We start from the raw sequence: 57,671 nt of genomic DNA, 5'->3' as shown, positions 1-57,671 counted from the left end.
CCGGGTCGTATCGCATCGTCACGTTCCGCAGCTGCTCCGGAGCGGGGCCGTAGAGAAACGACGCGTGTGCGCGACGGATCGTCGGTACGTAGTTCACTTCGAAGGCGGGCTGGAACACCGAGCCGCTGGAGCGCTCCTCGGAATTGAGCCAGTCAAGGAGTGCGTTCGCGTCGTACATGGTCTTTCCGGCGGCTGCGTCGAGCACCTCGCCCGACTTCTCCACTCTCCTGCGGAGAGTGTCCTCGCGGTCCCCGTCCACGACGCAGAAGAAGGGCTGGGCGATCTGCGCGACCGCCCGGAAGTCCGCCGGCAGCGCACGATTGCCGTGGGTGGTCTTGAACGTGTGGCGATGCTGGCCCGACAACAGGCTGACCACCGTGCTGAGCGCGGCCACCCACGCGGTCTGCGGAGACACGCGCAACCTGCGGAAGGTCGCCACCAGGCGGTCCGAGGTGTCCCGGCCCAACGGCACCTGACTCACCTGAGCCTGCTCGGTCTCCGGCCGCTCCCCCGCGCCGTACGTGCACGACCGCGGGGCGTTCGCGAGCACCGATTTCCAGTACGCGGTGCTCTCCTGGACGTCCGGGTGCTCGTTGCCCTTCGCATAGGTGCTCGCCTGCGGTGTGATGCCGGGCGCGGCGCTGCCGCTCCTCCGCAGCAGCTCGGCCAGGTGCGCGGTCACCGCCTGCTTGCCGAGCGAATCGACGAAGACATGCGAAAGGCTCAGTTTGATCGCCGCTACGCGGTCCCGCTCGAGGTAGAACACCGCTTTGACGGACGACTCCCGTGGCTGGACCGGAACCGTGCCCCAGAGGTTCTCGCCGGGCTCGTAGGGCCGCGTCTCGATGCTGTCGTGGATGTCGGCGAGTGCCTCATCCGCTGACACCACCCGCTGCCGCGGGATTCCGTGGTCGTCGTGGCACAGGCGGCTGCGGAGTCCCTCGTGCGCGCTGATCAGTTCGCTCAGTGCCTGTGTCGCGGCGTCCAGGGAGATGTCCTCGACCGGCGAGAGGACGAGCGTCTGGACTCTTTCCGGCAGCTCGGCGTCAGTCCAATTGCGGTGGTTCCGCAGCTGGGATGGATTGAGTTCCAGCAGGTTGTCGTCTTCCTTCATGTCTCATCCAACTTTCCTGCAGTACGGCGGCCACTCGGCGAAACGGCGGTTACGCAGAGAACTCGATCAGGACTGCGGTCGCATCGTCCGAGGCCTTCCTGCGGGGAAATCTGGTAGCTGACTCATCGGCCAGCTCCAATGCCCTGGTCTTGTCGATGGCCTCCTGGCAACCGGTCGTTCTGAGCGATCGGTAGATTGCGTGGCGGTCGCAGTGGCCGAATATGTCGGTAAGTTGTGTCACGCCGTCAGTCAGCAGCGCCGCACCGGCGACCTCGGTCATCGCAAAGCGTCCGCTCACTGCCTCCGCGGCCACATCAGGGTCGGCGGCCACCGTAAAGAAGCCCTCCTTGGAATTCCGGAAGGCGTCACCGAATTCCTGATACTCCTTGGTGGTGCGCTCCCACTCCTCGGACCCGATGGGAAGGGCATCGAGCCGGGCCCGCCAGGCCCGCATGTCCGGCCGTTCCCTGACGTCCTCCACGCGAGTGTCGCGGAGGAAGTGCACCTCCGCCGTGGCCGCCACCGCGGTCTCCAGCATCGCCTCGCTGTCGCCGAGAACCAGGTACTCGAGGTGGTCCACGTCCCAGCGGACCGCCGCCAGCGTCGCCTGCGGGGTGCGCGGATGCCCCAGATCGCATACTCCGGAGTGCTGCTCGGTCGTCCTGGAGATCGCGTCGGCCAGACACTGGGCGAAGGGCCGGTCCATCCTGGCGGCGAGCTCCAGCAGGCTTCCGCCGACCGCGGTGGTGAACCATGGCGTGCCGTGTGAACACCCCGTTCCAGGGGCGACGGGCGCGCTGACGCCATCGAGTACGACGGCTACGCCACCGCGTCCCATGGCCGGCAGCGCGGCAGCGGCGAAATCCTCGTTCTGCACGGCTCCGAGGGAAGCCCTGCTGGCGATGTCAATGCGCATGTTTATCCCACACACTCGTTCCGGGAGAGATTACGGACCGCGGGCAGCGACAGCAGAATGAGACAGACCACGATGCCGATTCCGGTCGCGAAATGGAGTAGCTGAACAGCGCCTATGACTCCGGCCATGGGCCCGGCGAGCGCCTGCCCCACCGGCTTCATCATCAGCGAGCCTGCCGCGTCATACGCGTGCACTCGACCAAGGAACTGGACCGGTACATGCGTCTGCACGCTGGTGTGGAACATGACGCCCCAGAACGCCATGCTCGCCCCGCCGACGCAATAGCAGGCGCCGAGCATCGGAGCCGACAGGTGGTCGAATGACGAACTCAGTGGAATCAGCACGTAGAAGAACATCGCGACGGTGGCCGCACGAAGCGGTCGCATCGGACGCAGTTTGATCGCGAGCACCCCACCCAGGACGCTGCCGAGGCCCATGGCGGACATGACCAGGCCGAAGGTCGAAGCGCCGAGCCGGTCGACCAGGAGGCCGTTGGTGAGGGTCAGGGTCGGCCCCCAGGAGCCCAGCTGGAACAGCATCCAGACCGCTACGACCTGCCACAGCCACCGCCGCGCCACGAACTCGCGCCAGCCCACGAAGAGATCGCCGCGCAGCGAGGTCTTCGGTCCATCACGCGCGGGCAGGGGCGCCAAGCGCAGCAGCAGCAGGCAGCAGCCGCTGGCCCCGAACGTCAGGGCATCGAAGGCGATCACGGCGGCGGGTTCCATCAGCGCCAGCAGCCCACCGGCGACCGCCGGACCGAAGACGACGGTGGACGACTCCGCGATGCGCAGGACCGCGTTGGCTCGCTGCACGTCGGACGCGAGCCTGGGGGTCACGCTGGCCACGCCCGGCTGGAACAGCGCACCGCCGGTGCCGAGCATGGCCAGCAGGGCGAGGATCACCCAGAGCGGCGGGGGCCCGGCCAGCAGCAGGCCTGCCAGGACGAGTTGGACGGCCAGGCGCACGAAGTCCGCGAAGATCATCAGTCGCCGCGCGCCGAGCCGGTCCGACAGCACCCCGCCGAAGACCATGAATCCCGCGAACGGCGCCAGATGCGCCGCCAGCCCGTATCCCACGCCCGAGATGCCGTAGCCCGCCTCCAGCATGGCGGCGGTGATCGCGACCGGGAGTGCCGCGTCTCCCAGCAGCGACGTGGTCCTGGCCGTGAAGAAGAGCCGGAAGTCCCGAACCCAGAGCGTGGGATCGGCGTTCCGCTCCGCGACCTGGACCCCGTCGTCGGTCACCTGGACTCCGTCGTGGCTCCAGCTGCGGCGAGGGAACGTACCTGGTCGAGCGTCATGACGTCACGCTCACGGAAATTCGCCGCGGCGCTGTCCGCGAAGACGACGACCATGCCCCTGCGGTCCTCGTCGGACGTGTTCGGTTCACTTCCGTGCACGAAGGTGGATTCCCACATCGCGGCATCGCCGGGCTTGAGCAGGAAGTCGTGCCGCTCGGCGAGTTCGGGCACCTTGTAACTCAGGGTCTCGTGCCACGGGTGATCGGGGTCGTCGCGGTGTTCGATCACGCCGTGGACATGCGAGCCCGGATAGCCGTGCAGGCCGCCGTTGGCAGGCGACACGTCGGTCAGGGCGCACCACATGTTGAACGAGCCGGGGAGGTGGCGGTCCCACAGGGCTTGATCCTGATGAGGCGCGACGTGGGTGCCGATGCGGGCCGGCTTGAGGAAGGCCGCGTGGAGGATCACCACGGCACTCGGACCTATGAGCGTTTCCGCCAGGTCGAGCGCCCCCATCCGGTGGAGGATCGGCGCGAAGAGCTTCTTGTCGTTCCACAGGAGCCGACGCAGTTTGCGCAACCTGCGTGTTTCGCCCTGCTCGTCGTACTGCGCCTGGTAGCCCGGCGGAATCCGGTCCGACGCGTCCAGTTTGTCGAAGTGCTCGAGTACGGCCAGCCGGTCACTGTCACTCAGGCGGGGTCCGAGTTCGAGGAAGCCGTTCCGTCGGAACTTGGCCCAGTCCAGGTCGAAGCTTGTTGCGGTCATGTTCACTCCTTGGCGTCAGGCGTGTTCAGCGCATGCCATCGCGCGTGGGCGGCGCGACGGTCGATCTTGTGCTGTGCCAGTCGGGGAAGTGGTTCCGTCGTTTTGACGATGCGGCGCGGTGTCCGCTGGTGCCCCAACTCCAGAGAGAGGTGTTTACGTAGGTCTGCGGTCGTGGTTTCCGCATCCGGTCCTGGTGCCATTCGCACGAGCAGCCCCACATCCTCACCGGCGGGCAGCTGAAGTCGGACGGCCGCCGCCTCCAGTACCCCGGGATGCCCGTTGGCCGCCTCTTCGATCTCGTGCAGGTAGACGGTGAATGCCCCTCTGAGCACCACGTCCTTGTGCCGACCGGTGATCCGGTAGCGGCCGCTCGCGTCCCTGCTGGCAAGGTCGCCGGTTCTGACCCAGCCCTCCCGGAACAGTTCCTTGTTCGCGGCGTCGTTCGCGTAATAGCCGTGGCTCACCGCAGGCCCGTGCAGTTCGAGTTCGCCTTCGCCCGGGCCGACGACGATGCTGCCGTCCGCCGACCGCAGTCTCGCTTCCACGGTCGCGGGCCGGCCTATGGAATGGGTCGCAAGACCGTCAGGTCCGATGTCGCCGAAGAAGGCGGCGAAGGAGACTTCGGTGAGGCCGTAGACATTCAGGAGTACGGCCCGGCAGTTCTGCTGGACGGCCCGCTGCGACTGCTCGAAGAGGGGTGCGCCGCCCGACAGACAGGCGATGGTGTCCCCCTGTCCGGCTCCGGGATCCACCGACATCTTGGTGAGGAGATCGACGAGCGGCGGGACCAGGTAGGTGACGTCGACGTCATGTTCTCTGAGCCTCGCCCAATAGCCTTTCGCCGAGGCGAGGGAGAGCTCGGGAAGGACCGTGACCGGTATTCCCATGACGGCGGGCCACAGGTAGTTCATACCGAGGATGCCAAGACCTGACAGACGCATGGTGACGCCGAAGCGGCGGCGTTCCTGCCCCAGGAGCGCGGTCAGCGCGGCACCGCCGGACCGATAGGCATGGAGCAGCTGACCGTGCGACAGCACCACTCCCCTCGGGTCACTGGTGGAGCCCGAGGTGTAGCTGAGCAGCGCGGTGTCCCCCGGTAACGGTGGCGGATCCGCACCGACGGCCGGAGCTCTCTCGCAGGTACCACGGGCCGCGTCGAAGATCGTCTCCACGGCACTCAGTCGCAGCACCGAGCGTGTGGTGGCGCGCCCCCATTGGCTGTCCAGGAGGACCGGCACGCCGCCCACCTGCCAGACGGCGAGCACACCGGGAAGAACGTCCGGGTGGTCGATCATGACCACGGCGCAGCGGCCGCCCGGCCCGAGTCCGGCCGCCCGCAGCTTCGATGCGAGCTCCCGGCCGCGCTCCAGCAGCTCACGCCAGGTCAGCGTGGTCCCTTCGTAGGGAGCGCGGGCGTAGACGAGCGCCTCGCCGTCCGGCGTACTCGCCGCCTGACGTTCGTAGACCCCCAGCAGGGTGTCCGCACTCATGCCGGGAGCTCCGCCGGGGCCCACCGCACCTTGCCGCCGTGCGGTGTGCACCGGGCGAGCAGGAGGCGCCGCCCGTCGGGCCACAGCTCGCAGCTCACCTCGACCACGGCCGAGTCGTCCTCGCTCGGCTCCATGGAGATCCAGGCCAGCGGCCGGTCGGCGGGGGTACCGGCGCCGTGGGCGCGGACGACGTCCGCGAACTTGGCGCGTTCGGCGTCGTCGAAGTACGTGAGGACCATGGAGTGGTAGAGCACGGTGGCCTGGCCCGCCGGTCGGGTGGCGAGCTGCCGAGAGGCCCACGAGCAGGCCTCGTCCGCATCGATCGGGACGGCGGGGGCGGATCGTGCGATGTCGAGCGCCGCGTTGAGCCGGGTCATGCGCTCGACGTGCTCCGGCCACACGAACGACCTCAGGAGGTTCATGCACCTCGGGTCCCGCGCGTCGATCGGGTTGAGGTCGCAGCCTCGGCGTTCGACGACCTCCGGGGCTCCGGCCGGCGGATCGCCCTCCTTGAACTGCCCGGTCAGCCGCAAGGCCGAGCGCGGGGGCCCCCAGCTCCGGTCGCCCGCGGCGACGAAGTACCGGTCGATGAGGAGGTTGAGCCCGGCGCTGGCACCGACCTCGAGCAGCCGGACCGGCATTCCTGTCGCCTCGGCCACGTAGTTGATCGCGGCGGACAGCGGAGCCGCCCGCCCCACCTCATTGGTCTGCACACTGGCGGACATCTCCCGCCGCACCGCCGGCAACCGGTCCTGGAGGAAGGCCAGGAACGCCGGAACGAGCCGATCGACATCGCACTGCCCGCCGTAGACCGGGTAGTAGTCCGTGATCCAGGAGGCGTTCTCCGCCAGGGCCACCCGGTTGACCGCGCCCAGCAGCCTGAGGCATTGGGCGGACTGGACGGGGTCGTGCGTGTCCGAGGTGAGCAGCTCGGTGAGCCGAGGGTCGCGACCGAGCTGGTCCATCACCGCGGTGATCATTCCGACGTAGCCGACCGACCCGGCCTGCCTGCAGATCTCCCGCTGCCAGGCCCAGCCCGCGTGCACCTGCTCCACGGTGAGTGTCATGCCGACTGCACCAGCTTGTACGCGTTGCGCAGCGTGGAGATCGACTCCGGACTGGCCTCCTCCGGATCAATCGGCGCGCCTCTGACTTCCTCTATGAAGAAGAAGAACTCCAGTGTCGACAGTGAGTCGAGCAGGCCGGAGTCCAGAAGTTCGGTGTCCGAGGCGAGCTCCAGGTCGGCCTCGCCCAGAATCTCGCGTAGATACTTCTTGCTCTCCTCGTAGAACGTCTCTTCATCCATCGTCGTTCTCCTCCCCGCGTCAGCTGCCTACCGGCCTCAGGGACGGTACGGAGTACTCACCGGCTGCTGCACGGTACCGACGGCGCGCATGACCGTTGAATGATCGTTAGCACGCGGTTCGGGGAGGGTGGCGGACCTGGCGCGCGGCCGGGGTGGAGCGCGCAACGAAAAAGTCCCGGACGGCATGCCGTCCGGGACTTTCCTACTCTGGTGGCTGGGGCCGGGATCGAACCGGCGACCTATCGCTTTTCAGGCGATCGCTCGTACCAACTGAGCTACCCAGCCACGCAGCTCACCGAAGTGATCTGCAAGCGGTCCTGACGGGATTTGAACCCGCGGCCTCCACCTTGACAGGGTGGCGAGCACTCCAAACTGCTCCACAGGACCATGATGTGCAGAAACGCGCACTGCACATGGTGTTGCGTGCCCCCAACGGGATTCGAACCCGTGCTACCGCCTTGAAAGGGCGGCGTCCTGGGCCACTAGACGATGAGGGCTAAGAGGCCCGCCTGGGCGCTTTGCAGCGCGTCGGGGACGTGAGAAGCATATGGGATGCGGGGAGGTAACGCCAAAACGCTTATCCGGGCCCCGGGGACGGGCCCTGCGCGGACCGGTCGGATGAGGGGGTGGGGGAGGTCGGGGCGAGGGGTGCGCCGGGGCGGTTCTCCTTGGGGAGATGGCGGCTGACCTCCGCCTTCGTCAGGCCGAGGCCGCCCAGCCTGATCTCGTCCCAGGCCTGCAGCCGTTTGGTCGTACGGTCCAGGTAGAGGACCGACGCCTCGACCGGGTCGGGGTGCTCGTCGTCGACCGCGCGCAGCCCGCTGCCGCCCGTCGACCCCTCGACACGCAGCCGGGTGCCCTTCTCCATGACCTCCATCTCCTGGCGGTGGATGTGCCCCGCGAGGACGAGCGGCACCTCGCCGTCCGTCTCGCGCGCCGCCGTCGGGTTGTGGGCGACGGCCACGTCGACCGGGGTGCCCGCCGCCCGCTCGGCGCGCAGGGCGGACGCGAGCCGTATGCCCGCGAGGTGCTCGACCGCGTCGCCGCCCGCCTTCTCCGAGCGGTCCGGCGTGTACTGCGGGTCGCCGACGCCGGCGAAGCGCAGGCCCGCGACGGTCTCGGCCCTGCCGTCGTCGAGGACGTGGACGTTCTTGAAGCGCTCCAGGTAGCGCTGGGTGGTGTGCGAGTCGTGGTTGCCGCGCACCCACACGTAGGGCGCGCCGAGGTCCGCGATCGGATCCAGGAAGCCGTTCTCGGTGGCCGAGCCGTGGTCCATGGTGTCGCCCGAGTCGACGATGACGTCGATGCCGTACTGGGTGACCAGGGAAGAAATGATCTTCCAGCTCGCCGGGTTCAGATGGATGTCCGAGACGTGCAGGACGCGCATCGTGGTGGGGTCGGGCCGGTACGCGGGGAGGGTGGACGTCACGTCGTAGAGCTTGGTGACGTTGGTGACCAGACGCGCCAACTCCTGCTGGTAGACGTCGAATTCGCTGACGATGCTGCGGGCGTCACCGACGACGGAGGGGGCGCTGCTGAGCAGTCCCGAGAACTTCGGCTCCAGGACGGACTTCGGGTTCCAGGTGGCGTACGCGGCCGTGCCGGACGCCCCGAGGAGGGCGAGTGCGAGGCCGCCGGCGGCCAGGGCGCGGCGCGGGCGGCGGTAGACGGCGAGGCCCAGCGCGGTCGCGCCGGAGACGACGGCGACGCAGGAGCGCACGGCGAGGTCGAGCGTGCCGTGGCCGACGTCGCGCGCCACCTCGTCCTGGAGGCCGGAGAGCCGCTCGGGGTGGTCGACCAGGGCCTGGGAGCGCACCGGGTCCAGGCGGTCCACGTCGACGTCCAGGCGGATGGGGGCCGTGTGGGAGCGGAGTTCCAGGGCGCCGAGCGGCGAGACGTTGATCTTCGTGCCGCCGGAGACGGAGGGGCGCAGGGTCATGCGGGTGTCCATCGGGCCGACGGGCGCGCGCACGCTGCCGACGATGAGGAGCCCGAGCCAGGCGCCGAGCAGGACGACCGTGATCAGGCCGAGGGCGCGTGCGTACGGGTGGGGCGGGCTGACCAGCTCGTTGACGGGGTGGGTGCGGCGAGCGCGGTAGTGGCCTACGAGGGCGCGGCCCGCCCTGCGTACGCCCTGGGGTACGACGGTGAAGTCGCGGGCCATTGGTCCCGTATGCCCAATTGGAGCGGTCGGTATGCCGGGACGGGACGAGGGGCGTGGCCGACAATGGGGGTGTGCTGGAGATGACGCGCGAGGAGTTCGAGGAACTGGTCGGCGAGGCGCTCGACCGGATTCCGCCGGAGTTGACCCGGCTGATGGACAACGTGGCGGTGTTCGTCGAGGACGAGCCGCCGGCCGAGGATCCCGAGTTGCTCGGGCTGTACGAGGGGACGCCGCTGACCGACCGGGGCGAGTGGTACGCCGGGGTGCTGCCGGACCGCATCACCATCTACCGGGGGCCGACGCTGCGCATGTGCGAGTCGCGCGAGGACGTCGTCGCCGAGACGGAGATCACGGTGGTGCACGAGGTCGCCCACCATTTCGGGATCGACGACGAGCGGCTGCACGCGCTGGGGTACGGGTGAGCGCAGGCGTACGACCGGGGGCGCGGGGCGCGGTGCGGGGCGGGGCTCCGGCGCGCGCCGTCCGTGTCCTCTTGCGGGCCGGGGGAGTTGGGCAGGGCGTCTCGACACTCAGCGCCTCAGGAGGTGCTCGGCCGTGCGCCAGTTGTACGTTCCCGTCCGTTGGGCCGCGGTCGCGGTGGCCGTAGCGGCGACCGCGGGCTGCATGAGCATCGGTGACGACGGGAACGGCCCGGCGCCGGACCGTTCCGCGGGCCGGCACGGCGGTGCGGCCGCACCCGACGGCGGTCCCGTGACGCAAGGCGGTGACGTCGACGAGGAGGACGGGCGCGGGCGGGGCGGCGGCAGCGGCAAGGGCAAGAAGCAGGGCAAGGGCCGGTCGGCCCACGGGGGCGGCGCCGAGCGGGGTGCCGCAGAGCCCTCGGAGTCCTCGGCGGCGACGGAGCCCGGGAAGCCCGCGAAGCCCGGCGGTCCCGGCAGGCCGACCCCGACGCGGCCGAAGCCCACGCCGACGCGGACGACCGCGCCGCCGGACCCGCCGAAGCCCACACCGACCCCGACGCCGGATCCGACGACTCCCGAGCCGTCGTCGTCGGAGGGGTCGGGGCAGGACCCGCAGCTGCAGCGGCGCAACGCGGAGATCGTGGGGCGCGAGCCGTCGCCCCAGGTGGGCCCTTATTAGCTGGTGGAGACCCCTCCGCACCCCCTCGGCACCCGCCCCCGGACACCCCTCCCGGGTACCCCTGAGAGGGGGCGGTTTGCCATCAGGGGTGGGGGGTGCGTATGGTGGTAGATCGTTTGATCCCATTTGCCCGGCGCCGACACAGAAGAGCGCCGCGTGGCGCGTACTCTCCCTTGCCGTGGCTGACCGCATAGAGGCGGTCCATTGCGAAATCACGGAGTTGACGGGCGCGTGCCGAGACTCCGGAAGGTTTCGCATTTCGCATGTCCATTTCCAGTTCTGACCACGCCGTCCTGCCCGAGAACGAGATCGTCGAGTCCGTCGAGAACGTCGCCGTAGAGGCCGTCGCCGACATCGTCGAGCCCGTCCAGGTCCAGGACGTCACCGAGGCCGAAGCCCCCCAGGCCGACGCCTCCCAGGCCGACGCCCCCCAGGCCGAAGCCGACGCCGACGCCGACGCCGAGCCCGAGCTCACCTTCGCGGACCTCGGTCTGCCCGAGGGTGTCGTCCGCAAGCTCGCGCAGAACGGTGTGACCACCCCCTTCCCGATCCAGGCCGCGACCATCCCGGACGCCCTGGCCGGCAAGGACATCCTCGGCCGCGGCCGTACCGGCTCCGGCAAGACCCTCTCGTTCGGTCTGCCGATGCTGGCGACGCTGGCCGCCGAGGGCCGCACCGAGAAGAAGAAGCCCCGCGGCGTCATCCTCACGCCGACCCGTGAGCTCGCGATGCAGGTCGCGGACGCCCTCCAGCCCTACGGCGATGTGCTCGGCCTGAAGATGAAGGTCGTCTGCGGCGGTACGTCGATGGGCAACCAGATCTACGCCCTGGAGCGCGGCGTCGACATCCTCGTCGCCACCCCGGGCCGCCTGCGCGACATCATCAACCGCGGCGCCTGCTCGCTGGAGAACACCCAGATCGCCGTCCTCGACGAGGCCGACCAGATGTCGGACCTGGGCTTCCTGCCCGAGGTCACCGAGCTGCTCGACCAGGTCCCGTCCGGCGGCCAGCGCATGCTGTTCTCGGCCACGATGGAGAACGAGATCTCCACGCTGGTCAAGCGCTACCTGACCGACCCGGTGACGCACGAGGTCGACAGCGCCCAGGGCAACGTCACGACCATGACGCACCACATCCTGATCGTGAAGCCGCGCGACAAGGCGCCGGTCACCGCCGCCATCGCCGCGCGCAAGGGCCGCACGATCATCTTCGTCCGCACCCAGCTGGGCGCCGACCGCATCGCCGAGCAGCTCTGCGACTCCGGTGTGAAGGCCGACGCGCTGCACGGCGGCATGACGCAGGGTGCCCGCACCCGCGTCCTCGAGGACTTCAAGAAGGGCTACGTCAACGCCCTCGTCGCCACCGACGTCGCCGCCCGCGGCATCCACGTCGACGGCATCGACCTGGTCCTGAACGTGGACCCGGCCGGCGACCACAAGGACTACCTGCACCGCTCCGGCCGTACGGCCCGCGCGGGCCGCAGCGGCACGGTCGTATCGCTCTCGCTCCCGCACCAGCGCCGCCAGATCTTCCGCCTCATGGAGGACGCCGGCGTCGACGCCACCCGCCACATCATCAACGGCGGCGGCACCTTCGACCCGGAGGTCGCCGAGATCACCGGCGCCCGCTCCATGACCGAGGTGCAGGCCGACTCCGCGGGCAACGCCGCGACCCAGGCCGAGCGCGAGGTCAAGGACCTCACCAAGGACCTGGAGCGCGCCACGCGCCGCGCCGCCGAGCTGCGCGAGGAGGCCGACCGCCTCACCGCGCGTGCCGCCCGCGAGCGCGGTGACGACCCGGAGGTGGCGGTCGCCGAGGCAGCCGCCGCCGCGGAAGCGGTCGTCGAGGCCGCCGTGTCGGTGCCGGAGCAGCCGGCCCCCGCCGCCGAGCGTTCCTCCTCGTACGACAACCGTCGCCCGCAGCGCGACGAGCGCGGCAACTACGAGCGTGACCGCCGCAACGACCGCGGTGGCGACCGTGGCGGCTTCCGCCGCGACGACAACCGTGGTGGCGGCTTCAACCGTGACCGTCGTGACGACAACCGCGGTGGCGGCTTCAACCGTGACCGCCGTGACGACAACCGTGGCGGTGGCTTCAACCGCGACCGTCGCGAGGACAGCCGTGGTGGTGACCGTGGCGGCTTCCGCCGCGACGACAACCGCGGTGGCGGCTTCAACCGTGACCGTCGTGACGACAACCGTGGCGGTGGCTTCAACCGCGACCGTCGCGAGGACAGCCGTGGTGGCGACCGTGGCGGCTTCCGCCGCGACGACCGCCGTGACGACAACCGTGGTGGCGGCTTCCGCCGCGACGACCGTCCCTCGACCGGCTTCCGCCGTGACGACCGCCCGTCCGGCGGCCACCGCGGCAGCGACCGTCCGTTCAACCGCGACCGCCGCGACGACCGTCCGGCCGGTGGCGCCCACCGTCCCGGCGGCCACGACCGTCCGTCGTACAACCGCCGCGACGACCGCTCCGGCTCCGGCACGGGCTCGTTCGGCCGCCGTGACGACAAGCCGCGCTGGAAGCGCAACGGCTGACCGGTAGCCGTTCCGGCAGCACGATCCGCGTGACCGAAGGGCCCGCCCGACACACCAGTCGGGCGGGCCCTTCGGCGTAAACAGCGATACCCGATCGGATGTCGAGGCCCGTCCCGCTATGCTCGGGGGTGCACCGACGCGGACCGTTAGCTCAATTGGCAGAGCAGTGGACTTTTAATCCATTGGTTGTGGGTTCGAGTCCCACACGGTCTACAGCGAAAGCCCCCGGTCAGCCACAGGCTGGCCGGGGGCTTCGTGCTGGGCGTGGCGGGTCGGCGACTGCCGGAGCTGTGCGGCGTGCCGGTGCAGGTGTGCGTTCTCACGGCGGAGCGCCTCGGTCTACCGCCATGGAGGGAAGCTGCCCACACCTCGCGCGTTCAAGGCAGGTCGTCGTGGGCGGGTCCGGCGGGGGCGGGTCGGTCTTCGCCGCAGCACGGGCCGCACTCCAGGCGTGGCCGGCCGGGTTCGCCGCCGATGTTGTACGCCAAGCGCTGCTCGACGCCGCAGGTGCGCAGGTCGAATCCGCACCGGGCGCACAGGAGCCCCATCGCCGCGGCCTGTTCGGCCGTCCAGGTGGGCCACTCCGCGGCGAGGGACGGCAGGAGCTTCATCACCATGCCGGTGGGGCGCGCCTCGCAGTACGGGAAGGGGAAGCCGAAGTGCGCGTCGGGGATCTCGTCGATCTGCTGCCGGAGCTGCGGCATCCAGCGGACCAGCATGGGCAGGTCGGGGAAGGGGACGCGGACCTCCTGGCCCTTGCGGGGGCCGTCGTCGCGGCCTCGCGGCGGGCGGAACGCCACCACGATCGTGTGCGGCACCTTGAGGACGTCCAGGTCCCGGGAGAGCTCCGCCGCGGACAGCGTCCACGGGCCGGGCCGGTACTCGCGCCACAGCGCCAGACCGCCTCCGGTCAGCACGCTGTCGCTGCGTACCGCCGAACCGACTCGGCGCTGCGCGGCCTGTTCGTCCTCGGTTACCACCTGAGCCATGGGTGTACCTCCTGATCACACGTACGACTGCTACGACTGCGCGGTGACATGGCGGCGCTGGCGTCGTGGACGTGCCTGGAGGTGCGTTGCGGTACGGCGGGCGGGCGCTTTCGGGCACGCTCGGGCGTCGGGTCTCAACGGTCGCCTCCGGGGTCTGGGGAAGCCGGCGTCTGTGCGCCTGTGACCATCCTGCCCGCGGCGGCCGGGGGCCAGCCACCGCGACTCGGCCGCGTCTCGAATCGATCGGCCGAAGTCCGGCGTGTGACCTTGCGGCGGTGCTGTCGGGGCGGCCGTCAGGCGCGGCGGACCGCGGCGGCCTCGAACTCCAGCGTCACCGGCGCGGCGACGAAGAGCGTGTCCACGGGGTTGGCCTTGACGCCCCAGTCCTTGCGGTCGATCAGGGCGCTGCCCTTGAAGACGACCGTGACATCGCCCTGTGGGCCGTTCTCGCCGCCCGTCGACTCGACGTCCAGGGTGAGCGGCTTCGTCGTGCCGCGGATCGTCAGGTCGCCGGTCACCTTGTAGTGGGTGTCGTCGACGCGCCGCACCTCGGTCGAGGTGAAGGTGATGACGGGGTGGTTCCCGGTGTCCAGGAACTTGGCGCGCACCGGGTTGTCGCGGAACTTGTTGTGGCTCTGGAGGCTCTCCGATCGGATCGTGAGCCGGACGGTGGACCGGGCGGGGTCGGTCCCGTCCAGATGCGCGCTTCCCTCGAACTCCTCGAAGTGGCCGCGCACTTGGGGTCCGACCGCGTGCCGGGCGACGAACCCGATGCGGGTGCGGGCGGTGTCGAGGACGTACTCGCCGCTCAGCTGGCTGAGCTCGGTGATCGCTGACATTGCTGGTCACTCCCGGAGTCCGTCGCGACGTCGTGGGTTTCACGACGATACCGCCGTACGGCGGGGGTGTTCGGGCTGCTCCAGCGCCAAACCAGCCTGAGTCAAGTGGCGTTGGCGCGGGCGTGCTCCCGACCCGGGTGCGGAGGCGAGGGGCCGGGCCGTCATCGCCGTGGGCTCCGTCGCCCGAACGGACCAGTCCGGCCGTGCGCGGCCGGGCGGCGCGGGTGACGCTGGACTGCCGGTGGCCGTCCCAGGTCGGCGGTGCGGCGGGAGGTCCGGCCATGGCAGTTGTGGTTCGTCGGCGGCGACAGCGCGTTCTCGTACTGGTCGTGGCGCCGCTTCTCGTCGTCCTCGCCGCGGCCTGCGGCGGGGGCGGCTCCGGTGACGGGAGTACGCGTACCGCCGCCGCGCGGCCCCTCGATCTCGCGTTCACGCATCCCGGTGTGCTCGTCGGCAAGGAGCAGCTGGAGCGGGCGCGGGCCCGGGTGCGGGGGCGGGAGGAGCCGTGGTTCGCGGCGTTCGAGCAGATGCGGCACAGCAAGTACGCGGCCGACGACTACACCGCGAAGCCGTACGCCGTCGTGGAGTGCCCGCCCGACACCCGGCCCGGACGAGGGTGCGTCGAGGAGCGTGAGGACGCGCTGGCCGCGTACACGCACGCCCTGCTCTGGAACGTCACCGGTGAGCGCGCGCACGCCGAGAAGGCCGTACAGATCATGGACGCCTGGGCGAAGGTCATCACCCGGCACACCGAGGACAACGCGGGGCTGCAGACCGCCTGGGCCGCCTCGTCCTGGGCGCGTGCCGCCGAAGCCGTGCGCTACACGTACGACGGCTGGCCCGACGGGCAGCTCCTGCGCTTCGAGCGGATGCTGCGCAACGCCTATCTGCCCCAGGTCCGCGACGGCGCCGTCGCGCGCAACGGCAACTGGGACCTGGTCATGGCCGACGCCACCATGAGCATGGCCGTCTTCCTCGACGACCACGCCACGTTCGAGAAGGCCGTGCAGCACTTCAGGACGCGCGTGCCCGCGTACTTCTACCTGGAGTCCGACGGGAAGCTGCCCGTCTCCCCGGCGGGCAGCGGCATCGACACCGCCGCCGAGCTGAAGAAGTACTGGTTCGGGCAGGGCACGTACGCCGACGGGCTCTCCCAGGAGACGTGCCGCAACTTCAAGCACGCAAGCTACTCGCTCGCCGCCACCTCGCACCTGGCGGAGACCGCCCGGCACCAGGGCGTCGACCTGTACGGGGAGGTCAGGGACCGGCTCCGGGCGGCCTTCGAGTTCCACTCCAAGTACCAGCTGGGCGCGGCGGCGCCCGCCTGGCTGTGCGGCGGCAGGGTGCGGCGCGACATGGGACCCGACACGGAGGTCGGCCTCAGCCACCTGCGGGGACGGCTGAAGCTGGACATGCCGCAGACCGAGAAGTACACGCGGGAGCGGCGGCCCGAGGGGACGGATGGCCTCTTCGTCGCCTGGGAGACCCTCACGCACGCCGACAGCGCGTAAGTGGTTCGACGCACCCCTTCGGATGGCGTAGAGTTGTGTTTACCGACGCGGGGTGGAGCAGCTCGGTAGCTCGCTGGGCTCATAACCCAGAGGTCGCAGGTTCAAATCCTGTCCCCGCTACTGAAGGCCTGAGGCCGGGAAGCATCAGCTTCCCGGCCTCAGGTGTTTTTCCGTCCGTGACCGCTCCCCGTCCGTGACCGCTTCCCGGCCGTGACCGCTCCCCGTCCGTAACCCGGTCGGCCCACACCAAGTCGCACCCTCCCGCCGCTGCGGGAACCCTGAATGCAGCGCGGTGATGGGCGCGGAGTCGGCGGGAGACAAGCGGTGGGGCAGCGAGGAGAAGCCGACGAAAGGGGGGCCGGCGGGGCCACCGGGCCCGAGCGGGCGTTCGTCCGGGTCCTGCCGCTCCTGCTCCTCGTCGTCGGCGTCGTGTACGACGCGTCGACCCCGTCGGAGTTCACCGCGTCCCCCCTCTTCACCGCCGCACCCCTCATCGCCGCCCCCTTCTACTCGCGGCTCAGCACCGTCCTGACCGGCGTCGCCGCCACCGCCGCCGTCCTCTTCCTGCACTACGGCAGCACCATCAGCAGCCAGGTCGAGGCCGTCACCGAGGTGGTCACCGTGGTGACCGTCGCCGCGCTCGCCATCGTCATCAACCGTGTCGTGCGGCGCAGCAACGACCGGCTCGCCATCGCCCGCTCCATCTCCGAGGCCACCCAGCGCGCCGTGCTGCCCGAACCGGATCCGCGGATCGGCGGGCTCGACTTCGCGGCGCGGTACGAGGCGGCGCAGGCCGACGCGTTCATCGGGGGTGATTTGTACGCCGTACAGGACACCCCGCACGGCGTACGGCTCATCGTCGGCGACGTACGCGGAAAAGGCATGGGCGCCGTCGCGGCCGTCGCCGTCGTCATCGGCGCCTTCCGGGAGGCCGCCGAGCAGGAGGCCACCCTGGAGGCGGTCGCGCAGCGCCTGGAGCGGGCGCTCGCCCGCGAGGGCACCCGGCGCGACGGCCTTGACGCGTTCGAGGGGTTCACCACCGCGGTCCTCGCCGAGATCCGGCACGGCGAGGGCGCCGTACGGCTGGTGAACCGCGGGCACCCGCCGCCGCTGCTGCTGCGCGGCGACGGGCGGCTCTGCGTCCTGTCGGCGAGCGAACCCGCGCTGCCGCTCGGCATGGGCGACCTCGGGGCCTGGCCGGACCGCGCGGACGAGACGGAGCTCCCGCCCGGCGCGCTGCTGCTCTTCTACACGGACGGCCTCTCGGAGGCGCGCAACGCGGCGGGGGAGTTCTACGATCCCGCCGCCCGGCTCGGCGGGCGGATCTTCCCGGGCCGGAGCGGCCCGCACGCGCTCCTTGCCGCGCTCGCGGGGGAGGTGCGGCGGCACACCGGGGGTGGCATGACGGACGACATGGCGCTGCTCGCGGTGCGGCGCCCCACCGCGGGGGAACCGGACGGCACGACCGGAGCTCCGGGTGTCACGGCCGGTGATTGAAGTGCACCGCTCCGCATAACAACTGACGCTCTGTCAAGGGAATGTGAAGTTCCGGTGTTTAGTGATCTGGGGTCAACTCGCCCCGTTGCGCCCCTTCGTGTCCTGTTACGTACACCCGATGAGCGTTAACGATCAACCGGAACAGCTTGGAATACCGACCCGCTGTCTATTAACGTTCGATAACGCAGCGCGGTCGTCCCAGCCGTCACTAGAGACGGCTCCGCGCGCACGCGCCTAATCCCGCAAGGGAGCCGGGGAACCACCAACATGGGGTGAATCGGGCCTCTGCGCATCCGTGCACTCGTGCACCCGTGCCAGGTGTTCGTAGGAGACCTTCCTGCTCCGAACCCGTCAGCTAACCCGGTAGGCGAGAAGGAAGGAAAGGAGTGCGCCCCAGTGGCGTCCAACCGGCCTGCCCCCCAAGCCGTGTACGTTCCGAATGACGACGACTTCGGTTCGTACGACGAGAGCTCCTTCGAAGAGTGGAACCCCACCGAGGAGTCCGTCCGTCCCGTCCGCGGCAGGCACCGTGTGCACAAGAAGGGCGGCGGCGGACTCGCCCGCAGCTCCACCGTGCTCGGCGTGGGCGTCATCGCCGCCGTCGGCGCGGGCGGCATAGCCACCGCGCAGGACGGCAAGCCGCCGGTCTCCATATCGATGCCCGACCTGGGCGCGGTCACCGACTCGCTGCCCGAGGCCGAGTCGCTGCCGGGCGTGGGCTCGTTGATGTCCGACGACGCCGCCGCGGACACCACCGTCGCCGCCTCGGCCCCCCTCACCGCCGCGGGCGTCAGCACCGCCGACGCGGAGCAGGGCACCGCCGACGCGGGCGAGGCCCTGCGCGCCCGCATCATGCAGCAGGCCGAGAACCAGCAGAACCAGGCGGACAGCGCCGTGCGGACCGCGGCGGAGGACGCCGCCGTCAAGAAGGCCGCCGAAGAGGCGGCCGCGCAGCAGAAGGCCGCCGAGCAGGAGGCGGACGCCGAGGCCGCCGCCAAGAAGAAGAAGGCGGAGGAGGCCCGGAAGGCGAAGGCCGAGGCCGCGCGCCTGGCCAAGCTCGCCAAGAGCTTCGTCATCCCCACCTCCTCGTACACCCTCACCTCGCACTTCGGCGACGCGGGCTCCATGTGGTCCTCCGGCCACCACACCGGCCTGGACTTCGCGGCGCCCACGGGCACCCCGCTGAAGGCCGTGCACACCGGCACCGTCAAGGAGGCCGGCTGGGCGGGCGCGTACGGCTACCGCACCGTGCTCGAACTCGAGGACGGCACGGAGGTCTGGTACTGCCACCAGTCCTCGCTCAACGTCAGCGCGGGCCAGAAGGTCTCCACGGGTGACGTCATCGGCCGCGTCGGCGCGACCGGCAACGTCACGGGGCCGCACCTCCACATGGAGGTCCACACGCCGGGCGGCTCGGGGATCGACCCGCTCGGGTGGCTGCAGAGCAAGGGCCTCAATCCCTGATCGCGCTCTTGCGGGGTTCGGTCCGGCCGCGAGTTCGATGTGGCCTGCACGGAATTCCGTCTCCGGTGGGGGCGTTGAGGAGCACATGACTTCTCTTCGCCCACTCGGCTCCTCCGACCTCGAGGTCTTCCCGCTCTCCCTCGGCGGCAACGTCTTCGGCTGGACCGCGGACCGGGCGGCGTCCTTCGCCGTCCTCGACGCCTACACCGCGGCAGGCGGCAACTTCATCGACACCGCCGACGCGTACTCGGCCTGGGTCGACGGCAACAAGGGCGGCGAGTCCGAGACCCTCATCGGAGAGTGGCTCGCCGGGCGCGGCAACCGCTCCGACGTCGTCGTGGCCACCAAGGTCGGCTCCCACCCCGACTACAAGGGCCTGTCCGCCGCCACCATCAAGGGCGGCGCCGACGCGTCGCTGCGGCGCCTCGGCACGGACTACATCGACCTCTACTACACCCACTTCGACGACACGTCGGTGCCCGTGGAGGAGATCATCGGCGCGCTCGACGAGCTGGTGCGGGCGGGCAAGGTGCGGGCGATCGCCGCCTCCAACATCTCCCCCGAGCGGCTCCAGGAGTCCCTCGACGTCTCCGACCGCGAGGGCCTCGCGCGCTACGTCGCGCTGCAACCGCACTACAACCTCGTCTCCCGCGACACCTACGAGGGCCCCCTACAGGAAGTCGCCTCCCGTTCCGGCCTCGCGGCCGTCCCCTACTTCGGGCTCGCGGCGGGCTTCCTCACAGGCAAGTACCGCGCGGGCGCACACGTCGAGAGCGCGCGCAGCTCGGGGGTCGAGGCGTACGTGGGGACGGAGCGGGGCGATCGCGTACTCGCCGCCCTCGACGAGATCGCGCAGGAGCACGGGGCGCAGGTCCCGACCGTGGCCCTGGCCTGGCTCGCGGCACAGCCCACCGTGGCGGCGCCGATCGCCTCCGCGCGGACGGTGGAGCAGCTGCCGGCGCTGCTCGCGGTGGCGGATCTCGAGCTGACGGAGGCGGAGGTCGCGGCGCTGAACGCGGCGTCCGCGTAAGGGCAGGCTCAGGGGCTCTAGGGGCTCTAGGGGCGGTAGGGGTTGTACGTCGTGGTCGGGTAGCCGTAGGCCGGGTAGGGCTGCGGGGGCCCGTAGGGGAGCGGGGCGTGCGGAGGCCGGTCGCCGTACGTCCCGTACGGCGCGGGGGTTCCGTACGGCGCGGGTGTCCCGTACATGCCGTACGGCGGCGGTACGGGTGGCATGGCCGGTGCCGTCGCCTGTGCCGCGTACGCGAGGGCGGGGCGGGCCGGTTCGCGGCGCTCCCACAGCTTCTCGAGGAGTTCCCGCTCGCGTACGACGAAGTCGGCACCGGCCCGTCCGCGGCGGCCCCGGTGGCGCAGGAACGCGAGGGACGTCGCGTACATCTGGTACTCCGCGACCGTGCGGGCCGCGGGCTTGCCCCAGGTGTACGCGGCGTAGTCGCGGGCCAGCGAGCGGGCGCGCATCGAGCCGAGCGCGTACGGCTCGGGCGGGGTGAGCCAGCCCGCCGCCGCGTACACGGGCAGCTCGTCGCGGATCGTGCGCAGCTCGCGCTGGCGGGTCCAGATGGCGAGCCAGGTCAGCAGGCCGAACGCCGGGAGCATGAAGAGGGCGTACACGGTGAAGAACCCGAACTGCCCGAAGACCGCGGAGCCGTTCCACAGGGCGTGCATGCCCATCGCGAGGAGCAGCCCGGTGAGCGGGAGCAGCACGCGGCGCACCACCTGCCGCTCGGCCGAGAGCGCGGCGATGCCGAAGCCGATGCCGGTCAGGACCGTGAAGAGCGGGTGGGCGAACGGCGACATGACGACGCGTACGAAGAAGGTCGCCGCGGTCACGGAGGCGAGGCCGCTCTCGCGGCTGAGCTGGTCGGTGACGAAGGCGTTGCCCAGATAGAGGATGTTCTCGGTGAACGCGAACCCGGTCGCGGTCACCCCCGCTATGACGACGCCGTCGACGATCCCGGTGAAGTCGCGTCTGCGGAAGAGGAAGACGAGGAGCACGGCGGCGGCCTTCGCGCTCTCCTCGACGATCGGGGCTATGACCGTCGCGCCGAGGGTGTCGGCGCTGCCGGGGTCGGCGGTGGCGGTGGCTATCCAGCGGATCGCGAAGCTGTTCGCCACGATCGCGACGAGTGCGGCGGCGCAGGCGCCCCAGGAGAAGGAGAAGAGGAGGTTCCGCCAGGGGCCGGGTGCCACGCGGTCCAGCCAGCGGAACGCGGCGACGAGGAGCGGTACGGGCACGGTCGCGAGGCCGAGCCCGACGAGGAAGCCCTCGGTGCCGGTCTGCTCCCGTACGAGGGCGAGGATCACCAGGCCGGAAAGGGCGAGCAGCGTCACGAGCGCGGCGACGCGGATCGCGCGCCGCTGCCACCAGCGGACACGGAGGAGCTCCCTCGGGGCGGGCGCCTCGGGGGGTATCGGATACGGGGAACCGGTGGCCACGTGGTTGACCCTAACGAGGGATGGGGGTGGCCGCGACGGTGCCTCAGTCCTCGGCGGTCGCCGTGGCTGGGGGCGTGGTGGGGGCGACGCGTCGGAACAGCAGGTCGTGGACGACGTGGCCCTTGTCCAGGCCCTGGCCCTCGAAGCGGGTGCGGGGGCGGAAGTCGGGGCGCGGGGCGTAGCCGCCGTCGGGCTGCGTGTTCTCGAAGTCGGGGTGCGCGGTGAGCACCTCGAGCATCTGCCCGGCGTACGGCTCCCAGTCGGTCGCGCAGTGCAGCAGCGCGCCGGGCTTGAGGGAGGGCGCGGCGAGGGTCAGGAACTCGGGCTGGATGAGGCGGCGCTTGTGGTGGCGGGCCTTGGGCCAGGGGTCGGGGAAGTAGACGCGCAGCCCGTCGAGGCACTGGTCCGGCAGCATCTCCCGGAGCAGGATGATCGCGTCCCCGTTGGCCACGCGGACGTTGTCGAGGCCGGCGCGCTCGGCGAGGCCGAGGAGGTTGCCCTGGCCCGGGGTGTGCACGTCGACGGCGAGGATGCCGGTGTCCGGGTCGGCGGCGGCCATCTCGGCGGTGGCCTCACCCATGCCGAACCCGATCTCCAGGACGACGGGCAGGTCGGGGCGCGGCCCCTGCTCGTCGCCGAACAGCTCGGCGAGGTCGAGGGTGCGGAGTCCGTCGATGTCCAGGCCCCACGTGGGCCAGAGCCGCCGCAGGGCGTCCCCCTGGCTGGTGGTCACCCGGCTCCGCCGGGGCTGGAAACTACGGATCCGCCGCTCATGATGCGACCCGGCAGGATCGGGCGAGGGCCCCCCGGGAAACCGAGGAGCAGCGGTAACCCGCCCCCCACCCCGGGACGGGGCGACGTCGGCGGCATCGGGAGCATCGGCGTTACGAGATGAGTCAGACACAGTGCGCCAATTTTACGGCGAGGGGGACGGGGCTGCGGCCACCCAGCGTGGGGTGCGAGGAGGACTAGGTCGGGGGCGCGGGGAACTGCGCGCCCAGCCACACCCGACCGGCAGCCGCCGAGAGACGGGCGCCGGGGCAGAGCGTGGGGCGTGAGGAGGACTAGGTCAGGGGCGCGGGGAACTGCGCGATCAGCCCAGGGCGATCCGCGGTCGGAAAGAGGCGGGCGGGCCGGGGCCCACGCCGGGGCCGGGCCCGGAGAGGGAGGCCTCAGCCCCCCTCCGCCCCCCGCAACGCGCCCCGCACGCGACGAGCCACCTCCCGCCCAATCGGCAGAGACGCCGTCGCGGCCGGCGAGGGCGCGTTCAGGACGTGAACCGCCCGCGCCCCCTCCCGTATGAGGAAGTCGTCGACCAGCGTCCCGTCCCGAAGCACCGCCTGCGCCCGCACCCCCGCAGGCGCAGCCACAAGATCATCGGTCCGGACCGCCGGCAACAGCCTCCGCACCGCCTCGGTGAACGCGGACTTGGACGCGGACCGCCGCAGCTCCCCCGCCCCGTACCGCCAGTGGCGCCGCGCCATGTGCCAGGACCCGGGCCAGCCGATCGTCCCGGCGAGCTCGCGGGGCCGGACGACCGACCACCCGTACCCCTCCCGCGCCAGCGCCGGCACCGCGTTCGGCCCCACGTGGACGCCACCGTCGATCCCACGGGTGAGGTGGACGCCGAGGAAGGGGAACGCCGGATCGGGCACGGGATAGACGAGGCCCCGCACCAGCTCGGGCCTCGCCAGCTCGAAGTACTCCCCCCGGAACGGCACGATCCGCATGCCGGGGTCGTCCCCGGTGAGCCGCGCGATCCCGTCGCAGTGCAGCCCCGCGCAGTTCACGAGGACCTTGCCGCGCACGACGGTCCCGTCGGCGGTGAGGACGGCGACGCCCCGGTCGGCCCGGCGGTCGATCCGGACGACCTCGCCCCGGGCGCCGTACCGGATCTCCGCCCCGGACGCGTCGGCCAGGCGCGCCGCCACCGCGCTGTAGTCACATATCCCGGTCGTGCCCACGTGGATCGCGGCGAGCCCGCGGACCTCCGGTTCGTACTCGGTGATCTGCGCGGGCCCCAGCTCGCGCACCGGAATCCCGTTCTCCCTGCCGCGCTGGACCAGCGCGTGCAGGCGCGGCAGCTCGTCCCGCTCGGTCGCGACGATGAGCTTGCCGGTGACCTCGTGCGCGACGCCGTACTCCGCGCAGAACTTGACCATCTCGGCGGCGCCCCGCACCGCGTACCGCGCCTTGAGTGAGCCCGGGCGGTAGTAGATCCCGCTGTGGATCACCCCGCTGTTGCGGCCCGTCTGGTGCCGGGCTGGGCCCGCCTCCTTCTCCAGAACCGTGACCCGCGTGCCGGGAGTGCTGCGCGTGAGGGCATACGCCGTCGCGAGCCCGACGATTCCGCCGCCGATCACCAGCACGTCGCAGTCGTACGCGACCTTCTTCACCGCGCCTCACCTCCCACCACAGATACTGCCCTGCGCCACTGACAACGCCGCCAAACCTCGGACGCCGGATCCTTCCCACCCCTTAACCCGCGCCCACCCGAGCGTTCACCCGCACCCGCAACCCCGACCGTGAGCACGACCGGCCGTCCGACGGGACTACGCCGGAGCCACCAGCAGAGGCCGCGCCCGCTCCCGCAGCTCGACCACCCGCGGCTCGTCCCCGTACGGCTCTAGCCGGTGCAGCAGATCCTTCACGTACTCCGTGGTCCGCGCGGACGAGATCCGCCCGGCGACCTCCAGCGCCCGCGTCCCCTGCTCGCACGCCGCGTCGAGGTTCCCGGACTCCAGCTCGGCGACGGCCGACACCACGAGCCGTAAGCCGTGCGAGCGCACGAACTCCTCCGTGGGGCGGGACAGCGCCTGCTCCGTGAAGCGCCGCACCTGCCGCGGTGCCTTCAGGTCGCGGTAGCACTCGGCGGCGTCGGCGGCGAAGCGGTCGTACGAGTAGAAGCCGAGCCAGGACGGGTCGTTGTCACCGTCACGGGCCCGCTCCAGCCAGCCCTCGGCGGCCCGCAGCGCCGCCCCCGCGGCCTGCGCGTCGTTGGCACGCGCGTGTGCCCGTGCCTCGACGAGGCGGAAGAAGCTCATCGTGCGGGCGGTCGCGAGGCCACGGTTCCGTTCCAGCGCGGCCTGCGCGAGGTCGACCCCCTCGTCGCCGAAGCCCCGGTAGGTCGCCTGGAGGGACATGGACGCCAGGACGTACCCCCCGAGGGGGACGTCGGCGGCCGCACGCGCGAGGCGCAGTGCCTGGATGTAGTAGCGCTGCGCGGCTTCCTGCTGGCCCGTGTCGAAGGCCATCCAGCCGGCGAGGCGCGTCAGCTCGGCGGAGGCCCCGAAGAGGGCACGTCCGACCTCGTCGGAGTACGAGCCGAGCAGCAGCGGCGCCGCCTCGACCCGCAGGCACTCGGGGACCATCGAGGAGCGCCAGTCACCGCCGCCGTACTTGGAGTCCCAGCGGCGCGCGTCCTCGGCCGCCTCCCGCAGCTTCAGTACGTCGCTGTGGCCCACCTTCATCGGCGCGCCGCCGTCGTCGGTGTGCACGGTGTCGCGGGGCGCCTCACGCGTCACGTCACGCGCCACGGAGCTGTCCGCGGGGGTTATCAGCCAGCGCGACGCGGGCGTCGCGTAGGCGCTCACGGCGAAGGAGCCGGCCAGGGACTGCCAGATGCCGCCGCCGCCCGCGCGCCGGCCCGCCAGATCGAGGCGGTACAGCTCGGTCGCGGACTTCACCGCCGCCCCCACGTCGCGCGGGAAGGCGAGGCCCACCTCCGGCGCGGGGTCGGCGTCCGCGAGGCCGATCTCGTGCAGGGGCACCGGGCGGCCGAGCTTCTGCCCGATGGCCGCCGCGATCAGGTGGGGGGCGGCGCCCTGCGGCACCATGCCCTTGGACACCCACCGGGCCACCGATGTCTTGTCGTAACGGAGCGTCAACCCGCGTTGGGCGCCGAGGTCGTTGACCCGGCGCGCGAGTCCCGCATTGCTGATTCCCGCGAGGGCGAGAACGGTGCCGAGTTTTTCGTTCGGCCCGCGTTGCTCCCTGGACATGCGCCACCCCTCGACACAGACGGCTGCCGGGCAGTGGCTGGACCGCGCACGGCATTCGTGCCGCGTTCCCCGGGGGCGGTGGCCGGAAAGTCGGCCGCAAGAGCGTTTGGCCGATCCTCCAGGTATATGCCTCCGCGAAAACAACAGCACACACAGCGTAGTTCGCCGCATCCCAAGCGTTAAGAGGCCCAGTTCCGGATGGCGAGATTGTTGTCCGTACGTAGGTGCTTCGGCGGCGATGTGTGCTCCCGCCGTGTGGCCGTGCGCCTGTGTGTGCGCTCTTCTCCGGCCATGGCGACGGGACTTCCATTGGCGATGCGTGGGTCGGCCCGCTGCGCTGGAGTCAGTGGGCTGGGGGACACCGCCGCCTCCATCCCCGCGGGCGGCGGACCGGTCCGGGAGGCGAACACCGCCTCCCGGGCTGTGTGTTGCCTCCGAACGGTTCTTTCCCTGGGCCGCGCCAGGCCGATTTGGCCGAAAAGCACCCGTGTACAGAAACCGGCATAACGCCCACAACGGCGGTGTGCGCATGTGTCCGAGCGCGGTGTGCGCCCGCGTTCGGGTCCGGCGCACGCCTGCGCCCTGATGCGTCACAGGCGCACACCTGTGACGACTGGACGCGCCGAGCGCACAAGCTCGCACACGCCGTGCGCAGGGAGTGCGCGGGGCCGCCCGGGCGCTCCCTGGGCCCTCCCTGGAGCCTCAACAAGAAGCAGGGCACCGTTCTGCTCTCAACTACCGCCCACCTGGGGCGCATTCCAGGGGGCGCAAGCCGTCCCGCAGCCCTTCCCGCACGCCTCCTTCGTGGCAGCATGGGTCCCCAGTTCTTCGGTGTACTGGTCGGCCGTGCCCGGCGGCACTTCGCCGACGGCCCGTCCACAGCCTGTGGAGGCAGCGATGCGGTGGTTGGTGGGGTGGAGCAGTACCGCCGCGAGATCCTCGGCGGTGGGCTCGGCCGGAGCCACCGGTGACGACGGCCAGACCGTCCACCCCGTGGGTTCCCAGCTCCTCTGGGGTGATCCGGATCCGCTCTGGGCGGTCGGCGACTGGCGGGCCGACGAAGTACGCACAGTGACGGCCGACGAGCAGACCCGCATGGCGGTCCTCGGCACCTGCGGAGCCTCCGACGAGGAGCTCAGGGTCGGCCTCCTCGCCGCCCGCGGCGGCGCCCTGCGCCACCTGACCGCCTGGTCCGGCAGTTACACGGCCGTCGTGCAGGTCGGCCGCCGCGTCATGATCGCGGGCGACCTCGCCGGGGCCCGCCCCGTCTTCTACACCCCCTGGGCCGACGGCACGGCCTACGGAACGGCGGCCCTGCCGCTCGCCGACCTCATCGAGGCCCACCTGGACATCGGCCACCTCGCTGCGCTGCTCGCCGCCCCCGACGTCCCCGAAGCGCTGCACGACTCGACGCCGTACCAGGGCGTGCGGCGCGTACCCCCAGGACACGCACTGATCCTGCGCACGGGCGCGAGGGAGATCGCCGGATACGAACCGGTGGCCTCGCTGGCGGTCGCCGCGGCCCCCACCGACCCCGACAGCGCGGTGGACGGCGTACGCGAAGCCCTCATCGACGCCGTACGCGCCCGCCTCACCGCACCCCGCCACGTACCCGGCACGGACATAGACCCCGGCCCGGTGCCCGGCATGGGGCCCGCCGAACGGCGCGCGGCCCGCGGCATGCCGGTGCCCGGCATCGGAGCCGACCTCTCCGGAGGCCCCGCCTCGGGAACCCTCGCCCTCCTTGCGGCCGGTCTGCCCGGGATGCCCGGCACGGTGCTCGGCCACGGCACCGGCGCGGGGGAGCGGCTCCTCGCCGTCACCTTCAACGACCTGGCCGTCAACGGCAGGGAGGCCGAACTGGAGCGGGCCGGCGCCATCGCCGCCAACCCGCGCCTGCACCACGTGGTCGTCGCGGGGGGCGAGGACGCCCTGCCCTACGCCGACCTCGAAGGGCCCCTGACGGACGAGCCGAGCGCCGTCCTCGTGGCCGCCCAGCGCCACCGCGCCCGGCTCACCTCGGGCAGCGCCGACCACTTCACCGGCCACGGCGCCCGGCAGGTCCTCGACGCCCACCCGGCCCGCCTCGCCGACCTCCTGATGGACCGCAAACGACGCCACATGGTGCGCCCCGTGGCGGCGCTGGCGAAGGCGGACGGCTCGGTGATGGTCCCCGCGCGCGTGTACGGCGCCGCCCGCAAGCTCGCCCGCATGCCGCACCGCGCGGGCGTCGACTCGCTCGCCGAGCGCCTGTTGCAGCGCCGCTTCGACGAACCCGGCGGAGCCGTGGGGGCATCGCTCGCCGCCCTGGCGTGGGCGAGGCCCGGACCCGCCGCGCGCTGGCTGACCGGCGAGGCACTCGCTGAAGTATCGGTTCGCCTCCAGGACACCACCATGCGTCCCGGCGGCCCTGGGCAGCGGCCCGGCGAGTTCCGCGCGCGGGCGGCCCTCGCCCGGCACGCCGCGGACCTCCGCGTCCTGGAACAGGCCGCCGAGGTCCGCTTCCAGCGCCTGCACGCCCCTTTCCTGGACAACCAGGTGGTCCGCGCCTGCCGGGCGCTCCCCGAAGCGCTGCGCGTACAGCCCGGAGCGCGGGCCTCGATCCTGCGCACCGTCCTGGAGGGCGCCGGAGTCGCCGAACTGCCCTCCGGCTGGGGCGCCCCCTCCCACGCCTCGAACGCGGCGGCCGCCCGCACCGGTCTCCGCATGGCCGTCGACGACCTCATCGCGCTCTTCGACACCCCGCTCCTCGCCCAGGCGGGGCTCGTCGAGGCCCGCGTGGTCCGCAAGGCCCTGCGCTCGGCCGCCGAAGGGGAACCGCTTCCGCTGGACGGCCTGGCCGATTTGGTCTCCACCGAACTGTGGCTCAGGCGCCTGCTGTCGCGAAGAGGAACGTGCTGGACGGGGACTCCAGCACGGCAACGAGCTGTTCCTACGGGGAGTGTGGTGCCGCAGAGGGGAGCCCTAGGAGCGGGGCGCTAACGAGCCCGGCGACGCGCGCCCGAAAAGAAAGCACGCGCCCCCGCGCGCCGGGGCGGGGAGAATGACGTGGTGCGGTACCGAATCCTGGGCGCCACCGAGGCGTACGACGACCAAGGCGCCCCTCTGTCCGTAGGGGGCCAGCGGCTGCGTGCCCTGCTCGCCGCCCTCGCGCTCCAGGCGAACCGCACGGCGACCGTCGGCGCGCTCATCGACGAGGTCTGGGCCGACGACCCGCCGGCCGACGCGCCCGCCGCCCTCCAGGCCCTGGTCGGCCGCCTGCGCCGGGCCGTCGGCAAGGACGCCGTCGTGTCCGCCCCCGGCGGCTACCGCCTCGCGGTCACCCCCGACGACGTCGACCTGCACCGTTTCGAGCGCCTCGCGCGCGAGGGCAGGGCGGCGCTGGACCGCGGCGCCCCTGCCCTGGCCGCCCGCACCCTGCGCGACGCGCTCGCCCTGTGGCGCGGCCCCGCCCTCGCCGACCTGCCCGACCGCGCCACCGCGGCGCGCCCCGAGGCACACCGCACGGAGGCCGTCCGCGCACGCATCGAGGCGGACCTCGCCCTCGACCGCGCCCCCGAGGTCGTACCGGAACTGCGGGAACTGACCTCCGCCCAGCCCTACGACGAGACACTGCGCGCCCTGCTGATCCGCGCCCTGCGCGACGCCGGCCGCGGAGCCGACGCCCTCGCCGCGTACGAGGAAGCGCGCCGCGCCCTCGCCGACGGCCTCGGCACCGACCCGGGCCCGGAACTGCGCGCGCTCCACGCCGAACTGCTCACGGGCCCGGAACAGCCCCGGCAGGAACCGGCGAGTCAGGGACAGCGGCAGCCCCAAGGAGAACCGGCGCAGCAACTGTCAGAGACACGACATCCTTCAGAGACACGACATCCTTCAGAGGCACGACATCCGGCAGAAACGCGACACCCGCCGACGACACAACACCCGCCAGAGAGACAACAACAGGCGCCGCAACCCCAGCGCGCGGGACGAACCGACCAGACCGGCAACATCCGCGCCCGCCTGACGTCTTTCGTCGGCCGGGAACCCGAACTCGACGCCATCCGTTCAGACTTGCGCAGGGCCCGCCTCGTCACCCTCATCGGACCGGGCGGCTCCGGCAAGACCCGCCTCGCCGAGGAAGCCGCCGCCGGGCATCCGCAGGCATGGCTGGCCGAGCTCGCCCCGCTCGACCACCCAGAGGCGGTGCCCGGCGCTGTCGTCAGCGCGCTCGACCTGCGCGAGACCATCCTGATGACCAGCGAACTGACCACCTCGCAGGACGACCCGGTCGCCCTGCTCGTCGAGTACTGCGCCCCGCGCAGCCTGCTCCTGCTCCTCGACAACTGCGAACACGTGATCGGCGCCGCCGCCGAGCTCGCCGAGACCCTCCTCACCCACTGCCCGGGCCTCACCATCCTCGCCACCAGCCGCGAACCCCTTGGCGTGCCGGGCGAAGCGGTCCGCCCCGTGGAGCCGCTCCCGCCCGACCCGGCACACCGCCTGTTCACCGAGCGGGCCGTCGCGGTGCGGCCCGGCTTCGACGCGGCGGCCGACGCCGAGGCCGTCGCCGAGATCTGCCGCCGTCTCGACGGCCTGCCGCTCGCCATCGAACTGGCCGCCGCCCGCCTGCGGCTGCTCACCCCGCGCCAGATCGCCGACCGCCTCGACGACCGCTTCCGCCTCCTCACCAGCGGCAGCCGCACGGTCCTGCCCCGCCAGCAGACCCTGCGGGCCGTCGTCGACTGGTCCTGGGACCTCCTCGACGAGGCCGAGCGGGCCGTGCTGCGCGAGGCGTCCGTCTTCGCGGGCAGCTGGGACCTCCCGGCCGCCGAAGCCGTGTGCACCGCGCCCGCCACCGACCTGATCGGCGCCCTCGTCGACAAGTCCCTGGTGGTCGCCGTGCCGTCCCCGGGCCCCGTCGGCGGCATGCGGTACCGCCTCCTGGAGACCATCCACGAGTACGCGACCGAGCGCGCCGCCGAGACACCCGCCCTGCTCGCCGCCGCCGAGGCCCGCCACTCGGCGTACTTCCGGGAGCTCGTCGCCCGCGCCGAGCCCCTGCTCCGCTCCGCGGAGCAACTGCCGTGGATCAGCCGCCTGGAGACGGACCTCGACAACATCCGGGCCGCACTGCAGCGCACCGCCGCGGAGGGTGACGTGGCGGGCGCGATCGACATGGCGCTGAACACCGGCTGGTTCTGGTGGCTGCGCAACTACCGCAGGGAGGGCGCCGACTGGATGGCCCGCGTCCTGGAGCTCGCGCCACCCGGCCTCCCCGCCGAGGACGACCCGCTCTACTGGCCGTGGATGCGGCTCAAGCTGCTGCACCTGTGCCTGGTCGCGGAGTCCAGGCCCGCGGACTCGCCCGCCCATAACGAGGAGTGGGCCGACACGGCGCTCGTCGAGGGCCTGCGCGCCGCCTTCTCGCAGCCCCTGCCCGAGACGGCGCGCTTCCCCGGACTGCTCTGGCCGTTCTCCGTCTTCTTCACCGGCGGCACCCACGAGGACGCGCTCGTCCCGCTCAACCGGACGGTCGAGAACTGCCGTCGGTACGGCGAGGACTGGGACCTCGGCGTCATCCTCATGTTCCGCACGCACATGGCCGTCGACATGCCGGGCAACCTCTCCGGCGTCGACGAGGACCTGGCGGAGCTGCGGGAGCTGAGCCGCCGGGTCGGCGACCGCTGGATGCGCGCCCAGGTGAGCAGCGCGGCGGGCGAGGCGGCCATGGCCCGCAGCAACCACGAGGAGGCCCGCGTCGAGTACGAGGAAGCGCTGCGCCTCGCCCATGAAGTGGGCGCTTTCGCGGAGTCCTCGTTCCTGCTCGCCCGGCTCGCCGAGGTCGCCTACCGCGAGGGCGACCGGGACATGGCGACGAAGGTGCTCGACGAGGCACGCCGGGAGGCCGATCGGTACGGGGTGACGGACTCACGTGCCTTCGTACGCCTCCTCGGGGCACTGATCGCCCTGGACGAGGGGGACATCGACACGGCCCGCGCGCTGTGCGAGGCATCGCGGGCCGAGTCCGAGTTCGGCACGCCGCCCCCGCAGTTCAGCGTCGCCCTGAGCGCCATGGAGTCCCGGGTCGCCGCCGCCGAGTCCGGTCCCGCCAGGGGGCTGCCCATCGTCACCGGCGCGGTGCGCGAAGCCGTGGAGTCCCGGTGCTCCGAAGTGATCGTGGCGTCACTGGTGGACGGTGCCGCGGTGCTGCTCAGCGACCTCGGTGAGCACGCCCGCGCGGCCCGGGCCCTCACCGCCGCCACCGGCCTGCGCAACGGCAATCCGCGGCCCCACCCGGAGGACGCGCAGGCGGACCGCGTGGAGCGCGCGGCCCTGACGGCGCTCGGCCCGCAGGCGTACGAGCGGGAGCGCGCCGCGGGCAGCGCGCTGACGACGGACGAACTGCTGACGGAGCTGGAATGCGCGACCGCGGCCGTCGGAGACATGAGTGCCTGAACAGGCCCTAGCGGCAGGTCATCCGTGACTGCGCCCAGTCCGCGAGCGCCGTCGTGTCGAACGGCGTACGCGGTTCGACGACGAGCCTCACCGTGTTGCGGCCGCTCAGGTCCACATGCACCGGTACCGCCGCGTCACCGCCCTTGACCAGCGGGGACTGCCACAACCGCGCCCCGTCCCCGTACACGGAGAAGCGCACCCTGCCGAGGCCCATCGTCATGTCGTCGACACCGACGACCGCGTCGTACGTGGAGCAGCTGCGGTTCAGGTCGATGGTGACGGAGGACCGGCCGTGCACGGTCACCCCGTGGGAGTACCGCCTGTCGCCGACCGAAAGGCCCCAGCGCTGCCACACCCAGCTGCTCTCCGTGAGCCGCATCTCGGGCTTGGTGCCGTCGCCGGTGAGGCCGTACTTCAGCTCGTTCCACTGGTAGACCCGGGGGGCCGGTGGCGGCGGGGGCGGCGGCTTCGGGGCGGGCTTCGGCGGGGTCGGCCTGGGCTTCGGTGCGGGCGGGGGTGTGGGCTTCGGCTCGGGCTTCTCCTCGGCGGGCGGCTTCGGAGTGGGGGTGGGCGTGGGCTTCGGGGTCGGCTTCGGCGCGGGGGGTGGCGGCTTCGGCTTGGCCTTCGGCTTCTCGGGCGGCGGCTTCCGCGGGACGACCGACTCGGAGACCACGGGCTCCTTGGACGGCGGAGGGTCCGCCGCCTTCGGCTTGCCGTCTCCTCCGGTGAGGGCGATCGCCGCGGCGACCCCGGCGGCCACGACGACGCCCGCCGCGATACCGGCCTTCGCGGGCGCGCCGAGCCCCTCGGACGCGGCCGCACCGCCGGCCGCGGACCCGCCCGTCGACCCGCCGGCCGCGGCCGCACCCGCGGCCCCCGCGGCGCCCGCCGAGACGGTGCCGCCGCCGACGAGCGCGGCCACCTTCGCGTACCCGGCGGCACCGAACCAGCCGATGACGGCGATCGGCACGACCGCGGGAATCCCGCTCGCGACGTCCTTGATCTGCCCGGCGGCGAGCCGGCACTTCGCGCACTCCTCCAGGTGCTTGCGCAGGCCACGCTCGGCACGGGTGCGCAGGCCACCGCGCGCGTAGGCACCGAGCCGGTCGGCGTAGCGCGCGCACTCCTCGCTCTCGGTCAGCGTCGCACTCACATGCGCCTGCAAATAGGCCTGTTTGAGACCCTCGCGGGCCCGGCTCGCGAGCACGCGCGTGCCGTTCGCGTCGAGGCCGAAGAGCGTGGCGACGTCGCTGGGGGACTCGTCCTCGACCTCCGTGTGCCACAGCACGGCCTGCCAGCGCTCCGGCAGGCTCCGGAAGGCCTGCATGGCCATCGACTGCTCGGCCTCGTGCATGGCGCGGACGTCCGCGCCCAGATCCAACGTGTCGTCGTCGGAGACCTCGGTGCCCCGCGCGGCCTGCGCGGCGAACACCGCGAAGTCGTCGACCAGGTGCTCGCGCTTCGCCGACTTCGTCCACCCGGCGGCGACGCGGCGCACGGTGGTGAGCAGGTAGGCGCGCACGGCGTGCTCGGGGCCGCTGCCGCCGCGCACCGCCTGCAGCATGCGGGCGAACACCTCGGCGGTCAGGTCGTCGGCGGTGTGGGCGTCGCGGCAGCAGGTGCGGGCGTAGCGGCGCACGGCCTCGGCGTGCCTGCGGTACAGCTCCTCGTACGCGGAGTCGTCGCCGGAACGCATCCGCGCGATCAGGTCGGCGTCGGGCACCGGCGCCTCGGCGCCTCCCGGCATCAGGGAGTCGGCACTGCCCTCGCGCTGCGGCGGCACGCTCGGAGCGGCCTCGTCGGCCGCGCTGACGGGGCCTCCCGCACTGCTGCCGGGGCCGTCCTGGGACGCCTCGTCCCGACCGTCAACACTCATCGCGGAACGCCCCCGGTTGCACACTCAGACCCGACCACCGGGAAAGAGTGACACACGGTCGTGCCGCGGCCGAGGGAGAAGACGTGCAACCACCCGTCCGGGGCGACTTCCCGTAATGGAGCACTACCGTTCACCCATTCGGGGAAGGCTCAACGTCCGACGTCAACCGTGGAGTTGAGCCTCCCGCCGCATGGGCGCTGCTCAGGGCCGCGACCGCAGACCCTCCAGCAGGATGTCGAGAAGCCGCGACGAGGCCGCCGCCTGCTGTGCCGCGTCCGGCAGCGAGGGCGCCGCCGTGGCGATCACCAGCAGGACATCGGACACCGTCACGTCCGCCCGCAGCTCGCCCGCCGCGCGGGCACGCTCCACGAGACGGCCTACGACGTCGAGGAGCGTCGCCGCTCCCGTGTCGTCACCCAGGGAGGTCGACTCCTCGATGGGCGCCTGGCGCTGTTCGACGAGACGCAGGTCCGGGGAGTCCGTGGCCGGCTGCCGCTGCTGCGGCACCCGCACCTCGTCCTCCTTGGCGCCGTCCTCGACGCTCACCCGCAGCACCTGCGGCGGCAGCAGCCGGCCCGCGCCCGATGCCACGGACGTCCGCAGGAAGCGCGAGAGCGCCGACCACGGCTCGTCCTCCTGCCCGAGCGCCGCACGCGCCTGGTCGGTCAGCCGGGAGGTCTCCTCCTCGGCTATCCGCCTGACCAGCACGTCCTTGCTCGGGAAGCGGCGGTAGACCGTGCCGACCCCGACCCGCGCGCGGCGTGCCACGTCTTCCATCGGCGCGCCGTAACCCAGCTCGCCGAAGACTTCGCGTGCCGCCCTCAGTACATGTTCGAGATTGCGCTGTGCGTCGACACGCAGCGGTGTCGTGCGCGCTCCTTCCCCCATGTCGCGTCCGTTCCCGCTCGGGCCGACGGCTGATGCCGACACGGCAGCGGAAGTCCAGTGAGTCTCCTGAATGTGCATACGCGTTCCCCCGGTAATGACGTCTCCCCCCGGAGACACTCCCCGCCATTGACTACCGAAGTGTGAGGAGCGAGCCCTTCCACGAGCCGGAAAACCGGCCCGACGAGCGCATCCCCCGACACCCCGACGTCACACGAACATAGTTGAGCGGGGGTCAATTCAGAAGAGGCGGGTTCCGCACAGCGTGCCCCCCGATCGGAGTATGCGCCCTTTCCGGCCTTCCCGTACCCCTCTTCCGCTCCCTCTCCGCCCCCGCTGACCTGCGTACCTGGACCGCCCGACGGCCACAAACCGAGGCACTCCCGCGCACCGCTCCCGGTCACACAAATTGCCGGGCCTGTGGACAAACGCCAAAGCCCGGTGCGTCATGGGATGGTGAAGGCTGCGATCTCCCGGGGGACGACCCCGGTGCCCCAGGACTGTGTACGCATTCTCGTCGTCGGCGGCGGCTACGTCGGCATGTACACCGCGCTGAGACTCCAGCGAAAGCTGAAACGCGAGCTCAAGCGGGGTGAGGTCGAGATCGTCGTGATCGCCCCCGATCCATATATGACGTATCAGCCGTTCCTGCCCGAAGCCGCCGCGGGATCCATTTCGCCGCGCCACGTCGTCGTACCGCTCCGCCGCACCCTCGACAAATGCCGCATCGTGATCGGCGAGGTCGAATCGGTCGACCACACCAAGCGCACCGCGACCTTCACCACCCTCGCCACCGAGGAGGAGGGCACCGGGTCCGTCCGGATCGCGTACGACGAGATCGTCATGGCCCCCGGCTCGATCGCCCGCACGCTGCCCGTGCCGGGACTCGCCGAGAACGCCATCGGCTTCAAGACCGTCGAAGAGGCCATCGGCCTGCGCAACCACGTCATCGAACAGATGGACATCGCCTCCTCCACACGCGACCCCGCGATCCGCGACGCGGCCCTGACCTTCGTCTTCGTAGGAGGCGGTTACGCGGGAGTCGAGGCGCTCGGCGAGCTGGAGGACATGGCGCGCTACGCGTCCCGGTACTACCACAACATCAAGGCCCAGGACATGAAGTGGATCCTCGTCGAGGCGACGGGCCGCATCCTGCCCGAGGTCGGCGAGGAGATGGGCAAGTACACGGTGCGCGAGCTGCGAAGGCGCAATATCGACGTACGCCTGGAGACCCGGCTCGACTCGTGCGAGGACCGCGTGGCCGTCCTCAGCGACGGCGCCCGCCACCCCACCCGCACCGTCGTCTGGACCGCCGGCGTCAAGGCGCATCCCGTGCTCGCCGCCACCGACCTGCCCCTGAACGAACGCGGCCGCCTCAAATGCACCGCACAGCTGTCCGTCGACGGCACCACGCACGCGTGGGGCGCGGGAGACGCGGCCGCCGTCCCCGACGTCACCGCGGACGAGCCGGGCACGGAGTGCGCACCCAACGCCCAGCACGCGGTGCGCCAGGCCAAGGTCCTCGCCGACAACATCGTGGCGACCCTGCGCGAGCGCCCTCTCCAGGAGTACGAGCACAAATACGTCGGCTCCGTGGCCTCACTCGGACTGCACAAAGGTGTCGCGCACGTCTACGGACGCAAGCTGAAGGGCTACCCTGCCTGGTTCATGCACCGCGTCTACCACCTGAGCAGAGTGCCGACCATCAACCGCAAGTCCCGAGTGCTCGCCGAATGGACCCTGTCCGGCCTGTTCAAACGCGAGATCGTCTCCCTGGGGTCGCTCGAACACCCCCGTGCGGAGTTCGAACTCGCGGCCGGTGGGGAACGCCCGAAGGGGTCCTCCTGACCGGAGTCAGGAACTCCCCGCACAGGACCGGCGTCTGACGGATGTCAGTCCGTTCGGTCAGACTGTTCGTGTGACCGTGGGCAGGCCGTCAGGCCGACACCAGGGACGTCCGCTCTCGACATGCTGTGTTCCCGATCCAGAAGCGACACCACGAGGCCTACCGCAGTGAACTTCACGCGCTGGAGCGCCCGGCTCCCCGGAACGCAGCGCCGCGCAGCAGCGCGGACCGAACAAGCGGTCGCCACGGCACCGCGCGGGGACGGCTCCGTCCCCGCGGCCCGCGCCGAGCGGCCCACCGAGGCGGGCGAACCCCTCCCGCCGGGGGGCGCCGTCGGCGGCCCCACCCGATCCGACGGCATCGACGAACTGCCGGTCCGCGAGGTGCTCGACCGCATCCCGGCCCTCGTCGCCCTCGTCCACGGCACCGACCACCGCATCGCGTACGTCAACGACGCGTACGTGGCCGCATTCGGCCCCCGCCCCGTCGGCGAGCCCGCGCGCGTGGGCCTGCCCGAACTGGCAGAGCTGGGTCTGGTCTCACTCCTCGACCAGGTCCTGCGCAGCTCCAGACCGCGCACCGTCAAGTCCCGCAAGGCAGCCTCCGGCCGGTCGTACACGTTCACGTGCACCCCCGTGACGCTGCCGCTCGGCGGCTCCGCGGCGGGACCCGAGGACGGCAGCGGCGTCCTGGTGTTCGCCGCCGACGTCACCGACCACGCCGAGGCGGCCGAGCGCCTGCGCACCAGCGAACGCGCCCAGCGCGAGACCGCCGTCACCCTCCAGAAGTCGCTGCTGCCCCAGGAGTTGGAGCAGCCCGACGACCTACGCATCGCCGCCACGTACCAGCCGGGCGGCACCGAGGCGGCGGTCGGCGGCGACTGGTACGACGTGATCACCCTCGGCGGCGGCCGCACCGCCCTCGTCATCGGCGACGTGATGGGCCGCGGCGTGCGCGCGGCCGCCGTCATGGGCCAGCTCCGCACGGCCGTGCGGGCCTACGCACGCCTGGACCTGCCCCCGCACGAGGTCCTGCAGCTCCTGGACGGCCTCGCCACCGAGATCGACCCCAGCCAGATCGCCACGTGTGTCTACGCGGTGCACGACCCGAACGAAGGGAGCCTCGTCTACGCCTCGGCGGGACACCTCCCCATCCTCGTGCGCGACGAGCACGGCACGATCCACCGCGCGGAGGAGCCCACCGGCCCCCCGCTCGGCACCGGAGGCTGGCTGCACACCTCGGGCTCCGTCCCCCTCGGCCCCGGCTCCACCGCCGTCCTCTACACGGACGGCCTCGTCGAGCGCCGCAGCGAGGACATCGACGAAGGCGTGGCCTCACTGGAACGCGCCCTCGCAGGCGCCACCGGCACACCCCAGGTGGTGTGCGACCGGCTGATCCGCGCCCTGGGAGTGACGGCCGACCACGACGACGACGTGGCCGTACTGGTCCTCCAGCACCCGGCCCGCGCCGGGGGCGACGCCGAACTGTTCAGGAACGCCGCCCTGGAGCTCCTCGGCGGTGTGGAGGCCGCACCACGCGCGCGTGCCTTCGCCACCGGTGTCCTCGCCAGCTGGCGCTTCTCCCCGGAACTCCACGACCTGGGAGTCCTCGCGGCCAGCGAACTGGTCGCGAACTCCCTCCAGCACGGCACCCCGCCGATGCGGCTGCGCCTGCGCCGCACCGACCGCCGCCTGATCATCGAGGTCACCGACGGCGACGACCATCTGCCGCGCCGCCGCCACGCCGAACCGGCCGACGAGGCGGGACGCGGCATCGCCATCGTCGCGACGATCGCGTCGAACTGGGGCTCGCGCCGCACACCGGGCGGCGGCAAGGCCGTCTGGTGCGAGTTCGCACTCCCCAAGTAGACGTCCGGTAGACGGTCAGGCGTGCGCGGTCTCCGGCTCGGCCGGAGCCGGTCCGCCCTGCGCCACCACCGGGCTCTTCGCCAGCGAGGGCTGGTTCTGCACCGGGGTGAGCCGACGCCCCAGCCGCACCGCAAGCACCGTGATGCCGAGCGAGAAGAGAACGAACGTCACGATGTACGGGACGTGCAGCGCGGCACCCATCGGCCCGCCCACGGCCGGACCGACCGCGAGGGCCAGCTGCTTCACCAGGGCGAAGGCCGAGTTGTACTGACCGACCATGCCGCCCGGCGCCAGATCGGCGACCAGCGGCGCGACGGTCGGCGACAGCATCGCCTCACCGAGCCCGAACAGGGCGTACGTAGAGATGAACGCGGCGGTCGCCATCGCCTGGCTGCCGTGCCCGACGCCCGCGTACCCCGCGAGCAGCCAAGCGAAGGCCCAGATCAGACCGACGGCCGCGATCACACGGGACCGCTTGCGCCGCTCGACGAACTTCAGGACGGCGAACTGCGCGATCACGATCATGGCCGTGTTGGCGGCCAGCGCGATGCCGAGTGTCGACGCCGAGATGCCCGCGGCCTCCACGCCGTACGCGGAGAGACCCGACTCGAACTGCCCGTAGCAGGCGAAGAAGATCACGAAGCCGAGCACGCACAGCTGCACCATGGCCTTGTGCCGCAGGAGCGCACGCATGCCGCCCTGCGGGGCGGAGGCGTCCTTCGGCATCGCGTCCTGGATGGACGGCGCGTGCGGCAGCCGCACGGTCAGCGCGATCGCCGCGAGCACCAGGAACATCACGGACTCGATGGAGAACAGCAGTGTGAAGCTGCTCGGACGGCTCTCGTCGACGATCTGGCCACCGATGAGACCACCGATGCCGAGGCCCAGGTTCTGCAGGAAGAACTGCATAGCGAAGGACCGCGTACGGGTGGCGGGCGTCGACGACCAGACGATCATCGTCGCCAGCGCCGGCTGCATGACCGCCGTACCGGCACCGAGCAGCGCCGCGGAGAGGATCGCCGTCAGCTCGCTGTTCGCCACACCCAGCGCGACCGCGCCCACGGAGGCGACACCCGCCGCTCCCACGAGCACCGGCAGGGGGCCGCGACGGTCGATGACGCGGCCGGTGATGGGCAGGACGATCAGAGCGGCCATGGCGAACGCGGCGAGCACGATGCCCGCCGCACTGGATCCCAGTTCTCGCACCTGCGCCACATAGACGTAGAGGAACGGAACCGTGAACCCGATGCCGAACGCGCTCAGCGCGCTGCCTGCCTGAATACGACGCATCGCTGCGCCCATCGCCCTGGTCACTTTCACCTGCCTTGAGAGAGTGGTTGATGGCTTAGAAGTGAAGACTTCGAAGCTAAAGTTCGAGACTAAACTGTACACACCGAAGGACTTCGATGCCAAGCGGGGCCGTGCCATACTCGGCCCATGGGTGACACCCCCGGCCCAAGCGAGCCGACACTTGAAGAGCAGATCGCCGCGTATCAGCGGGAGTTCCAGGACCTCGACCCCCAGGTCGAGGAGATCGTCTCGGCCCTCGGCCGCCTGAACCGCCGCATGAACGTCGCCTACGGCCGCCAGACGGCGACCCTCGGCATCAGCAACGCCGAGTGGGAGGTCCTCAAGGCCCTCGTCCTCTCCGGCGCCCCGTACCAAATGGGCCCGGGCGAGCTGGCCAAGCGCCTCGGCCTCACGCCGGCCGCGATGACCCACCGGATCGACCGCATGGTGGCGGAGGGTCTGGTCACGCGGGATCGCGACGAGAACAACCGCGTCCGCGTCATCGTGGAGCTGACCGCGGAGGGCCGCGAGAAGTGGCTGGAGGCGATGCGTCTCGCCACGGTCTTCGAGGAGGACCTCCTCCAGGATCTGTCCCAGGAGGAGCGCGGCGCGCTGGGCGAGGTGCTGACCCGTCTTCTACGTCGCGTGGAGCACGCCCAGCCGGACGCGGGCGGACGCCTGACGGACCTGGACTGATACCTGCTGGACTGAGGGGCTCTCCGGCGGGGTACAGGGGGTGGTTGACAGTCACCTGCCCGACCCGTAAGGTTCTTCGGGTTGCCACGGAGCCGTAACGGTTCTGCGACAGCACCTCCGCCGCTGAAGCGGCAAACCAAACTCTGCACGACCTCCCAACGGAACCGATTCGGCATGCCCGAATTCAATTCCAAGGCTCGATTATGAGTCGCCGGGAAAACCCGCTAGAGTTTGAGACGTCGGAACGGCCCAACAGCCGCAAAGACAAACCCCGCTGACTGGGGGTCAGGCCCGAAAGGATCTGATAGAGTCGGAACCGCCGGAAAGGGAAACGCGAAAGCCGAAAGGCCGGAGCGGGAACCGGAAAGGCACCGAGGAAGTCGGACACGAAAGAGTCTGATAGAGTCGGAAACGCAAGAACAGCAAGAACAAAAGAAACACCGAAGGGAAGCGCCCGGAGGAAAGCCCGAGAGGGTGAGTACAAAGGAAGCGTCCGTTCCTTGAGAACTCAACAGCGTGCCAAAAGTCAACGCCAGATATGTTGATAACCCCGTCTCCGGCCAATCGGCTGGGACGAGGTTCCTTTGAAAAAACACAGCGAGGACGCTGTGAACGGCCGGGATTATTCCTCCCGACCGTTCCGCTCTCGTGGTGTAGCACCGGATTACCGGTACACATTCACGGAGAGTTTGATCCTGGCTCAGGACGAACGCTGGCGGCGTGCTTAACACATGCAAGTCGAACGATGAAGCCCTTCGGGGTGGATTAGTGGCGAACGGGTGAGTAACACGTGGGCAATCTGCCCTTCACTCTGGGACAAGCCCTGGAAACGGGGTCTAATACCGGATAACACCTACTCTCGCATGGGAGAGGGTTAAAAGCTCCGGCGGTGAAGGATGAGCCCGCGGCCTATCAGCTTGTTGGTGAGGTAGAAGCTCACCAAGGCGACGACGGGTAGCCGGCCTGAGAGGGCGACCGGCCACACTGGGACTGAGACACGGCCCAGACTCCTACGGGAGGCAGCAGTGGGGAATATTGCACAATGGGCGAAAGCCTGATGCAGCGACGCCGCGTGAGGGATGACGGCCTTCGGGTTGTAAACCTCTTTCAGCAGGGAAGAAGCGAAAGTGACGGTACCTGCAGAAGAAGCGCCGGCTAACTACGTGCCAGCAGCCGCGGTAATACGTAGGGCGCAAGCGTTGTCCGGAATTATTGGGCGTAAAGAGCTCGTAGGCGGCTTGTCACGTCGATTGTGAAAGCTCGGGGCTTAACCCCGAGTCTGCAGTCGATACGGGCTAGCTAGAGTGTGGTAGGGGAGATCGGAATTCCTGGTGTAGCGGTGAAATGCGCAGATATCAGGAGGAACACCGGTGGCGAAGGCGGATCTCTGGGCCATTACTGACGCTGAGGAGCGAAAGCGTGGGGAGCGAACAGGATTAGATACCCTGGTAGTCCACGCCGTAAACGGTGGGAACTAGGTGTTGGCGACATTCCACGTCGTCGGTGCCGCAGCTAACGCATTAAGTTCCCCGCCTGGGGAGTACGGCCGCAAGGCTAAAACTCAAAGGAATTGACGGGGGCCCGCACAAGCAGCGGAGCATGTGGCTTAATTCGACGCAACGCGAAGAACCTTACCAAGGCTTGACATATACCGGAAAGCATCAGAGATGGTGCCCCCCTTGTGGTCGGTATACAGGTGGTGCATGGCTGTCGTCAGCTCGTGTCGTGAGATGTTGGGTTAAGTCCCGCAACGAGCGCAACCCTTGTCCCGTGTTGCCAGCAGGCCCTTGTGGTGCTGGGGACTCACGGGAGACCGCCGGGGTCAACTCGGAGGAAGGTGGGGACGACGTCAAGTCATCATGCCCCTTATGTCTTGGGCTGCACACGTGCTACAATGGCAGGTACAATGAGCTGCGAAGCCGCGAGGCGGAGCGAATCTCAAAAAGCCTGTCTCAGTTCGGATTGGGGTCTGCAACTCGACCCCATGAAGTCGGAGTTGCTAGTAATCGCAGATCAGCATTGCTGCGGTGAATACGTTCCCGGGCCTTGTACACACCGCCCGTCACGTCACGAAAGTCGGTAACACCCGAAGCCGGTGGCCCAACCCCTTGTGGGAGGGAGCTGTCGAAGGTGGGACTGGCGATTGGGACGAAGTCGTAACAAGGTAGCCGTACCGGAAGGTGCGGCTGGATCACCTCCTTTCTAAGGAGCACTTCTTACCGAGTCCGCTCGGTCAGAGGCCAGTACATCAGCGACTGTCTGATGCTGGTTGCTCATGGGTGGAACGTTGACTACTCGGCACACTTGATCGTCTTCTCCTTCTAGTACTGCTCGTCAGAGCGTGGAGCGTTGAGGGAAGCGGTAAGGGTGTCGGGCACGCTGTTGGGTATCTGAGGGTACGGGTTTGTCCCGACCTCAATGCCGACCCCAGTGCACTCGGGCTACTGGTCCGGGGTGATGGGTGGTTGGTCGTTGTTTGAGAACTGCACAGTGGACGCGAGCATCTGTGGCCAAGTTTTTAAGGGCGCACGGTGGATGCCTTGGCACCAGGAACCGATGAAGGACGTGGGAGGCCACGATAGTCCCCGGGGAGTCGTCAACCAGGCTTTGATCCGGGGGTTTCCGAATGGGGAAACCCGGCAGTCGTCATGGGCTGTCACCCGCTGCTGAACACATAGGCAGTGTGGAGGGAACGCGGGGAAGTGAAACATCTCAGTACCCGCAGGAAGAGAAAACAACCGTGATTCCGGGAGTAGTGGCGAGCGAAACCGGATGAGGCCAAACCGTATGCGTGTGATACCCGGCAGGGGTTGCGCATACGGGGTTGTGGGATCTCTCTTTTACAGTCTGCCGGCTGTGAGACGAGTCAGAAACCGTTGATGTAGACGAAGGACATGCGAAAGGTCCGGCGTAGAGGGTAAGACCCCCGTAGTCGAAACATCAGCGGCTCGTTTGAGAGACACCCAAGTAGCACGGGGCCCGAGAAATCCCGTGTGAATCTGGCGGGACCACCCGTTAAGCCTAAATATTCCCTGGTGACCGATAGCGGATAGTACCGTGAGGGAATGGTGAAAAGTACCGCGGGAGCGGAGTGAAATAGTACCTGAAACCGTGTGCCTACAAGCCGTGGGAGCGTCGGATATGTGCTTGCACATATCTCGTGACTGCGTGCCTTTTGAAGAATGAGCCTGCGAGTTTGCGGTGTGTTGCGAGGTTAACCCGTGTGGGGAAGCCGTAGCGAAAGCGAGTCCGAATAGGGCGATTTAGTAGCGCGCTCAAGACCCGAAGCGGAGTGATCTAGCCATGGGCAGGTTGAAGCGGCTGTAAGAGGTCGTGGAGGACCGAACCCACCAGGGTTGAAAACCTGGGGGATGACCTGTGGTTAGGGGTGAAAGGCCAATCAAACTCCGTGATAGCTGGTTCTCCCCGAAATGCATTTAGGTGCAGCGTCGTGTGTTTCTTGCCGGAGGTAGAGCACTGGATAGGCGATGGGCCCTACCGGGTTACTGACCTTAGCCAAACTCCGAATGCCGGTAAGTGAGAGCACGGCAGTGAGACTGTGGGGGATAAGCTCCATGGTCGAGAGGGAAACAGCCCAGAGCATCGACTAAGGCCCCTAAGCGTACGCTAAGTGGGAAAGGATGTGGAGTCGCAGAGACAACCAGGAGGTTGGCTTAGAAGCAGCCACCCTTGAAAGAGTGCGTAATAGCTCACTGGTCTAGTGATTCCGCGCCGACAATGTAGCGGGGCTCAAGCGTACCGCCGAAGTCGTGTCATTCCAGCAATAAGCCCCAACGGGTGCTGGGATGGGTAGGGGAGCGTCGTGTGCCGGGTGAAGCCGCGCCGGAAGGCAGTGGTGGACGGTTCACGAGTGAGAATGCAGGCATGAGTAGCGATACATACGTGAGAAACGTGTGCGCCGATTGACTAAGGGTTCCTGGGTCAAGCTGATCTGCCCAGGGTAAGTCGGGACCTAAGGCGAGGCCGACAGGCGTAGTCGATGGATAACCGGTTGATATTCCGGTACCCGCTGTGAAGCGTCAAACATCGAGCCCATTAATGCTAAGGCCGTGAAGCCGTCCTGGAGCCTTCGGGCAAAGGGAAGTGGTGGAGCCGCCGACCCAAGGTGGTAGTAGGTGAGTGATGGGGTGACGCAGGAAGGTAGTCCAGCCCGGGCGGTGGTTGTCCCGGGGTAAGGGTGTAGGCCGTGCGGTAGGTAAATCCGTCGCACACAAGGCTGAGACCTGATGCCGAGCCGATTGTGGTGAAGTGGATGATCCTATGCTGTCGAGAAAAGCCTCTAGCGAGTTTCATGGCGGCCCGTACCCTAAACCGACTCAGGTGGTCAGGTAGAGAATACCGAGGCGTTCGGGTGAACTATGGTTAAGGAACTCGGCAAAATGCCCCCGTAACTTCGGGAGAAGGGGGGCCATCACTGGTGATCGGATTTACTCCGTGAGCTGGGGGTGGCCGCAGAGACCAGCGAGAAGCGACTGTTTACTAAAAACACAGGTCCGTGCGAAGCCGTAAGGCGATGTATACGGACTGACGCCTGCCCGGTGCTGGAACGTTAAGGGGACCGGTTAGTGCGCTTTCGGGCGTGCGAAGCTGAGAACTTAAGCGCCAGTAAACGGCGGTGGTAACTATAACCATCCTAAGGTAGCGAAATTCCTTGTCGGGTAAGTTCCGACCTGCACGAATGGCGTAACGACTTCTCGACTGTCTCAACCATAGGCCCGGTGAAATTGCACTACGAGTAAAGATGCTCGTTTCGCGCAGAAGGACGGAAAGACCCCGGGACCTTTACTACAGTTTGATATTGGTGTTCGGTTCGGCTTGTGTAGGATAGGTGGGAGACTTTGAAGCGGGCACGCCAGTGTTCGTGGAGTCAACGTTGAAATACCACTCTGGTCGTGCTGGATGTCTAACCTCGGTCCGTGATCCGGATCAGGGACAGTGTCTGATGGGTAGTTTAACTGGGGCGGTTGCCTCCCAAAGAGTAACGGAGGCGCCCAAAGGTTCCCTCAGCCTGGTTGGTAATCAGGTGTTGAGTGTAAGTGCACAAGGGAGCTTGACTGTGAGACCGACGGGTCGAGCAGGGACGAAAGTCGGGACTAGTGATCCGGCGGTGGCTTGTGGAAGCGCCGTCGCTCAACGGATAAAAGGTACCCCGGGGATAACAGGCTGATCTTCCCCAAGAGTCCATATCGACGGGATGGTTTGGCACCTCGATGTCGGCTCGTCGCATCCTGGGGCTGGAGTCGGTCCCAAGGGTTGGGCTGTTCGCCCATTAAAGCGGTACGCGAGCTGGGTTTAGAACGTCGTGAGACAGTTCGGTCCCTATCCTCTGTGCGCGTAGGAATATTGAGAAGGGCTGTCCCTAGTACGAGAGGACCGGGACGGACGAACCTCTGGTGTGCCAGTTGTCCTGCCAAGGGCATGGCTGGTTGGCTACGTTCGGAAAGGATAACCGCTGAAAGCATCTAAGCGGGAAGCCTGCTTCGAGATGAGTATTCCCACCCCCTTTGAGGGGTTAAGGCTCCCAGTAGACGACTGGGTTGATAGGCCAGATCTGGAAGCCCGGTAACGGGTGGAGGTGACTGGTACTAATAGGCCGAGGGCTTGTCCTCAGTTGCTCGCGTCCACTGTGTTGGTTCTGAAACCACGAACAACCCCATGCAAGGTCACGCATGGTGCGGTTGACAGTTTCATAGTGTTTCGGTGGTCATAGCGTGAGGGAAACGCCCGGTTACATTCCGAACCCGGAAGCTAAGCCTCACAGCGCCGATGGTACTGCAGGGGGGACCCTGTGGGAGAGTAGGACGCCGCCGAACTTTTTTTGGGAAAACCCCCGCACCATTGGTGCGGGGGTTTTCTGCGTTCCGGGTCAGTTTTCGCGGAGCTTTCTGCGTTATGACGGGGTCACCAGTTTTGTGTCGTACGCCAGGATTACCGCCTGCACTCTGTCCCTCGTTCCCGTCTTCGCGAGAATGCGGCCGACGTGCGTCTTCACCGTCGATTCCGCCAGGTGCAGGCGCGTGGCGATCTCCGCGTTCGTCCAGCCCTGGCCTATGACCGTCAGGATCTCGCGTTCCCGGTGTGTAAGTGTGGCCAGACGTGGGTCCGCCGCCGGGTCGGTCGGGGATGTGCCTGATGACGGCAAGTGGTCCGCGTACGCCGTCAGGAGTCGGCGGGTCAGGCTCGGGGCGACCACCGCGTCGCCCGAGGCGACCGCGCGGATTCCGGAGAGGAGTTCCTCGGGGAGCGCGTCCTTGATGAGGAAGCCGGACGCCCCGGCGCGGAGTCCCGCGTACGCGTACTCGTCGAGGTCGAACGTCGTCAGGATGAGGACGCGGGTGCGGTCGCCCGACGCGACGATGCGGCGGGTGGCCTCGATGCCGTCGAGGCCCGGCATGCGGATGTCCATCAGGACGACGTCCGGGGTGAGTTCGGCCGTCATGCGGACCGCCTCGCTGCCGTTGCCCGCCTCGCCCGCCACCGTCATGTCGTCCTGACTCTCCAGGAGCATGCGGAAACCGAAGCGCTGCATGGGCTGGTCGTCGACGATGAGCACAGTCGTCACGTTGGCGTCTCACTGTCCTTCGGGAGATGGAGGCGGACCCGCCACCCCCCGGTCGGGCGGGGCAGCGGGCCGGCCTCAAGTGTGCCCTCGTACAGGGCTGTTCGCTCGCGCATTCCCGTCAGGCCCCGGCCCCGGCCCCGTCCCCTGCCCCTGTCCGAGGGCCGGGGGCCACCCGCACCCGTGTCCGTCACCTCCACCGTCACGCCGTCCCCGCCGTACGTGACGTCGACCGCCGCCGTCGCGCCCGGGCCGCCGTGCTTGAGAGTGTTCGTCAGGGCCTCCTGCACGACGCGGTAGACCGTGAGCTGACGGCCCGCGGGAACGGTGGCGGGGCTGGGGCTGCCCTGGACCGTGGTCCGTACGGGGAGGCCCGCCGCCCGTACGCCGTCGATGAGCTGGTCCAGGTCGGTCAGGGCCGGCTGCGGGGCCAGTTCGGCGGGGGCGGCGGCGGGGGCGTCGTCGCGCAGGACGTCCAGGAGGCGGCGGAGTTCGCCGAGAGCCTGGCGGCTGGTGGTGCCGATCGCCTCCAGGGCCTGACCTGCCCGCTCGGGGGATTTCGCCGCCGCGTACGAACCACCGTCCGCGAGACCCGTGATGACGGAGAGGTTGTGGCCGATGATGTCGTGCATCTCGCGGGCTATGCGGGTGCGTTCGGCGGCCGCGGCGAGCTGCGCCTGCTGGTCGCGCTCGACCTCCAGCTGGCGGGCGCGCTCCACGAGGGCGTCGGTGTAGTCCTGGCGGGAGCGCACCGCGATGCCGAGCAGGGCGACCACGGCGTACCCCACACGTTCGGGATGATCTGCTGGTCCCAGCTGTCCTCGGGAAAGCGGACCGCGCCCACGACGAGCGGCACCGTCATCATCAGGCCCGCCCACCCGAGCGTCCGCAGGGGCAGCCGCATCGCGATGCTGAACAGCACGAGCATCTGGATCAGGGCGGCCTGCAGCATGGCGCCGCTCCAGCTGTTGACCAGGCCCGTCGCCACCATCACGGTCAGGACCGCCATCGGGTGGCGGCGCCGCCACAGCACGGGCAGCGAAAGGCCCACGGACATCAGGAAGATCAGCCGGCCAGGAACGTCCGTGTTGGGCGCCACGTTGCGCCAGCCGCCGCTCGCGTCGACGAGGGCCGCGCCCACGAAGAACGAGGTCACCAGGAGGTCCCAGACGAGCGGGCGGCGCCTGTCGAAGGCGCGCACCCGCTGCGTCAGTCGCTGGAGGAACTGCGTGAGGGGGTGAGGCTCGGTCACGGCCTCATCCTCGTACAGGAATGATCTGCTGGGACCTCATAGCTCGTACCTCATAGCTCGTACCTCGTACCTCGTACGTCATACGTCGCGTCGCTTGAGCAGTATCGTCGCCGCCGCCATGATCGCCGCCGCCCACAGGGCGAGTGTGAGGACGGCCGTGCCGGGCGCGATGGTGTTCTCCACGCGGGCCACCGAGCCGAGGGAGCTCGCTGCCTGGGCGGGGAAGTACTTCATGGTGGTGTCCACGGCGCTGAAGGGCAGCATCGACAGGACCTCGGGCAGGATCAGGACGGTCGCGACGAACGCGCCGATGGCACCGGGCACCGAGCGGAACAGAGCGCCGAGGCCGAGCGCGATGAGGCTGAGCAGGGTGAGGGCGACGGCGCTGGTCGTGATGGCGCCGAAGACGCCGGAGTCGGTGAGCGACAGCTTCTTGTCGGTGTCCGCGAGCCAGATCTGGGCGACGAGGAACGTCACGATGTTCGTCGAGAGGGACACGACGAAGGCGACTGCCGTGAAGACGCCCGCCTTGGCCCACAGGACGGGCACGCGGCGCGGGACCGCGGCGAGCGAGGAGCGGATCATGCCCGTCGAGTACTCGCCCGCCGTGACGAGGATGCCGAGGACCGCGAGGCAGATCTGGGAGAGCTGGGTGCCGAAGAGGGTGAAGACGATGGTGTCCACGTCGGCGTCGTCGCCGTCGTACGTGGCGCCCATCGTGATGCCGACCGCGAGGACGAGGGCGCTCGCGGTGATCAGGGTGATCCACGTCGAGCGGAGCGTCCACAGCTTGTGCCATTCGGAGCGGATGATGCCCTTGGTGCTGAGGCGGTAGGTGGGCGCAGTGAGGGTGGTGCTGCTCATGCCGCGGCTCCTTCCGAGTAGTGGGTGGTGGAGTCGGCAGGGGGACGCGTGGACGGTACGTACTCGACCGAGTCCCGCGTCAGGTCCATGAACGCCTGCTCCAACGACGCCGTCCGCGGGGTCAGTTCGAAGAGCGGGATGCCGTGGGCCGCGGCGGTGCGGCCGATCTGCTCGGCCTCGGTGCCGCGTACGTCGAGGACGCCCGGGGCGTCGCCGGAGATCCGTACGCCCGGCCCCGCCAGCAGGTCCGTCAGGCGGTCGGCCTCGGGGGTCACGACCTTGACCGCGCCGGAGCCGGACTCGCGGACGAAGCGCTCCACGGTGGTGTCGGCGAGGAGCTTGCCGCGGCCGATGATGATCAGGTGCTCGGCGGTCAGCGCCATCTCGCTCATGAGGTGGGACGAGACGAGGACCGTACGGCCCTCCGCGGCAAGGGACTTGAGGAGGTTGCGGATCCACAGCACGCCCTCGGGGTCGAGCCCGTTGACCGGCTCGTCGAGGATCACCGTGGCCGGGTCGCCGAGCAGGGCGGCCGCGATGCCGAGGCGCTGCCCCATGCCGAGGGAGAAGCCCTTGACGCGCTTGCGGGCGACCTCGTGGATTCCGGCCAGGTCCAGTACCGCGTCGACGCGGCTCTTCGGAATGGAGTGGGTGTGGGCGAGCGCCATGAGGTGGTGGTACGCGGAGCGGCCCGGGTGGACCGAGCGGGCCTCCAGGAGTGCGCCGACCTCGTGCAGGGGCGCGGGGTGGCCCGCGTAGGCGCGGTCGCCGATGGTGGCGCGGCCGCGGGTCGGGGCGTCGAGACCGATGAGCATCCGCATGGTGGTGGACTTGCCCGCGCCGTTGGGGCCGAGGAAGCCGGTGACGGTGCCGGGGCGCACCTCGAAGCTGAGGTCGTCGACGGCTTTCTTGGCGGACTTGCCGCCGTAGTGCTTGGTCAGTCCGTATGCCCTAATCATGTCTTCGATGGTGGCGTTCGCGGGGGCGCGGATCGTCGGACCGGGGGCGGGGAGTGGGGGCCGGGGGTAGTACTCGGGTACGACGGTGACCCTGAGTCCGAGCTGGTGCTGAGGCGTGTACGCCTGCGCGGTGACGGGTGGTACGTGTACGTCGGGGCGTACGCCTGAGCCTGCGCCTATGCCTACGCCTGCGCCTGCGGCTACGTCACCGGCAGTTCGCTGTCCGGCCAGCGTGACCTGCCCTGTTCCCGTGACCGGAGCAGAGCGAGGGTCGGCAGGCCCCGGCCCGCGCCGGTGGAGAGCAGCTCCGGCAGCTGGGGCAGCGGGGCCACCGCGGCGACGTCGTCCAGGACGAGCGTCATTGGTGGGTCGAGCCGACCGGAGGATGACCGTGCGGCCATGCGCCGGCCGTGCTCGACCACGCTGGAGGCGAGTGCCGTCAGCAGCGGCATGGCACCCGGGCCTTGGCGGGACTTGGGATCCTCGATCGCCTCACCCACCACAAAAAGCGTGCCCCCTTCATCGACGAAGGAATCCAGGGAGAGCGCATCAGTTCGGTTCGGCGTACAGGATTCGCGGACGTGCACCGTGAAGAGGGCGGCGAGGGCCCGCGCGGTCAACTCCTGAGCGATGTCCCGCCGTTCCGGGTGCGCGGTGAGCGTTGCCTCCAGCTCACCCGCGGAGCCGGGCGCGGCCTTGGGATGCGTACGGAGGATGCGTACCGCCTCCTGCACCTGGTTGCCCTGCGACCAGCGGTGCACGATCTTCATCGGCTTGTCCGCGACCGCGGCGGCGTGCAGGAAGCTGCGCATCAGTATCTGGGCCGTGTCGGCCACGGCGGCGTCCAGCTTCGAGGCGGGTCTTATCGGGGCGAGGAGCGCGGCGGCGCGGCTGTCCGCGGTTGCCTTGTCCGCGCAGCCCCTGGTGGGGGACCAGTGGAGGCGGGCCGGGGTGTCGCACAGGTGGGAGGGGTCGTAGAGGAGGACGGGTCCGAGCTTGGCCCGCGCGTCCTTCGTCTCGGCCCACAGGGTGGGATCGGAGGACAGGACGAGCGCGGCCCCCTCGGCATCCTGCACCGCCTGCACGGCGAGGGGGCGACGGGTGGCGGGGTCGCCGAGGATGAGGGGGGTGCGGGGGGTGGGGACGGTGGGAGTCGCAAGGGGGTTCGGGGTTGACGGGGTTGTCGGGGTGGTGGGGGACGTGTTGGGGGTGGGAGCGCCGATGGGGTAGCTCGCCGGGGCGACGTACTCGACCGGTGCAGTCGCGGAGGGGGGTACAGGGGACGACGTGACGGGGGCGATGGGTGTGGCGGGTGTGACAGGCGCGGCAGGAGCGGCTGGTGTGATGGGCGCGCCCGGTGTGCCCGGCGCGCCCGGTGTGCCGGTTCCCGCCGGAGTGGGCCCGGGAGTAGGCCCCGGAGCCGGGGCTGAGGCCGGTGCCTGTCCTGGAGCCGTTGCCGCCGCACCAGGTGCCGTTGCCGCCGCACCAGGAGCCGCTGCCGCCGCACCAGGAGCCGAAGCCACACCAGAATCTGCTGCCACCCCAGAAGCCGAAGCCGCAACAGACCCACCGGCCCCCGCAGGTCCACCGGCCTCCACAGGTCCACCGGCCTCCACAGGTCCACCGGCCTCCACAGACCCCCCGGCCCCCGCAGACCCACGGGCCCCCGCAGACCCACCGGCCCCCACAGGCCCCCCGCCCCCGGCCGAAGAAGCCACGGCCCCCGCGGCTCCCAGCCCCTCCCGCCGCGCCCTCCGCACAGCACGCCACCGCGTGACCGTGCCCAGTACGAAGACGGTCATGACGATCAGCACCATCAGCTGGCCGATGAACAGGCCCCAGAACAGGCCGTACCCCGACAGTTGGTCCGCCGGGGTTTCCGGCCACGCGCCCGCCACGTCCTGCGGGTTGCCGACCAGGTGGCGTACCGCGGGCGGCGTGTGGCCGAAGGAGACCTTCTCCGGCCAGGCACCCCGCGCGAACCGGCCCGCGAGGTTCGTGGCCGACCAGACGAGGACCGTGGCCCCGATCAGGAAGCCCAGGAACCCCACCAGGAGCCCGTCCGGGACGCCCCGTTCCGGTCTACCGCCACCGCCACCGCCACCGCCCCGGTGCGGACCGCCGGGATCCGCCGGACCCCGCCCGTGCGGGGACCGCCCCCGCTCCCACTCATCCCGCATGCTGCTCCATGTACGCCGCCCGCTCCTCCGCCTCCAGCTCCGCCGCCCGCAGCGCGTCGTCGGACGGTGCGGCGGGGGGAAGGTCGGCCGACGACTCGGTCATGGCGCGGTCCGTGAAGACCAGCGGCCGTTCGGTCTCGGTGATCAGGTGCTTCACCACCTGCACGTTGCCGTTCACGTCCCAGACCGCGATGCCGGGCGTGAGCGTGGGGATGATCTCCACCGCCCACCTGGGCAGCCCGAGGACCCGTCCCGTCGCCCGTGCCTCGTCCGCCTTCTGGGCGTAGATGGTCCGGGTGGAGGCCATCTTCAGGATCGCGGCCGCCTCCTTGGCCGCCGCCCCGTCCACGACGTCGCTGAGGTGGTGGACCACCGCCACGAAGGACAGGCCGAGCCGTCGGCCGAACTTCAGGAGGCGCTGGAACAGCTGGGCGACGAAGGGCGAGTTGATGATGTGCCACGCCTCCTCCACCAGGAAGATGCGCTTCTTGCGGTCCGGGCGGATCCAGGTGTGCTCAAGCCACACGCCCACGATCGCCATCAGGATCGGCATGGCGATGGAGTTGCGGTCGATGTGGGAGAGGTCGAAGACGATGAGCGGGGCGTCGAGGTCGATGCCGACCGTCGTCGGCCCGTCGAACATGCCCCGCAGGTCGCCGTCGACCAGGCGGTCCAGGACGAGCGCGACGTCCAGACCCCACGCCCGTACGTCGTCTATGGCGACGTTCATCGCTTCCGCCGACTCCGGCTCCGGGTGGCGCAGCTGCTCCACGATGTCCGTCAGGACGGGCTGGCGCTCCACGATCGTCTCGTTGACGTACGCGTGCGCGACCTTCAGGGCGAAGCCCGAGCGTTCGTCGAGGCCGTGGCCCATCGCGACCTCGATGATGGTCCGCAGCAGCGCGAGCTGGCCCGTCGTCGTGATCGCGGGGTCGAGGGGGTTGAGGCGGATCCCCAGGTCCATGGCGGCGGTCGGGTCGAGCCGGATGGGGGTTATCCCCAGCTCCTGGGCGATGAGGTTCCATTCGCCCACCCCGTCCTCGCCCTGCGCGTCGAGGACGACGACCTGGCGGTCCTTGAAGCGCAACTGCCGCAGGACGTACGTCTTCTCGAGCGCCGACTTGCCGTTGCCGGACTCGCCGAGCACCAGCCAGTGCGGTGCGGGCAGCTGCTGCCCGTACAGCTGGAAGGGGTCGTAGATGTACCCCTTGCCGGAGTACACCTCACGCCCGATGATCACGCCCGAGTCGCCGAGGCCGGGCGCGGCCGTCGGGAGGTAGACCGCCTGGGCCTGCCCCGTGGACGTACGCACCGGAAGCCTGGTCGTCTCGACCTTCCCGAACAGGAAGGCGGTGAAGGCGTCCGTGAGGACGGTCAGCGGATCCCGCATCGCAACAGCCTGCCTCTACGTCGATACCGTCTAGCGCTCGCGCGCTCTAGCGTCGGATGCCGGTCGCGAACGGCAGCGTGTTGACGAAGGCCCTGTGGTGCTCGCGGTCGCACCACTCCAGCTTCAGATACGACTTGCCGGCGGAGGCGCGGATGGTGCGCTTGTCGCGCGCGAGCGCCTCCGGGGAACGGGAAGAGACCGTGATGTACCCGACGAGGTTCACGCCCGCCGCGCCGCTCGCCAGGTCCTCGCCGCGCTGGTCCAGGCGGGAGTGGGATGCGATGTCGCGGGGGTCGACCGTACGGTTCATCTTGGCCTGGCGGCTCGCCTCCGCCTCGTCGTTCGTCTTCTCGGTGAGCATCCGCTCGATGGCGACCTCGGTGGGTTCGAGGTCCATCGTCACGGCCACCGTCCTGATGACGTCCGGGGTGTGGACGAGCAGCGGCGCGAGGAAGTTGACGCCGACGGGAGTCATCGGCCACTCCTTCACCCAGGCCGTCGCGTGGCACCACGGGGCGCGGGTGGAGGACTCGCGGGTCTTCGCCTGGAGGTAGGTGGGCTCCATGGCGTCGAGCTCGGCGGGCCAGGCGTTGCGCTTCGTCATCGCCTGGATGTGGTCGATGGGGTGGTCCGGGTCGTACATGGAGTGCACCAGCGACGAGAGCCGCCCCTGGCCGAGCGGCTGCCGCACCCGGATGTCGGCCTCCTGGAGCCGCGAGCAGATGTCGGTGAGCTCGCGTGCCATGACGACGGCGAGCCCGGCGTCCTTGTCGAGCTTCCTGCCACCGGCCGGGCGGGCCGCGCGGGCCATCGCCTGGGCCTCGGCGGCCAGGTCGCGGGAGTAGTGCATGCAGGCGACGAGGTAGGCGCGATGCTGCTCGCTGCTGGTCGACACCATGGACTGCAGCTGGTCGTACGACTCCTGGATCCAGGGCAGCGCACGGTTGTCGCCGCGCACGCTGACGTCCTTGGCGTGCGCGTCCGGGTCGGCGGGGAGCGTACGGGCGAGCATCTGGAGGCGGGTGACGAACCCGTCGCCGTTGGCGACGTGCTTGAGGAGCGTCCCGAACCGGTCGACGAGGGCCTCCTGGTCCTCGCTGTCGCGCAGCCCGACGCCGGGCCCCTCGATCTCGATGGCGGCGGTGACGGTACGCCGGTCGGCATGCAGCAGCACGGCGATCTCGTCAGGACCGAAGGGCGCGGCCAGCCAGCTGATGCGGCCGATGCCGGGCGGCGGCCCGATCTCGACCTCCCTGCCGTCCAGCCGGATGCCCGCTTCGGGCGAGGCGGACCGGTAGGCGGTGCCGCGCTTGAGGGAACGCTTGAAACTCCGATTGATCTCGAACCACTTGTAGAACGTCCGGCCCTTGTACGGGACGTACACCGCCGCGATGGCGAGCATCGGCAGGCCGGTGAGCAGCACGATGCGCAGGGAGAGGACGGGGACGAGGAGCCCGCACATCATGCCGAGGAAGGCGCCCACGATGATCAGGGCGATCTCGCCGGTCTCGCGGTTCTTGCCGACGATCGCGTTCGGCCGGGCGCGGCCGATCAGATATGTGCGGCGGGGCGCGACCGGCTGGGACAGGTGGGACTGGGTCGTCAACGCCCTTCACCTCCCGTGCGTTTGGTACTGCCGTTGCGTGAACCGCCGCGGTGGCCCGCGTGCGGGGTGTCCGTCGCGCTGCTGCGCGGCGGGGGTGCGGCGGAGGGGACGGATCCGCTGCCGTTGGAGGAGCCGCCGCCGGTGGATCCGCGGCTGCTGTGGGCGGCGACGCCGCCGCTGGCGGGGTTGGCGGGGCGGGCCTGACTGTTCCCGCCGCCTTGGTTGCCACCGCCACTGTTTCCGTTTCCGCGGGCACTGTGGGTCTTGATGCCCTGCGAGACGAGGGAGGCGGGGGAGCTGATCACGGCGGCGGCCTTGTTCTCGGCGCCGCGCATGATCCGGTTGTTCCGGGAGCTGGCGATCTCGTCCCCGAAGCCGGGGACGAACCGGTAGATCATGGCGCTCGCGAAGATGGCGAGCAGGATGATCGAGAGCCCGGAGACGACCGCGGAGAACGAGTCGGGCCCGTCGTCGGCGGAGAGCGCGCCGGCGAGACCGAGCACGATGACGATGATCGGCTTCACGAGAATGACGGCGATCATGATGCCCGCCCAGCGGCGGACGTGCGTCCACAGGTTCTTGTCGACGAGACCCGCGTACACGACGGTGCCGAGGAGCGCTCCTACGTAGAGGAGTGCGGCCCTGATCACGAGTTCCAGCCAGAGCACGCCGGCGGCGAGGATCGACACGAGCGAGACAACGATCAGCATGATCGGTCCCCCTCCGATGTCCTCGCCCTTCTTCAGCGCGCCGGAGAACGTCCCGAAGAACGTGTCCGTCTGACCGCCCGTCGCTTTCGCGATCACGTCCGTGACGCCGTCGGTCGCGGAGACGACGGTGTAGAGGATCAGGGGGGTGAAGGCGGAGGCGAGGACGGTGAGCCAGAGGAAACCGATGGCTTCGGACAGGGCGGTGGTGAGCGGCACGCCGCGCACGGCCCGCTTCGCTACGGCCAGCAGCCACAGCAGGAGCGTCAGGACGGTCGACGCGGCGAACACGACGGCGTACTGCTTCAGGAACTCGGGGTTCGTGAAGTCGACGTTCGCCGTCTCCTTCACGGCGTCCGAGAGCTTGTCGACGGTCCAGGAGGCGGCGTCGGCACAGCCTTTGGCGAGGGAGCTGAGGGGGTCCAGGGAGTCGCCGAGGGGAGGTGTGGTGGGGTAATCGCCCCCGCCTCCGCCGCCTTCGCCTTCCTGGCCTTTTTCGCAGTACTTTTTGGCGGGGCCACGAATGAGATCGCAGGCATCGTCGGACGGCTGCGGGTCCGGCGCCGCGACGGCGCGGGTGGCCAGCAGCACGGCCGCGGTCTGCACGGTGGTGACGGCAGCGGCGAGTGTGATCGTGCGGCGACGGGTGCTACCGGGCATAGGTGAACCCTCCGAACTGCTCCACTGCCTTCGCCATGTCGTCAGCGGTGGACGCCCGCTGGTCGCGCCCGACCGGTACGGGGCCGTCCTTCTGCTGGAAGTCGGAGACCTTCCAGTCGCCGCCGACCCACCGCAGCTGGTAGCTGTTGGTGAACCAGCTTTCGGACACCGGGTTCTTGGTGTTCTCACCCGCGAGACCGAAGAGGGACGAGTACCAGATCTCGACAGTCGCGCTGTCGCCGCTGAACTTCGTGGTCCTGGTGCCCACAGGGATGATGCGTGAGACGAACGTGGTGCCCTTGGGCGCTGCGCCGTTCTTGTCCAGACCGATGCTGCCCAGGAACTTCTCGGCCGAGTACACCTTGTCCAGATCGGTCTGCCGTTTCGTCGCCTCTTCCGGCGTGTAGACGGTGTTCACGATGCCGTGCCGCAGGTCCTTGGAGAACATGTCTGCCGAGCCGAGCGCGACTGCGTAGTTCGCCGCCGCGCTCTGCGCCCCCTGCTCATCATGCGCGTAACCGGAAGGAATCCCCCCGTTCTTGCCCCCGACCGGCTTCTCTCCCGTAGGGGCCGTCGCCGCGGCGTCCGGCTTCTTTCCGTCGTCGTCGCCGGAGGACGACTCATCGCCCCCCCGGTTGGCGAAGGCGATCGCCGCGATGAGCAGCACTACGACGCCCACGACAGTGACCAGGCTGCGGGAGGACGTGCGGCCGCCGCGGGCGGATCTGCGGGTGCCGCCGTAGACGTCGTCGCCCCCGCCCTCCCCCTCGGGAAGCCGCGTCCGGGTCTCTCCCGAGCCGCCGAAGAGGCCGTCGTTCCGGTCGTCGTCGGGACTCATGCCGCGTACGCCCCCTCAACCTCTCGCTGGACCGTCTCGTAGGACACGTATGACGGTAGCCCTGCTGGTTCCCGCGCGGGCGCGGTGTGGTGACTCGACATCAGGGAGTTGCAACCTCAGCCGGTGGGCACGACGGACGGGTGGGGGAGAGGGAGGACAGGGTGAGGGGACGTGGGGGACAGGGTGGGGGACGTGGGGAGAGAGGACGGCGGGGGCTGCGGGGGACCGCTAGACCGCCATGCCGTAGACGATCGTGAAGAGCGTGCCCAGCGATCCGATGATGAAGACCCCGGTGAGGCCCGCGATGATCAGACCCTTGCCCTGCTCCGCACTGAACGTGTC

The 57,671-nt window shown here is 69.9% G+C and carries 37 protein-coding genes, 5 tRNA genes, 3 rRNA genes, 2 pseudogenes and 1 riboswitch (2 of these 48 running past the window's edge); of the genes and pseudogenes, 17 read left to right on the top strand and 30 right to left on the bottom strand.

Annotated features, from left to right (window positions below):
- From NOO62_RS19140 to NOO62_RS19090, 11 genes are all read right to left on the bottom strand, one after another.
- Positions 1-1,114, bottom strand: the 5' portion of a protein-coding gene (locus NOO62_RS19140; protein ID WP_268772107.1) for a condensation domain-containing protein. The gene continues 488 nt to the left of window position 1, outside the view; the window shows 1,114 of its 1,602 coding nt (coding positions 1-1,114); its start codon is at positions 1,112-1,114; its stop codon lies off the left edge, out of view.
- A gap of 49 nt (positions 1,115-1,163) precedes the next feature.
- Positions 1,164-1,991: a hypothetical protein gene (locus tag NOO62_RS19135; RefSeq protein WP_268772106.1), complete on the bottom strand. Its 828-nt coding sequence runs from the start codon at positions 1,989-1,991 to the stop codon at positions 1,164-1,166.
- A gap of 41 nt (positions 1,992-2,032) precedes the next feature.
- Entirely contained in the window at positions 2,033-3,277 is a 1,245-nt protein-coding gene (locus NOO62_RS19130; protein WP_268772105.1) for an MFS transporter, read from the bottom strand.
- Positions 3,274-4,038 (bottom strand): phytanoyl-CoA dioxygenase family protein, encoded by a 765-nt coding sequence (locus NOO62_RS19125; protein ID WP_268772104.1) that lies wholly within the window; start codon positions 4,036-4,038, stop codon positions 3,274-3,276. Before NOO62_RS19125 ends, NOO62_RS19130 begins: the two co-directional genes overlap by 4 nt.
- Positions 4,039-4,040: 2 nt before the next feature.
- Positions 4,041-5,528 (bottom strand): class I adenylate-forming enzyme family protein, encoded by a 1,488-nt coding sequence (locus tag NOO62_RS19120; RefSeq protein ID WP_268772103.1) that lies wholly within the window; start codon positions 5,526-5,528, stop codon positions 4,041-4,043.
- Entirely contained in the window at positions 5,525-6,595 is a 1,071-nt protein-coding gene (locus NOO62_RS19115; protein ID WP_268772102.1) for a DUF2332 domain-containing protein, read from the bottom strand. The genes NOO62_RS19120 and NOO62_RS19115 overlap by 4 nt, the downstream gene beginning before the upstream one ends.
- Positions 6,592-6,834: a phosphopantetheine-binding protein gene (locus tag NOO62_RS19110; protein ID WP_268772101.1), complete on the bottom strand. Its 243-nt coding sequence runs from the start codon at positions 6,832-6,834 to the stop codon at positions 6,592-6,594. The genes NOO62_RS19115 and NOO62_RS19110 overlap by 4 nt, the downstream gene beginning before the upstream one ends.
- A gap of 208 nt (positions 6,835-7,042) precedes the next feature.
- Positions 7,043-7,119, bottom strand: a tRNA-Phe gene (locus NOO62_RS19105).
- A 27-nt stretch (positions 7,120-7,146) separates the two neighbouring features.
- Positions 7,147-7,221, bottom strand: a tRNA-Asp gene (locus tag NOO62_RS19100).
- Positions 7,222-7,258: 37 nt separating this feature from the next.
- Positions 7,259-7,331 (bottom strand) — tRNA-Glu (locus NOO62_RS19095).
- Positions 7,332-7,411: 80 nt separating this feature from the next.
- Complete coding sequence (locus tag NOO62_RS19090; protein ID WP_268772100.1) at positions 7,412-8,998, bottom strand: metallophosphoesterase family protein; 1,587 nt, start codon at positions 8,996-8,998, stop codon at positions 7,412-7,414.
- A 71-nt stretch (positions 8,999-9,069) separates the two neighbouring features.
- On the opposite strand from NOO62_RS19090, the gene NOO62_RS19085 reads away from it, so the two are divergent.
- The 4 genes from NOO62_RS19085 (at position 9,070) to NOO62_RS19070 (ending at position 12,852) form a co-directional block, all read left to right on the top strand.
- Positions 9,070-9,420: a metallopeptidase family protein gene (locus NOO62_RS19085; RefSeq protein WP_055569865.1), complete on the top strand. Its 351-nt coding sequence runs from the start codon at positions 9,070-9,072 to the stop codon at positions 9,418-9,420.
- Between the two features lie 133 nt (positions 9,421-9,553).
- Entirely contained in the window at positions 9,554-10,099 is a 546-nt protein-coding gene (locus tag NOO62_RS19080; RefSeq protein ID WP_268772099.1) for a hypothetical protein, read from the top strand.
- A 263-nt stretch (positions 10,100-10,362) separates the two neighbouring features.
- Positions 10,363-12,639: a DEAD/DEAH box helicase gene (locus NOO62_RS19075; protein WP_268772098.1), complete on the top strand. Its 2,277-nt coding sequence runs from the start codon at positions 10,363-10,365 to the stop codon at positions 12,637-12,639.
- Between the two features lie 140 nt (positions 12,640-12,779).
- A tRNA-Lys gene (locus NOO62_RS19070) sits at positions 12,780-12,852 on the top strand.
- Positions 12,853-13,016: 164 nt separating this feature from the next.
- Here the strand turns inward: NOO62_RS19070 and NOO62_RS19065 are convergent.
- Together NOO62_RS19065 and NOO62_RS19060 are read right to left on the bottom strand one after the other, a co-directional pair.
- Positions 13,017-13,628, bottom strand: coding sequence for a hypothetical protein (locus NOO62_RS19065; protein WP_268772097.1), 612 nt, complete (start codon positions 13,626-13,628; stop codon positions 13,017-13,019).
- Positions 13,629-13,921: 293 nt separating this feature from the next.
- Positions 13,922-14,467, bottom strand: coding sequence for a YceI family protein (locus NOO62_RS19060; RefSeq protein ID WP_268772096.1), 546 nt, complete (start codon positions 14,465-14,467; stop codon positions 13,922-13,924).
- 281 nt (positions 14,468-14,748) lie between these two features.
- On the opposite strand from NOO62_RS19060, the gene NOO62_RS19055 reads away from it, so the two are divergent.
- The 5 genes from NOO62_RS19055 (at position 14,749) to NOO62_RS19035 (ending at position 19,969) form a co-directional block, all read left to right on the top strand.
- A complete protein-coding gene (locus NOO62_RS19055) occupies positions 14,749-15,978 on the top strand; it encodes an alginate lyase family protein (protein ID WP_268772095.1) in 1,230 nt (409 codons plus the stop codon).
- Positions 15,979-16,024: 46 nt separating this feature from the next.
- Positions 16,025-16,098 (top strand) — tRNA-Met (locus tag NOO62_RS19050).
- Between the two features lie 162 nt (positions 16,099-16,260).
- Entirely contained in the window at positions 16,261-17,475 is a 1,215-nt protein-coding gene (locus NOO62_RS19045) for a PP2C family protein-serine/threonine phosphatase (protein WP_414930856.1), read from the top strand.
- A gap of 221 nt (positions 17,476-17,696) precedes the next feature.
- Positions 17,697-17,860, top strand: a riboswitch (cyclic di-AMP (ydaO/yuaA leader).
- 11 nt (positions 17,861-17,871) lie between these two features.
- Entirely contained in the window at positions 17,872-18,939 is a 1,068-nt protein-coding gene (locus NOO62_RS19040) for a M23 family metallopeptidase (RefSeq protein WP_268772093.1), read from the top strand.
- An 85-nt stretch (positions 18,940-19,024) separates the two neighbouring features.
- Complete coding sequence (locus NOO62_RS19035; protein ID WP_268772092.1) at positions 19,025-19,969, top strand: aldo/keto reductase; 945 nt, start codon at positions 19,025-19,027, stop codon at positions 19,967-19,969.
- Positions 19,970-19,995: 26 nt separating this feature from the next.
- Here the strand turns inward: NOO62_RS19035 and NOO62_RS19030 are convergent, their stop codons facing one another.
- The 4 genes from NOO62_RS19030 to NOO62_RS19015 all read right to left on the bottom strand — a co-directional run bounded on the left by NOO62_RS19030 (position 19,996) and on the right by NOO62_RS19015 (position 25,394).
- Positions 19,996-21,393 (bottom strand): PrsW family glutamic-type intramembrane protease, encoded by a 1,398-nt coding sequence (locus NOO62_RS19030; protein WP_414930855.1) that lies wholly within the window; start codon positions 21,391-21,393, stop codon positions 19,996-19,998.
- Between the two features lie 43 nt (positions 21,394-21,436).
- The gene (gene trmB / locus NOO62_RS19025) at positions 21,437-22,297 is read right to left on the bottom strand and encodes a tRNA (guanosine(46)-N7)-methyltransferase TrmB (protein ID WP_268772091.1); all 861 of its coding nucleotides are present in this window, start codon (positions 22,295-22,297) and stop codon (positions 21,437-21,439) included.
- 268 nt (positions 22,298-22,565) lie between these two features.
- On the bottom strand, positions 22,566-23,789 hold the full coding sequence (gene lhgO / locus NOO62_RS19020; protein WP_268772090.1) for an L-2-hydroxyglutarate oxidase: 1,224 nt from the start codon (positions 23,787-23,789) through the stop codon (positions 22,566-22,568).
- 156 nt (positions 23,790-23,945) lie between these two features.
- Positions 23,946-25,394, bottom strand: a complete 1,449-nt coding sequence (locus tag NOO62_RS19015; protein WP_268772089.1) for an MFS transporter — start codon at positions 25,392-25,394, stop codon at positions 23,946-23,948.
- An 897-nt stretch (positions 25,395-26,291) separates the two neighbouring features.
- On the opposite strand from NOO62_RS19015, the gene NOO62_RS19010 reads away from it, so the two are divergent.
- Positions 26,292-28,376 (top strand): asparagine synthase-related protein, encoded by a 2,085-nt coding sequence (locus tag NOO62_RS19010; RefSeq protein WP_268772088.1) that lies wholly within the window; start codon positions 26,292-26,294, stop codon positions 28,374-28,376.
- A gap of 69 nt (positions 28,377-28,445) precedes the next feature.
- A complete protein-coding gene (locus tag NOO62_RS19005; RefSeq protein ID WP_268775690.1) occupies positions 28,446-31,832 on the top strand; it encodes an AfsR/SARP family transcriptional regulator in 3,387 nt (1,128 codons plus the stop codon).
- Between the two features lie 7 nt (positions 31,833-31,839).
- Here the strand turns inward: NOO62_RS19005 and NOO62_RS19000 are convergent, their stop codons facing one another.
- Together NOO62_RS19000 and NOO62_RS18995 are read right to left on the bottom strand one after the other, a co-directional pair.
- Entirely contained in the window at positions 31,840-33,708 is a 1,869-nt protein-coding gene (locus tag NOO62_RS19000; RefSeq protein ID WP_268772087.1) for a sigma-70 family RNA polymerase sigma factor, read from the bottom strand.
- 201 nt (positions 33,709-33,909) lie between these two features.
- Positions 33,910-34,674 carry a TetR/AcrR family transcriptional regulator gene (locus tag NOO62_RS18995; protein WP_268772086.1) on the bottom strand — a complete coding sequence of 255 codons (765 nt, stop codon included), beginning with the start codon at positions 34,672-34,674 and terminating at the stop codon, positions 33,910-33,912.
- A gap of 408 nt (positions 34,675-35,082) precedes the next feature.
- On the opposite strand from NOO62_RS18995, the gene NOO62_RS18990 reads away from it, so the two are divergent.
- Together NOO62_RS18990 and NOO62_RS18985 are read left to right on the top strand one after the other, a co-directional pair.
- On the top strand, positions 35,083-36,441 hold the full coding sequence (locus NOO62_RS18990; RefSeq protein WP_268772085.1) for an NAD(P)/FAD-dependent oxidoreductase: 1,359 nt from the start codon (positions 35,083-35,085) through the stop codon (positions 36,439-36,441).
- Between the two features lie 165 nt (positions 36,442-36,606).
- Positions 36,607-38,307, top strand: a complete 1,701-nt coding sequence (locus NOO62_RS18985) for an ATP-binding SpoIIE family protein phosphatase (RefSeq protein ID WP_268772084.1) — start codon at positions 36,607-36,609, stop codon at positions 38,305-38,307.
- Positions 38,308-38,322: 15 nt separating this feature from the next.
- Here NOO62_RS18985 and NOO62_RS18980 read toward each other — a convergent pair whose 3' ends face one another.
- Positions 38,323-39,609 (bottom strand): MFS transporter, encoded by a 1,287-nt coding sequence (locus NOO62_RS18980; protein WP_268772083.1) that lies wholly within the window; start codon positions 39,607-39,609, stop codon positions 38,323-38,325.
- Positions 39,610-39,744: 135 nt separating this feature from the next.
- On the opposite strand from NOO62_RS18980, the gene NOO62_RS18975 reads away from it, so the two are divergent.
- The 4 genes from NOO62_RS18975 to rrf all read left to right on the top strand — a co-directional run bounded on the left by NOO62_RS18975 (position 39,745) and on the right by rrf (position 46,127).
- The gene (locus tag NOO62_RS18975) at positions 39,745-40,293 is read left to right on the top strand and encodes a MarR family winged helix-turn-helix transcriptional regulator (protein WP_268772082.1); all 549 of its coding nucleotides are present in this window, start codon (positions 39,745-39,747) and stop codon (positions 40,291-40,293) included.
- A 677-nt stretch (positions 40,294-40,970) separates the two neighbouring features.
- Positions 40,971-42,495, top strand: a 16S ribosomal RNA gene (locus NOO62_RS18970).
- A 306-nt stretch (positions 42,496-42,801) separates the two neighbouring features.
- Positions 42,802-45,923, top strand: a 23S ribosomal RNA gene (locus NOO62_RS18965).
- Positions 45,924-46,010: 87 nt separating this feature from the next.
- A 5S ribosomal RNA gene (gene rrf, locus NOO62_RS18960) occupies positions 46,011-46,127 on the top strand.
- The 16S, 23S and 5S rRNA genes sit together here, the layout of an rRNA operon.
- Before the next feature lie 77 nt (positions 46,128-46,204).
- On the opposite strand, the gene NOO62_RS18955 is transcribed toward rrf, so the two are convergent.
- The 10 genes and pseudogenes from NOO62_RS18955 to NOO62_RS18910 all read right to left on the bottom strand — a co-directional run.
- Complete coding sequence (locus NOO62_RS18955; RefSeq protein ID WP_268772081.1) at positions 46,205-46,876, bottom strand: response regulator; 672 nt, start codon at positions 46,874-46,876, stop codon at positions 46,205-46,207.
- Positions 46,873-48,143, bottom strand: a pseudogene (locus NOO62_RS18950) (sensor histidine kinase). The gene NOO62_RS18955 and the pseudogene NOO62_RS18950 overlap by 4 nt, the downstream one beginning before the upstream one ends.
- A 60-nt stretch (positions 48,144-48,203) precedes the next feature.
- On the bottom strand, positions 48,204-48,989 hold the full coding sequence (locus NOO62_RS18945) for an ABC transporter permease (RefSeq protein ID WP_268772080.1): 786 nt from the start codon (positions 48,987-48,989) through the stop codon (positions 48,204-48,206).
- Positions 48,986-49,948 (bottom strand): ATP-binding cassette domain-containing protein, encoded by a 963-nt coding sequence (locus tag NOO62_RS18940; protein ID WP_268772079.1) that lies wholly within the window; start codon positions 49,946-49,948, stop codon positions 48,986-48,988. Before NOO62_RS18940 ends, NOO62_RS18945 begins: the two co-directional genes overlap by 4 nt.
- 200 nt (positions 49,949-50,148) lie before the next feature.
- Positions 50,149-51,441, bottom strand: a pseudogene (locus NOO62_RS18935) (type IV secretory system conjugative DNA transfer family protein); the annotation flags it as partial.
- A 676-nt stretch (positions 51,442-52,117) separates the two neighbouring features.
- Entirely contained in the window at positions 52,118-53,518 is a 1,401-nt protein-coding gene (locus NOO62_RS18930) for an ATP-binding protein (RefSeq protein WP_268772077.1), read from the bottom strand.
- A gap of 46 nt (positions 53,519-53,564) precedes the next feature.
- Positions 53,565-55,124 (bottom strand): SCO6880 family protein, encoded by a 1,560-nt coding sequence (locus NOO62_RS18925; RefSeq protein ID WP_268772076.1) that lies wholly within the window; start codon positions 55,122-55,124, stop codon positions 53,565-53,567.
- Complete coding sequence (locus NOO62_RS18920) at positions 55,121-56,491, bottom strand: hypothetical protein (protein WP_268772075.1); 1,371 nt, start codon at positions 56,489-56,491, stop codon at positions 55,121-55,123. The genes NOO62_RS18925 and NOO62_RS18920 overlap by 4 nt, the downstream gene beginning before the upstream one ends.
- Positions 56,481-57,329 (bottom strand): hypothetical protein, encoded by an 849-nt coding sequence (locus tag NOO62_RS18915; RefSeq protein ID WP_268772074.1) that lies wholly within the window; start codon positions 57,327-57,329, stop codon positions 56,481-56,483. Before NOO62_RS18915 ends, NOO62_RS18920 begins: the two co-directional genes overlap by 11 nt.
- Positions 57,330-57,557: 228 nt before the next feature.
- Positions 57,558-57,671, bottom strand: the final stretch of a protein-coding gene (locus NOO62_RS18910) for a hypothetical protein (protein ID WP_055570172.1). It continues 195 nt past the right edge of the window; the window shows 114 of its 309 coding nt (coding positions 196-309); its start codon lies off the right edge, out of view; the stop codon is at positions 57,558-57,560.

The sequence above is a fragment of the Streptomyces sp. Je 1-369 genome (assembly GCF_026810505.1).
Lineage (GTDB): Bacteria > Actinomycetota > Actinomycetes > Streptomycetales > Streptomycetaceae > Streptomyces.
The sequence above is the reverse complement of the archived record's forward strand: the minus strand, read 5'-3'. Positions and strand labels throughout refer to the sequence as shown.

Coding starts and splice junctions, on each gene's coding strand:
- NOO62_RS19125 (WP_268772104.1), bottom strand. CDS start 4,038: ATGACCGCAACAAGCTTCGACCTGGACTGGGCCAAGTTCCGACGGAAC.
- NOO62_RS19120 (WP_268772103.1), bottom strand. CDS start 5,528: ATGAGTGCGGACACCCTGCTGGGGGTCTACGAACGTCAGGCGGCGAGT.
- NOO62_RS19115 (WP_268772102.1), bottom strand. CDS start 6,595: ATGACACTCACCGTGGAGCAGGTGCACGCGGGCTGGGCCTGGCAGCGG.
- NOO62_RS19110 (WP_268772101.1), bottom strand. CDS start 6,834: ATGGATGAAGAGACGTTCTACGAGGAGAGCAAGAAGTATCTACGCGAG.
- NOO62_RS19090 (WP_268772100.1), bottom strand. CDS start 8,998: ATGGCCCGCGACTTCACCGTCGTACCCCAGGGCGTACGCAGGGCGGGC.
- NOO62_RS19075 (WP_268772098.1), top strand. CDS start 10,363: ATGTCCATTTCCAGTTCTGACCACGCCGTCCTGCCCGAGAACGAGATC.
- NOO62_RS19065 (WP_268772097.1), bottom strand. CDS start 13,628: ATGGCTCAGGTGGTAACCGAGGACGAACAGGCCGCGCAGCGCCGAGTC.
- NOO62_RS19060 (WP_268772096.1), bottom strand. CDS start 14,467: ATGTCAGCGATCACCGAGCTCAGCCAGCTGAGCGGCGAGTACGTCCTC.
- NOO62_RS19055 (WP_268772095.1), top strand. CDS start 14,749: ATGGCAGTTGTGGTTCGTCGGCGGCGACAGCGCGTTCTCGTACTGGTC.
- NOO62_RS19045 (WP_414930856.1), top strand. CDS start 16,261: ATGCAGCGCGGTGATGGGCGCGGAGTCGGCGGGAGACAAGCGGTGGGG.
- NOO62_RS19035 (WP_268772092.1), top strand. CDS start 19,025: ATGACTTCTCTTCGCCCACTCGGCTCCTCCGACCTCGAGGTCTTCCCG.
- NOO62_RS19015 (WP_268772089.1), bottom strand. CDS start 25,394: ATGTCCAGGGAGCAACGCGGGCCGAACGAAAAACTCGGCACCGTTCTC.
- NOO62_RS19010 (WP_268772088.1), top strand. CDS start 26,292: ATGCGGTGGTTGGTGGGGTGGAGCAGTACCGCCGCGAGATCCTCGGCG.
- NOO62_RS19000 (WP_268772087.1), bottom strand. CDS start 33,708: ATGAGTGTTGACGGTCGGGACGAGGCGTCCCAGGACGGCCCCGGCAGC.
- NOO62_RS18995 (WP_268772086.1), bottom strand. CDS start 34,674: ATGCACATTCAGGAGACTCACTGGACTTCCGCTGCCGTGTCGGCATCA.
- NOO62_RS18980 (WP_268772083.1), bottom strand. CDS start 39,609: ATGGGCGCAGCGATGCGTCGTATTCAGGCAGGCAGCGCGCTGAGCGCG.
- NOO62_RS18975 (WP_268772082.1), top strand. CDS start 39,745: ATGGGTGACACCCCCGGCCCAAGCGAGCCGACACTTGAAGAGCAGATC.
- NOO62_RS18945 (WP_268772080.1), bottom strand. CDS start 48,989: ATGAGCAGCACCACCCTCACTGCGCCCACCTACCGCCTCAGCACCAAG.
- NOO62_RS18940 (WP_268772079.1), bottom strand. CDS start 49,948: ATGATTAGGGCATACGGACTGACCAAGCACTACGGCGGCAAGTCCGCC.
- NOO62_RS18930 (WP_268772077.1), bottom strand. CDS start 53,518: ATGCGGGATCCGCTGACCGTCCTCACGGACGCCTTCACCGCCTTCCTG.
- NOO62_RS18920 (WP_268772075.1), bottom strand. CDS start 56,491: ATGCCCGGTAGCACCCGTCGCCGCACGATCACACTCGCCGCTGCCGTC.
- NOO62_RS18915 (WP_268772074.1), bottom strand. CDS start 57,329: ATGAGTCCCGACGACGACCGGAACGACGGCCTCTTCGGCGGCTCGGGA.